The organism is Pseudoduganella sp. jia 12 (assembly GCF_055502675.1).
Genome location: NZ_JBUXKP010000008.1, coordinates 1 through 57,671, shown reverse-complemented (window position 1 = coordinate 57,671; position 57,671 = coordinate 1). Strand labels below are relative to the sequence as shown.

The following is a 57,671-nucleotide window of genomic DNA, read 5'->3' as shown; positions in this document are numbered from 1 at the left end:
CGGTGGTGATCGTGGAGAACTGCATCCGGCGGCTCGCCCATGCGCAGGCCGCCGCGGGCAGGGCGCTCACGCGGGAGGAACGCTTCGCCGAAGTAGCGGCCGCCGCCACCGAAGCGCGCCGCCCGCTGCTGTTCGGCCAGTTGATCATCATGACGGTGTACCTGCCGATCTTCGCGCTGTCCGGCATCGAGGGGCGCATGTTCCACCCGATGGCGGTGACGGTGGTGATGGCGCTGGTGGCGGCGATGGTCCTGTCCGTCACGTTCGTGCCGGCCGCCGTGGCGCTGTTCGTCACGAAACCCGTGGCGGAACGCGACAGCCGCATCATGGTCAAGGCCCGCGACTGGTATGCGCCGGTGCTCGACTGGGTGCTGCGCAACCGCCCGGTGGCATTGACGTTCGCCGTGCTGGCCGTGCTGCTGTCGGGGTTATTGGCCACGCGGCTGGGCACGGAATTCGCGCCGAACCTGGACGAAGGCGATCTCGCCGTGCTGACGATGCGCATTCCCGGCACCAGCCTGCAGCAGTCGGTGCTGATGCAGCAGCGGCTGGAAAAGGCGCTGCTGCAGCAATTCCCCGAGATCGAACGCATGTTCGCGCGCATCGGCACATCGGAAGTGGCCACCGACCCGATGCCGCCCAACGCGGCCGACAGCTACATCATGCTGCGCCCGGAAAAGGAGTGGCCGAAACCGCGCAAGTCGCATGCGGAACTGGTGGCGGCGATCACCGAGGCGGCGAATCGCATCCCCGGCAACAACTACGAGTTCTCGCAACCGATCCAGCTGCGCTTCAACGAGCTCATTTCCGGCGTGCGCAGCGACGTGGCCGTGAAGGTGTTCGGCGACGATCCCGAATCGATGCAGGCCGCCGCCCGGCAGGTGGCGCAGCGCCTGCAAAAGCTCCCTGGCGCTGCCGAGGTGAAGGTCGAGCAGACCGAAGGCCTGCCGGCGCTGACCTTGCAGGTGGACCGCATCAAGGCCGCGCGCTATGGCCTGAACGTGGCGGACGTGCAGGAAGCGTTCGGCACGCTGGTCGGCGGGCGCGACGTGGGCCTGGTGTTCGAAGGCGACCGGCGCTTCGCCATCACGGTGCGTTTGCCGGAAGGCTTGCGCAACGACGTGGACACGCTGCGCAGGTTGCCGATCGCGCTGCCGGCCGCCTCTTCCACGAACAATGGCCACTCGGCCAGCATCCCGCTGTCGGAAATCGCCACGCTGGCATTCGTGCCGGAAGCAAATCAGATCAGCCGGGAGAACGGCAAGCGGCGCGTGGTCGTCACGGCCAATGTGCGCGGGCGCGACCTCGGTTCCTTTGTCGCCGACCTGAAGGGTGAACTGAAGAGCGTGAAGCTGCCAGCCGGCACGTGGCTGACCTTGGGCGGGCAATTCGAGAACCTGGAAAAGGCGGCGCAGCGGCTGGCCATCGTGGTGCCGCTGGCGCTGGCCATCGTGTTCGCGCTGCTCTACCTGATGTTCAACAGCCTGCGCGACGGCCTGCTCGTCTTTACGGGCATCCCGTTCGCCATGACGGGCGGCGTGCTGGCGCTGTGGCTGCGCGGCATGCCGCTGTCCATCTCGGCGGCGATCGGCTTCATCGCGCTGTCGGGTGTGGCGGTGCTGAACGGCCTCGTGATGCTGTCGTTCGTGCGCACGCTGCGCGAAGGAGGGCTGTCGCGGGAAGACGCGATGCGCGAGGGCGCGCAAGGGCGGCTGCGGGCGGTGCTGATGACGGCCCTCGTCGCGTCGCTGGGCTTCCTGCCGATGGCGCTGGCCACCAGCACGGGGGCCGAGGTACAGCGGCCGCTGGCCACGGTGGTCATCGGCGGCATCCTGTCGTCCACGGCGCTGACCTTGCTGATCCTGCCGGCGCTGTACACGTGGCGCCGGCGGCCGGAAGCGATTACTCCAAAGTATTGAACTTCGCTGTCTTCGCGATCCCCCTACAATCGACCGCCACCGATATGTTTTGCTTCAGGGAGGCTTGTATGGGAAGGAAAGATGTGCCGGGGATCGGCGAATATGGCGGGCCGGCCGGCGGCTGGGGTGCACTGCAGGCGGTCGCGAAGGCGCTGCGGGGCGAGATGACCGCCCACAGCACGACGATCATGCTGCAGGTGAACCAGCCGACGGGCTTCGACTGCCCCGGCTGCGCGTGGCCCGATCCGCGCCACGGCTCGTCGTTCGAGTTCTGCGAGAACGGCGCCAAGGCCGTGTCGTGGGAAGCGACGAACAAACGCGTCACGCCCGAGTTCTTCGCGCAGCACAGCGTGAGCGAATTGTGGGAACGGGACGACTTCAACCTGGAATTCGAAGGGCGGCTGACGCACCCGATGGTGTACGACGCCGCCACCGACCATTACGTGCCGATCTTGTGGGACGACGCGTTCGCCCGCATCGGCGCAGTGCTGCGCAGCCTGCCGAGCCCGGACATGGCCGAGTTCTATGCCTCCGGCCGGGCCTCGAACGAGGCCGCGTTCCTGTACCAGCTGTTCGCGCGCGAATACGGCACCAACAACTTCCCCGACTGTTCGAACATGTGCCACGAAGCGACCAGCGTGGGACTGCCGGAATCGATCGGCGTGGGCAAGGGCACCGTGTCGCTGGAGGATTTCGACCATTGCGACGCGATCTTCTCGTTCGGCCACAACCCCGGCACGAACCACCCGCGCATGCTGGCCACACTGCGCGCCGCCGCGCTGCGGCACGCGCCCATCGTGGTGTTCAACCCGTTGAAGGAACGCAGCTTGGAGCGCTTCAAGTCGCCACAGAGCCCCGTCGAAATGACGCTGGGCAAGGCCGTGCCGATCGCCTCGCACTATTACCAGGTGCGCATCGGCGGCGACTGCGCGGTGCTGAAGGGCATGATGAAGGCGCTGCTGGCCGCGGACGCGCGGCAGGTGGCGCAAGGGGGGCCGAGCCTGCTGGACCGCGAATTCATCCGCGACCACACGAGCGGTTTCGATGCGCTGGTGGCGGACCTGGACGAGACCTCGTGGGACGAGATCGAACACGTCTCGGGCCTGCCGCGCGCGGATATCGAGACCGCGGCGGACGTGTACGCGAAGGCGAAGCGCGTCATCATCTGCTACGGCATGGGCATCACGCAGCACAGGCACGGCACGTCGAACGTGCAGCAGCTGGCGAACCTGCTGCTGGGCGGGCATATCGGCCGCGAGGGCGCCGGCATCTGCCCGCTGCGCGGCCATTCGAACGTGCAGGGCGACCGCACCGTGGGCATCACCGAAATCCCCAGCCAGGGGTTCCTCGACGCGCTGGAGCGCGTGTTCGGCATCAAGGCGCCGCGCGAGCATGGCCATGGCGCCGTGGCAGCCCTGGAAGCGATGCGCGACGGCCGCTCGCGGGCATTGATCTGCCTCGGCGGCAACCTGCCGGTGGCGATGCCCGATCCGCAGGCGTGCTTCGATGCCGTGCGCGGCCTGGACCTCACGGTGAACATCGCCACGAAGCTGAACCGCTCGCACCTGCTGGTCGGTAAAAACACGTTCATCCTGCCGTGCCTGGGCCGCACGGAACGCGATGTGCAGGCCACCGGGCCGCAGGCCGTGTCGGTGGAGGATTCGATGTCGATGGTGCACTCGTCGCACGGCTCGCTGCCGCCGGCGTCGGAACACCTGCGCTCCGAACCGGCCATCGTGGCCGGCATCGCCCGCGCCACGCTGCCGCAGTCGAAGGTGGACTGGGAATGGCTCATCGCCGACTACGGCCGCATCCGCGACAAGATCGAACAGGTGTTCCCCGACTTCGACAACTACAACGAGCGGGTGGCCCAGCCGCGCGGCTTCCGGCTCGAGAGCCCGGCCATGCGCCGCGAGTGGCACACGAAGACGGGCAAGGCCAACTTCATCGTGTTCGACAGCAAGCGCCAGCGGCCGCTGGCCCGGCCGGGTGAAGAGAACCCGCTGGTGCTGGCCACGATCCGTAGCCACGACCAGTACAACACGACGATCTATGGCAAGAACGACCGCTACCGGGGCGTGACGGGCCGGCGCGACGTCATCTTCGTGCACGAGGACGACCTGGCCGCGCGCGGCCTGGAACACGGCGACATGGTCGACATCGAAGCCGTGGCCGAATGCGACCATCCGGGCGAGCCGCGCATCCTGCGCAACCTCGTCGCCGTGGCATTCGACATCGCCCGCGACTCGGCGGCGGCCTACTACCCGGAAGCGAACGGGCTGGTGGCGCTGTCGAATTACGACGAGCGCAGCGGCACGCCGTCGTACAAGTCGATTCCGATCGTGATCCGGCGCGCCGCCTCGGGCGGGCAGGACAAGGCGGTGACCGACCGGTAGAGTCGACTCGCTAGCGGGTGGCGGCGATGTGGAAGCCGCTGCCCGTGATGTCCCCATCGTCGGCTTCGGAGCGCGTGACCCCGGTCACGCGCGCGCCGGGCGGCCCGTGCCGCGACCATGCCACCATGGCCTCCACATGCTGGCGCGGCCCCTGCAAGCAGGCTTCCACCGTGCCGTCGTGCCGGTTGCAGACCCAGCCCGTGAGCCCCAGGGCGTTTGCTTCGGCCGCCAGCGCGTAGCGAAAGCCCACGCCCTGCACGGTTCCTTCGATGATCAGTCGGGTTGCCATAGGTCGATACCCTTGGGTTGATGGCTGATATATCAGTGTAGCCTCATGCGATACCCAAATGGATATCGGCACTTAGAAAATAATCATTGGTATGCTTATATCGATCTGGGTACGATGTTTTCAACAGGCGCCGCAGCAGCGGCAGCCAACACAATAAAACATCGGAGACTTCCATGCACCGCATCCCTGCCTTCGCGCCGCCGCGCTTCGTCTCGTCGTCCTAGCTTTACCACCGCACCGTTTGAATACCGCTGCCCGATTCCGGGCACCGGATTCGCATACGCATCGCCGGCCGCTGCCGTCAGCGGCGCCGAGTGCGTTCGCACGTCCGCCGCACGGCCACCGAGGCCGCCGTGCCGCCGGACCCGATCTGCTTCACATGACCAATGACTGCAATAACAACACGGAGATGACAATGCTGAAAAAACTGGTGGCGGGTGTAATGCTGGCATGCGGTGCCGCATCGAGCGGCGCGATCGACCTGGCCGGGCTGCAGAACGCGCACGATCCGGGCACGATCACCAAGGACGGCGATACCTACTTCAACTTCACGACCGGCACCGGCATCTGGTATTCCACGTCGACCGACCTGAAGACCTGGCAGGGCGGCCCGGCGCCGGTATTCGCCACCAATCCGGCATGGGTCGAGCAGAAGATCCCCAACTTCAAGGCCACCGGTTCGTCGTACTGGGCACCGGACGTGATCCAGATGAACGGCGCGTACTACATCTATTATTCGGTGTCGCAGTGGGGCACCACGAATTCGGCGATCGGCGTGGCGCGCAGCCCGTCGCTGAAGAACCCCGTGTGGACGGACCTGGGCATCGTGGTGCAGTCGTTCAACAAGGGCAATGCCGAGATCAACGCGATCGATCCGGCCCTGTTCCGCGACCACGACGGCCGGGTGTTCATGAGCTTCGGCTCCTTCTTCGGCGGCATCGGCGTGGCCGAGATCGACCAGGCCACGGGCAAGCTGGCCAACTACGTGACGAAGATCGCCGGCGGCACCAACGCCCGCCGCGACATCGAGGCGCCATACATCACGCGCAACGGCGACTACTACTACCTGTTCACCAACCGCGGCGCCTGCTGCAAGGGCAGCGACAGCACCTACTACGTGGAGGTACAGCGCGCCACCAGCGTGGACGGCCCGTACTCCGAGCCGCGCACGATCCTGCAGAACATCGACGGCCGCCACAAGGGCCCGGGCCACGTGGGCGTGCTGAAGCAGGGCGGCTGCAACTTCGTCTCCACGCATTACTACGACACGGCCGACAACGGCTTTGCCAAGCTGCAGATCATGAAGATGGAGTACGCCACGCGCGGCACCGACATCGACTGGCCCGTTCTCACGCGCGATTTCGACAGCTTCACCGACGACTGCAACGGCGTCAGCGACGGCCGCTACGCGATCCTGAACGGCGCGAGCGGCAAGGCGCTGACGGTGGCCGACACGGCAAGGCTGCGCGCCACCCAGCCGGGCGCGATGGTGCAGCAGAAGGACTTCAGCAACCTGAAGAACCAGTACTGGTACGTGGTCGGCCACGGCAACGGCGACTTCAGCATGATCAACGAACACAGCCTGCTGGCCATGGACGACTGGGAAGTGTCGATGTCGCCGGGCGCGAAGGTGGCGCAGTGGTCGTACTGGGGCGGCGACGGCCAGAAGTGGCAGCTCGAAGGTTCCGATGCCGGCCCTGTCACGATCAAGAACAAGATCAATGGCCTGTTCGCCGAAGTGAGCGGCGGCAGCACCGCGAACAACGCGCCGGTCCTTCAGTACCCGCTGCACGGCGGCGCCAGCCAGCAATGGTCGCTGGTGCGCAAATAACCAGAAGAGGCTTTACTCCATGAATACCAGACTCGTACAACTGGCCGCCGCCGCGCTGCTGGCCGCCACCGCCACGGCCGCATCCGCCGATGTCGTCCTCGTCACCGACCGGGGCGCGTTCGATGCGCTCGGTTCGATCGCCCACAACAGCAACTTCGACGATTTCGGCGCCGGCTTCCAGGAACCGGGAACCCCGTTCACCCGCGGCGATGTCACGTATGCGTCCGACCTGAACATCACCGTGGGCGCGGCTACCGGCTATTCGATCGGCGCGCTGCGCACGGTGATCTCGAACGACTACTTCACGGGCCTGGCCGGCACCATCGCCAGCGGCTACAACCTGTTCGGCTTCGATGCGGCCGTGACCAGCGGGCCGGTCGACATCACGATCACCACCAACCAGGCGACCTACACGTTCAACGGCGTGGCGCTGGCCGATGGCGCGACCGGCCTGACATTCCAGGGCTTCCAGTCGACCGGTGCCGGCGAATACTTCACGGGCTTCCGGATCGACACGCTGGGCGATGGCTACCTGCCGGGCATGACCGATGTCGCCGTCGGTGTCAGCCCGGTGCCGGAGCCGGCGATGGGCATGCTGCTGCTGGGCGGGCTGGGCGTATTAGCACTGGCGCGGCGACGCTCGAAAAACTGCATCTGAAAAATCAGGGACGGACGCTAATGCCGTTCAGTAAGGCGACGTGACCATTTGAGTTGGCATTAGCGTGCCTGGTGGTGGAGCAGGGGTTTCAAGGAGCACCGCTCCTTGCCTGCGTAACGGAGAGGGCCTGCAGGCCCTCTCTCCTTCCGGACATTTTTTCCGGGCGCTTCATCCGGAAAATGTGTCGGACACCGGTTTGCCGCTCAGGGAATCGGCAACATTATGCGAAAACCGGTCGGTCCGCCGCAGCGGTCCGACACCAAAAAGCCGGTGTCCGGAAGGAGTGATGGCATGCATGCCATCACCGCTTCACAGGCGTGGAGCAGGCTCCACGAAACCCCTGTGAAGCCACCAGTGCGCTAGCGTCACGGACTGCATCGAATTCCGTTAACTGAACGGCATTAAGGCGGTACGGCGCTCCGGCGGACCCTGTTTTAAATACGGCGAAAAAAAGGCCGGTTGCTCGCGCAACCGGCCTATCTCATTTGAAACGAACCACTATCAGGCGTTCAGTGCTTCCAGCGCCTGGTTGAACGTGGCGCTCGGGCGCATCACGGCTTTCACCTTCGCGCTGTCCGGCTGGTAGTAGCCGCCGATGTCGGCCGGCTTGCCCTGCACTTCCAGCAGTTCGGCGACGATCTTCTGCTCGTTCTCGGCCAGCGACTTGGCCAGCGGTGCGAACTTGGCGGCCAGTTCGGCGTCTTCGGTTTGCGCAGCCAGTTCCTGGGCCCAGTACAGGGACAGGTAGAACTGCGAGCCGCGGTTGTCCAGCTCACCGGTCTTCGGCGACGGCGACTTGCGGTTGTCCAGCAGCTTGCCGGTGGCCGCGTCCAGCGTCTTGGCCAGCAGTTTCGCCTGGGCGCTGCCGGTCTTGATGCCCAGGTCTTCCAGGCTCACGGCCAGGGCCAGGAACTCGCCCAGCGAATCCCAGCGCAGGTGGTTTTCCTCGGTCAGCTGCTGCACGTGCTTCGGTGCCGAACCGCCGGCGCCCGTTTCGTACATGCCACCGCCGGCCATCAGCGGGACGATCGAGAGCATCTTCGCCGACGTGCCCAGTTCCATGATCGGGAACAGGTCGGTCAAGTAGTCGCGCAGGATGTTGCCGGTAACGGAGATCGTATCCAGGCCGCGGATCACGCGTTCCAGCGTGTAGCGCATCGCGCGCACCTGCGACATGATCTCGATGTGCAGGCCCGTGGTGTCGTGATCCTTCAGGTACGTGTTGACCTTCTTGATCAGTTCATTTTCGTGCGGACGGTACGGGTCCAGCCAGAACACGGCAGGCATGCCGGAGTTGCGCGCGCGGGTGACGGCCAGCTTGACCCAGTCGCGGATCGGCGCATCCTTCACCTGGCACATGCGCCAGATGTCGCCCTGCTCGACGTTCTGCGACAGCAGCACTTCGCCGGTGGCCAGGTCGGTGATGTTCGCCACGCCGTCTTCCGGCACTTCGAACGTCTTGTCGTGCGAGCCGTATTCCTCGGCCTGCTGTGCCATCAGGCCCACGTTGGGCACGGTGCCCATCGTGCGCGGATCGAAGGCGCCATGCCATTTGCAGAAGTTGATGATCTCCTGGTAGATGCGGGCGAAGGTGGATTCCGGGATCACGGCCTTCACTTCCTTCAGGCGGCCATCGGCGCCATACATCTTGCCGCCGGCACGGATCATTGCCGGCATCGACGCGTCGACGATCACGTCGTTCGGCGAGTGGAAGTTGGTGATGCCTTTTGCCGAGTCGACCATCGCCAGCGGCGGACGGTTTTCCTGGCAGGCGTGCAGGTCGCGCTCGACTTCTTCGCGCTGCGAGGCCGGCAGGGTGGCGATCTTGTTGTACAGGTCGGCCATGCCGTTGTTGACGTTGATGCCCAGGCTGTCGAACAGCGCGCCGTGCTTCTCGAACGCTTCCTTGTAGAACATGCGCACGCAGTGGCCGAACACGATCGGGTGCGACACCTTCATCATCGTGGCCTTCACGTGCAGCGAGAACATCACGCCCGTGTTCTTCGCGTCTTCGATCTGCGCCGCGTAGAAGTCCAGCAGTGCCTTGCGGCTCATGAACATGGAGTCGATGATCTCGCCTTCCTGCAGCGCGACCTTCGGTTTCAGCACGATGGTCTGGCCGGACTTCGTGATCAGTTCCATCTTGACTTCGCGGGCACGGTCCAGCGTCATCGACTTTTCGCCGTGGTAGAAGTCGCCGTGCGTCATGTGCGACACGTGGGTGCGCGATGCCTGCGACCATTCGGCCATCGAGTGCGGGTTCTTGCGCGCGTATTCCTTCACGGCACGCGGCGCGCGGCGGTCGGAGTTACCTTCGCGCAGCACCGGGTTCACGGCGGAGCCGATGCACTTGCCGTAGCGGGCCTTGATGGATTTTTCCTCGTCGGTCTTCGGATCGGACGGGTAGTCGGGAATGTTGTAGCCCTTGCCCTGCAGTTCCTTGATGGCGGCCTGCAGCTGCGCCACGGAGGCGCTGATGTTCGGCAGCTTGATGATGTTCGCGTCCGGCTCCAGCGTTTTCTTGCCCAGCTCGGACAGCACGTCGGGCATGCGCTGCTCCGGCGTCAGGTTTTCCGGGAAGTTCGCGAGGATACGCGCGGCGACCGAGATATCGGCCTCGTCGACGCGGATGCCTGCGGGCTTCGTGAAAGTCCTGACGACCGGCAGGAATGCGTGCGTCGCCAGCAGCGGCGCCTCGTCGGTCAACGTGTAGATAATGGTCGGATCATTGCTCATGCGCTCGTTCCTCGGAATTCGTGGGGTTCCTGATACTGAAAAATCGCCTGCCTGGTCGCGCGTCAACGCAATATCCTTCATCACCGAGACGCTCCGGCGGCGCTATGGACAGCGCCAAATCATAACCCACTCGCTCCGGGGCAGGGGTTCGGAATGATGCTGTTTCGCTATGCCAGAGGTCGGGGTCCGGTAGCCGGGCAGGCCTGCCTTGCCGATCAAGTCTTATATAAGATATAGGACACGGGCGACATTATGCACGAGCTTGGGGTGGGATGCCAGTTTTTGCCGTGGAAACCGCCCCTGGTTGTCATTCCACTTATGGAACCCGAGCAAGGTCAAACCGGCTTGGCGCCGAATGCCGATACTGGTGGGATTTCAACACCATCGGTGCGGAAATCTCACCAAATCATACCCAAAATAGGTACACTACATGAAGGCGATATTTGTCGAGCTTCCGTCATTCCAGCGCTTGCGTGACGAGTACTTCGATGACGATTCGTTCAAGGGCCTGCAGGATGCGTTGATGAGTCATCCCGAGGCTGGCGATGTCATCAAGGGCACGGGAGGCCTGAGGAAGATCCGGTATGCCGACGAGCGGCGCGGCAAAGGCAAAAGAAGTGGCCTCCGCGTGATTTATTTCTGGAAAGACGCCGCTGATCAATTCTGGCTGTTCACCGTCTACGGCAAGGATCAGGCGGACGACCTCACCCCGGACCAGTGCAAGCTGCTGAAGCAGCGTCTGGACCTGGAAATCAAGGCAAGGAGAATCTTGAAATGACCAAACGCGATATTTTTGCCGAACTTATGGAAGGTTTTGACGCGCTGGCAGACGCCCGCGAAGGCAAAACCACGCTTCGAACGAGTGAAGTGGAATACAAGCCGGCGCCGGAAATGACGCCCGAGAATGTGCGAGCCCTGCGCAAGAAACTCCATGTTTCCCAGCCCGTGTTCGCCCGAAGGCTGCGCACTGAAGTGCGCACCATCAAGAACTGGGAGCAGGGCATATCCAAACCGAATGACCAGGCCGCTATCCTGCTGAAACTGATCGACCGCGATCCGGGGATACTCGATCAGATAGCAGCGCTTTGAATATCGTAAAAGCCACTATAAAGCCCACTTCGTGGGCTTTTTTATGGTTCATGCAGCAGCTCAGCTGGCGTACTTGACGGAGCAGCCATAAGGCTGCGTGACGGGCTTGCTGACGGCCTTGCCGGCCTTGGCTTCGTCGATCGCCTGGATCACGTAGTTGGTGGAGCTGGCGATGTCGCTGGCGTTCGAGCTGGGCTTGCTGTCGATGGCGCCGGCGTAGACGATCTTGCCGGCCGGGTCGATCAGGTACATGTGCGGCGTGGTCCTGGCGCCATAGGCGCGGCCGATCTTGCCGTCGTCGAGCACCAGCGCGGTCGGGGTAGCGCTCTTTTCCTTCGTCCAGCTGTTCAGCGAGCTGGCCACCGTCGGATCCTTCGTGGCGTTGCCGCTCGTGCTGACCGACAGCCACACCACGTCCTTCGCCGCCGCGTGCTTCTGCGTGGCCGGCATATTGCCGCTGTCGTAGTGTTTTTTCACGAACGGGCAATCGGGGTTCACCCATTCCAGCACCACGTACTTGCCCTTGTAGCTGTCCAGCGAGACCTGCTTGCCGGCCGTGTCGACGGCGGTGAAGGCGGGCGCCGGCTGGCCCACGGTGGCCTGGGCCGCGGCGAAGCCGGCCGTTGCCAGGCCAATGGCCAGGATTGCTGCTGTCGTCATCTTCTTCATCGGTATTCTCCCGGTTGACTACATCGATGCAGGTCAAATCTTGCCCAGTGCCGTCCGCACCTGCTCCACGGTCAGCACTTCGGACAGCACTTGCGGCGGCTGGCTGTCGGTTGGTCCAAACAACACATACACGGGTACGCCGCTGCGGCCCAGCTGCGCCAGCTGCTCGGTGATGGCGGGGTCGCGGCGCGTCCAGTCGGCGCGCAGCAGCACCACGTTCTTCGCGCCGAAGTCCTTCAGCAACTGCGCATCGTTGAGCACGGTGCGCTTGTTGAACTGGCACGTGATGCACCACGCGGCCGTGAAGTCGATGAACACGGGCTTGCCGGCGGCACGGGCCTGGCGCACCACCTCGGCCGACCACGGCGCCCAGGTGTCGGACGACCCGGCGGACGACGACGTGGACGCCTGGGCCGGCGCGGCGCTCAGCAGCGGCCATACGAGGTTCACGGCAACGGCCAGCACCAGCGCACCGGCCGTGGCGAACATGGTGCGCGTGCGGCCCGACTTCACCGGCGTGCCGATCGTCCAGCACGCGAACGCCAGCGCGACGAGCACCCCCGTCACACCGGCCATCGCGTCGATGCTCGTCTGCTGGCCCAGCACCCACAGCAACCACACGACGGTGGCGAACATGGGGAAGGCCATCAGCACCTTGAAGCGCACCATCCACGCGCCGGGGCGCGGCAGCAGCCGGCCCAGCGCGGGCACGAGGGCTACCGCGAGATACGGCGCTGCCATGCCGAGGCCCAGCACGGCGAAGATGGCCAGTGCCCGCGGCGCCGGTTCCGTCAACGCCACGCCCAGCGCGGCGCCCATGAACGGCGCGGTGCAGGGCGAGGCGACGGCCACGGCCAGCACACCGCTGAGCGCATCGTCGACGACGGGATGTTTTGCACGATAGCCGCCCAGCGCGCCGGGCAGCACGCCGCCGAATTCAAAGACACCGGCCAGGTTCAGGCCGATCAATGTGAACAGCGCGGCCAGCCCCGTGACGAACAATGGCGACTGCAACTGGAAACCCCAGCCCAGCCCGGCCCCGCCGGCACGCAGCGCCAGCAGCAGGCCGGCCAGCGCCACGAACGACAGCACCACGCCGGCCGTGTAGGCCACGCCGCCGGCCACCGCCTTGCGGCGTTCTTCCCGGTGCTGCACGAGGCTGAAGACCTTCAGCGACAGCACGGGGAACACGCACGGCATCAGGTTCAGCAGTGCGCCGCCGAGGAAAGCGAACAGCAACGACAGCAGGAAGGAGGTACCCGCCGTGGCCGGGGCTGCGGGCAGGGAAGCCGATACGGGCGCAGACAGGGGAGCAGGAGCGGCCGCGGTGGCCGCTGCCGGAGCGGCGGTACCGAGGGCGGGCCAGGCGCCTTCGACCGGGATCGACAGCGTCCACCCGGCCGGCTGGCCCGGTACCACCAGTACGGCATTGAGCACCGCCGGGCTTTCGCTGCGCTGCGGCGACAGCGGCACACGCAGGCGCAGCGTGCCGTCCTGCCATTGCTGGCCGGTCTTCGCGGCGTAATCGATGACGCCGATGTCGGCGGCAAAGAACTGCACCTCGCCCTGCGGTGGCGCGGGCAAGCCGTGCACGTCGATGGCCAGCGCGTTGTCTTCCACTTTCGCCGTGGCGTTGGCGCCTTCCAGCGCCACCGGCGTGGCGGCCCGGGTGGCGTCGAACAGCGGGCCGTGTGCGGCGATGGCGGCATTGGCGGGAATGGTGACATCGAAATCGCCCGATTCGGGCAGGCAGATCTCCTTGCAGACCAGCCATTCGGCATGCAGGCCGACCTTCAGTTCGGTGCCGCTGAAACCGGCCGGCACCTGCACCGGCACGGGCAGCAGCACCTTGTTTTCATAACCGTAGTTGGTCAGTGGGCCGAGCGGCAATTTCTTCGGCGTGGGCCAGGCGATCTCGCCCGGCGTGAAACCGGCCGGCAGCTTCCAGGCCAGCGTGGTGGCCAGCCCGGAATCGCCGGGATTCTTCCAGTACGTGTGCCAGTGCGGCTGGTGGTCGATCGCCAGGCCCAGCCATAGCGTCTTGCCCGGCCGGATGCCATCCGGCGCATGCGCCAGCAATTCGGCGCGCACGTGGTCGGTGACCACGACGGGCCCCGCGGCGTGCGCCTGCGGCAAGCCGGCGAGCTGCAGGGAAAACAGCAGGCTGGCCGCCGCGAATTTGTACAGTGACGTCACGTCCCATCATCCTTGCTGATATCGATACAGCAATGATAAGGCTTAATGGGGCGTGGATTGTGTCGGCAATCTTAAGGAGGCTGCTCCCCCGATCGACAAACCCGTTATTGATGAGCCCGTGTCCGAAAACGGGGTTGACCCCATGGTGGACACGGACTGGGCCGTAAGCGATGCAGCTGGTGGGGTCAGTGCGACAGCGAGCGCTCCAGCTCGGCCATGCCGGCCGGCAGGTCGAGCGCGGCCCCGTGCGCCTTCATGCTCGATCCCAGGGCGTGCAAGGTGCGGAAAAGGTGGTGTTCGCGGCTTTGCTCACCCATCTGGCCAATGCGCACGATGTTCAGGCCGAATGCGCCGCTGATCTCCACGCGGTGCACGCGCGACATGTGCGCCAGCACTTCCGGGGCCGATACCTGGTCCGGCACCAGGATGCCGACGACGGAATTGAGCCGGTGCTCTTTCGCCACCAGCAGTTGCAGCCCCATGCCCTCGACACCGGCCTGCAACGCGACCGAACAGTGCAGGTGGCGCTCGAAACGCTTCGGCAGCGTTTCGCCGCAGATCAGCCGCAATGCTTCGTGCAAGGCCAGGATGCCGGATACCGGCGCGGTGTAGTGGTAGGATTTCTGGTTCCAGAACTTGTCCGCCAGGTTCGCATCCAGCACCCAGTGGAACGGCAGTTCGGTGCGCGTGGCGATCTTCTTCGCCCAGGCCCGTTCGGAAAACGCGAGCAGCGACACGCCAGGAATCGATGACAGGCCTTTCTGCCCGCCGGTGATCACCGCATCGATCTGCCAGTTGTCCATTTCCAGCGGCATCGTGCTGAGCGTGCAGACCGCGTCGACGATGACCAGCGCGCCATGTTCGCGTGCCAATTGCGCGATGCCGGCCAGGTTGCGGTTGCAGACCGTGTTCGACGTTTCGCCCTGCACCAACGTTACGGCGTCATACCGCTTGCTGCGCAATTCGCGTTCCACGGCTTCGAGGCTGGCACCTTCGTTGACGCCCGCTTCCAGGATGGTGGCTTCGCCGCGCACGCGGGCAACCATCTCGGCCATGCGGCGGCTGAAGTACCCGTTGCAGATGCACAGCACCCTGTCGCCGGGATGCACGAGGTTGGCGATCGCCATCTCCATCGCGGCGGAGCCGGGGCCGCCCACGCCGAGCACATAGCGCGAGTTGGTCTGGAACACGTAGCGGCCCATGTCCTTGACCTGGGCAATGACGCGGTTCATCGTTTCGCCCAAATGATTGATGACGATCGAGTTCGCCATTGCCACGCTTTGCGGAATGGGCACGGGGCCCGCCCCCATCATCAGCAGGGGTTCGTCGGGAAGGATCTCGTTGAGTGGAACGATATGGGGAACGCTGACGGCTTCATTCATGGCGGGCTCCGGGCAATGGGGGTCTTTCAGCATATCAGCCGCTTGCCTGCCCATCAACGCTGTATTGGTATTTACACCAGAACACCCGGCGCCTGCTCGCTTGCCTGCTCGCTTGCCTGCTCGCTTGCCTGCTCGCTTGCCTGCTCGCTTGCCTGCTCGCTTGCCTGCTCGCTTCATCGCCGGCGCGAACGCCGGCGATGCCCTCATCAGTCGAGCGAAATGCGCAGCACTTGCCCGCCATCGGGAAACGCTCCCGGGATCGGCCCCGGCACGATGCTGTTGTTCGTCACGTAGGCCGCGCCGTCCGGCCCGATGGCCAGGCCGCCCGGGTAATACAGGTTTTCGTAGAGGACGGTGCGGCTGCCGTCCGCCTCCACGCGGATCAGCCGGCCCGGCGCCAGCAGCGGCGGCCCGCCGGGGCCGGCGAAGCCATTGCCGATCTGGAGCACATGCAGGCGGCCCGCCGCATCGAACGCCACGCCGATGACGTTGGTGAAGCCGCTGGCGAACACTTCGGGCTCGCCGCCTTCCGCCGGCACGCGGTAGACGTTGGCGGCACCGGCCGGGAACGGGAAACCGGTCAGCTGGCCCACGTACAGTGCGCCGTCCGGCCCCGCGGCCACCGAGGTGGGCACGGCCTGCATGGGCATCATGGCGCCCGGTGGCAGGCCGAGGAACGGTGGCGCCGGCACGTCGCGCGAGCCGAACGTGGCGAGGGTGGAAATCTGCAGGTCGCGGCCGAGGCGCAGCAGGGAATTGCCGCCGGCATCCACGGCAAGGAAATCCTCGCCCTGTGCCAGCAGGCCGACGGGATTGCTGTCGACACCGTCGCCGGCCGGATCGTTGGCGGCGTCATAGGCGGCCAGGTCGAACAGCGCCTTCTCGTTTGCCTTGCCATCCTCGCTCGATGCAGCCGCCGCGCCGGCAGCCGGCACCGCCGCCACCGTCTTGTCCCGGCTGACGGGCACCGCCATGCCGCGCCGTGCCGGCACGGCAAGCACCCGCGCGAACAGGTAAGCATAGCGGCCCAGGCCTTCGCGGGTTTCGGGATGGGAGCCCAGGCCCATCGCCACCACGCCCTTGCCGGCGGCGTTGAACGCCACGGCTTGCGGTCCGGTCGCGCCGAATCCCCCTTCCGGCGCCAGCGACGGCAGCCGGGCCATCACGCGCGCCGGTTCCTTCCTGCCCGAGAGATCGATGCGCAGCACGGCACCGGTTTCGCCATAGCATGCCGTTTGCCCATCGCCCAGCACCGCGCAGGCACCGTTGCCGCCCTTGCCCGCTTCCGCCACGTACAGCGCGCCATCGGCCGCGAACGCGAGGCCGCGCGGATTGCTCAACCCCTTGGCGATCACGTCCACTTGCGGGGCCGCGGTCGCGGCCATCGATACCAGCAATGCAAATCCAGGCAGGCAACGCAAACCATTCATGGTGAGCTCCTTGAGGACGACACGGGGATGAACATGGCGGCGAACGCACATTCATCTCACGTTAGCACGACGGTATCCGATTGCAAGGCGCAGAAAAAAATAATCATTCACAACCAGAAGTTAGTCGCTTTATCGGTACATTTAGAAGGAAATATTTATGGATATCACGCATTAACTGTTGTTGATTACAATTGCCGCGAGCCGTCCGGCACCGGTTTTGCCGGAATGTAACTGCTTGTCGCCGGCAGCTTGCCCGGCGGGTTGGCCGCCCAGTAGTTTTCCAATTTCAGCTCCTTCAATGCCGCATTCAGGAAACTGCGGTCGATCCACGTATCGACGGGGAATTTCCTGCGGATCAGCCGGAACTCGTAGGCATGCTCGACCGCGTCCTTGTAGCGCTCGGTCAGGAACGGGTCGAAAAGAGGGCTGAGCCGGGTGCGCAGCGGCTGGCCTTCGTAGTCTTCCTTCCAGTGTTCGAGCTTGGCCGTACCGGTGCGGGCCCACATGCGGAACACTTCTTCCCGGTTCGCGTCATCGGAACTCCAGCGCGCCGCCTTGACCACGGCCTTTACGAAGCGCCGCGTCTGCTCCGGGTACTTTTGCGCGAACTCGTCGGTCACCAGCATGTGGCTCTGCCGCGTGAACACGGGCGAATCGCCCTTGCTCGTGTAGACGATGCGGGCCACGCCCTTGTCGCGCAGCTTGATCAGGTCGTAACTGCCGAACACGGCATCGATATCCTTCGTCGTCAGTGCGGCCTGCGACGTGGCGCTATCGAGGTTGACGACCTTCAGGTCCTTCTCGGTCAGGCCGTGCGCCGCCAGCAGCCGGTTGATCGGCAGTTGCGAATTCGTCCCCTTGAAGATCGCCACGCGCTTGCCGCGCAGGTCCTCCACCTTCCGGATCGTCGAACCGGCCGGCACGGCCAGGTAGAGATTCGTCCGCACGCCCGTGGCGAGGATCAGCCGCGTCTTCAGGCCGGCCGACTTGCCGATGATCGACGGCAGGTCGCCCTGGAAGGCGAAATCGAGCTGCCGGTTGCTGAGCGCTTCATTGACGGCCGGCCCGGCGCCCTTGAAGAAATACCATTCGATCCTGACATTGTCCGGCTTGAATTCCTGCTCGATCGCGCCGGTGGCATGGGCGACGGCGATCGACGAGCCCGAGATGCCCGGCGGGCTGCCATGCGCCGGCGATGCCACGCCCACGCGGATCACGGCCGGTGCCGCGGCGATCGCGTGGGCCGCGGTCACGGCCAGCGCGATGCCTGCGGCGAACTGCAACGTACTTGCGAAAAAACTGCGCCTTGCCTGTTTCATTGGATGCCCTCGCTGGTGTTGGTCATCCCTTCATTGCACGTTCCATGCCATCGCGAATACGGTGCTTTTGCGCGGTACCGGGCCCCGTGCTGCTGCGCACGCAACAGCCATCACTGCGCGCCCTGTTGGCGGGGTGATGGCTGCCAGACAGTCAGGAGCGGGTGGCCGCCTTTTTTTCGATGCTCTTTTCCACACTCGTTCCTGCCTCGGGCGCGTGCCGCACCGGCAGCCACGTGCGCGCCAGCTGCACGAAGAACAGCAGGGCCAGCACATGGAAGCCCGCCAGCATGCCGAAGTGCTGGTTGAGCACGCCGCCCAGCACGGCGCCCACCAGCGCGCCGCTGGGCCCGGCCAGCGAGAACATGCCGCCCGTGCGGCCGCGCCCCAGCTCCTGCGCGAGGCGGGCGAATTGCGCCACGCACGTCAGCTGCTGGATGCCCAGGCCGAGGCCCAGCAGCAGCGCACCGGCCCACAGCGCCCCCTGGTGCAGGGGATTGGCCAGCAGCAGTTCGGCGCACAGCAGGATCGCGAACGCCGTGCGGTAGCGCGTGCGCTCGCGCCACGCCATCACGATGGCGCCGGCCGCCAGCAGCGTCAGTACGAAGGCCGCGCCCTGCAGCGTCACCAGGCCGGCGGCCTGCTGGGTGGGCATGCCGAAGCGGCGTATCGCCACGAGGATGACGAACACGGTGAAGTACGACATGGCGACCTGCCCGACGAATTCGACGAGCATCGTGCGCCGCAGGTCGACGCGGCTGCCGATGAGGCGGAACTGGTCGAGCACGCGTCCCACCAGCGGCGTGGCGTCGGCGCCCTGGCCGGACGGGGCCGACGACAGCACGCGCTCGCCGATCAGCAGCGTGACGAACAGGCCGCCCGCCACCACGCGGAACGTTTCCGGGTAGCCGGCCAGGCCCACCAGCCAGGCGCCCAGCAGGGGCCCGAGGAAAAACATGCCGGCGCTGTGCGCCGCGCGCTGCCAGCCCGCCCTGGCGGGGCCGATGCGCGGCAGCAGGTGCAGGAATTCCGTTTGCGTGGTCACCATGCGGAACGGGTTGACGAAGCCGAACAGCACCACGCAGGCGATCAGCTGCCATGGCGTGGTGGCGAAGCTGAAGCCGGCCAGGAACAGCACGATGCCGCCGACGCAGCCGAAGCGGAACAGCGGGCGACTGCCATGGCGGTCGATCAGGGCACCGAGCGGCAGCGACAGCAGCAGCATGCCGGCGAACTGCAGGCCGCCGACCAGCCCGATCTGCCAGGGCGCGGCATGCATGGCGGCCGCATACAGAGGGAACACCACCTTGGCCACGCCGTTCGACGTGCCCGCGAGGATACCCAGCAGCATGAACCCGGTAAGAAAATGGCGTGGGGGAGCGTCTCCGGTCAATGTGGACGATGTCATCACGGCCTAGCGCAGCGGGAAGCCCAGGCCGGCCAGGGCTTCCTTGAGCCGGTGCCGTCCTTTCAGGTCTTCCGCGGTTTTCAGGCGCGCCAGCGAATGCTCGCTCCACGTGGTAACGGGCAAGCCCTGGGAAGCGTAGAACCCGCGCATCGCCTCGTCGTAGCCGCCCACTTCCTGTTCGACGGGTTGCGGCGTGTAGCGCTCGCGGTACAGCACCGAGGATTGCGGCAGGCGCGGTTTCACGGCCGCCGGCCTGGCCGGATCCGGGTGGCCGATGACGAGGCCGAACACGGGATAGACGCCGGCACCCGGTTCGATGCCCAGCTCGGCGGCCACGGCTTCGGGCTGGTTGCGCAGCGCGCCGATGTACACGGTGCCCAGGCCCAGCGATTCGGCGGCGGTGACGGCGTTCTGCGCGGCCAGTGCCGCATCGATCACGCCCATCAGGAACGTGTCCAGGTAGTCGGCGCCATCGAGCTGGCGGCCGCGTTCCCCGGCCAGCCGCTGCAGGCGCGACAGGTCGACGAGCCAGGCCAGGAACAGCGGCGCATCGCGCACGTGCTGCTGGTTGCCCACCAGGCGCGCCACGCGGTCGCGCCGCGCCGCATCCTCCACGGCGATGGCGCTCCATACCTGCAGGTTCGACGAGCTGGGCGCCGATTGCGCGGCCGCCACCAGCAGGTCGAGCGTGTTGGCAGGCAGCGGATCGGGCCGGAACGCGCGCACCGAGCGGTGCGAGAACAGCGTTTCCAGCACGGGATTCAGCGTATCGACGGCCGGCGCCTGCTGGCCGTTGCCGTAACGGGCTTTCAACAATTCAAAGGGATCGGACATGGATTTCTTTCTTGGGTGGTTACCAGGAGAACTGCCATTCGGCGACGGATTCGCGCTCGGGTACCGCCAGCAGCTCCTGCCGCGGCTTGTCGGAGAACTCGGCCAGCACGTCGTCCTTGATCGCGGCGAACGCATAGCTGCCGCGATCGCGCGGGCGGGGCAGCGGCACGTCGACGATGCGCTTGATGCGGCCCGGGCGCGGTTCCATCACCACGATGCGGTCGCCCAGGTACACGGCTTCGTCGACATCGTGCGTGACGAGGATGGCGGTGATGCCTTCCGCTTCCCAGATGCGCTGCAGTTCCTGCTGCAGGTGGGCGCGCGTGAGCGCATCGAGGGCGCCGAACGGCTCGTCGAGCAGCAGCACCTCGGGGCGGTTGACGAGCGCCCGGGCGATCGCCACCCGCTGCGACATGCCGCCGGAAAGCTGGTACGGATGCGCCGTCTCGAAGCCTTTCAGGCCCACCAGTTCGATGTGCTCCTGCACGGAACGGCGCTTTTCCGCCTCGGGCAGGTCGGCGTTCAGCAGGCCCAGGGCCACGTTCTGTTCCACCGTCAGCCACGGGAACAGCCGGTGTTCCTGGAACACGATGCCCCGTTCCAGGCTGGTGCCGACGACGCGCTTGCCGTCCAGGACGATCTCGCCCTGGTAATCGTTCTCCAGGCCGATCACGAGCCGCAGCAGCGTGGACTTGCCGCAGCCGCTGGAGCCGACGATGCTGATGAATTCGCCGGGGCGGATCGACAGCGAGATGTTGTCGAGGACCGGGAGGCTTTGCCCCTTGACCTGGTATTGCTTGCTCAGATTGCTGATTTCCAGCGTGCCTGCGTGTGCCATGTTTTCTCCTGTTTTTTCCTGATGTTCAGTACTGTCCGGTCGACGTGCCGCGCCAGCGCAGCAGCCGCCCTTCGATCTGGTTGGCGATGAAATTGAGTACGAAACCGACGGCGCCGACGAGGACGATGCCGAGCAGCACCTGGTCCATCCACAGGTGCTCGCGGCCATCGGTGAGCAGGTTGCCGATGCCGATGCCCGACGTGAGCAGGTACTCGGCGCCCAGCGTGGCCAGCCATGCGTAGATCAGCGCCAGGTGCACGCCGTTGAAGATCGACGGCAGCGCGGATGGCAGCACCACGCGGCGCAGCATTTGCGCCGGCGAGAGCGCGAACACGCGGCCCACCTCGATCAGCTCGCGCGGCACGCTGCGGATGCCTTCGAACGTGTTCAGCACCACGGGGAAGAACGCGGCCAGCGACAGGAACACCACCTTGGCCGTGTCGCCCAGGCCGAACCACACGGAGATCAGGGGGATCCAGGCGAACAGCGAGATCTGCTTGATCGTGTGCAGCGTGGGGCCGACCAGGTTTTCCAGCAGGCGTGACAGGCCCAGCGCGATGCCGACGGCGAAGCCGACCGTGCTGCCCAGCGTAAAGCCGGCCAGGTCGCGCGCCAGCGAGGCCCCCAGCGAAGTCCAGAGATAGCCGTTGCCGGACAGCCGCACGGCCGTCTCCCATACTTTTTCGATGGGCACGAACATCACGGTATCGGTCCAGCCGAAGCGGAACACGGCCCACCAGATGGCGAACAGCAGGGCCGGGAGTGCGGCGCCGCGCAGCACGCGGCGCAGGTCGGTGGTGTTGGTCAAGGTCGTCATGGCGTTTTCCGTTCAGAAGCCGTCGCGCCGCCAGCGCAGCAGGCGTTGTTCGATCAATGCCAGGATCTTGTCGAGCGCGAAACCGATCGCGCCGACCACGACCACGGCGGCCAGCACCACGTCGAGCTGGTACAGCTGGCGGCCATACACGATCATGAAACCCAGCCCCTCGGACGATGCCAGCAGCTCCACGGCCACCAGCGCCAGCCACGCATGCGTGAGGCCATAGCGGATGCCGTTCCAGATCTGCGGCAGCGCCGCCGGGAACACCACCTTGGTGAGCAGCTGCCAGCGCGTGAAGCGGTACACGCGGGCCACTTCGATGAAGCGGTTCGATACCCCTTGCAGGCCCTTGCAGGTATTGAGCGTGATGGGCACGAAGGCGGCCTTCGAGATCAGGATGATCTTCAATGCCTCGCCGATCCCCACCAGCATCATCAGCAGGGGCAGCCAGCCGAGCGACGGCACCTGCGCGATCAGGCGGAAGGTGGGGTACAGGTAATCGCGCGCCGTCGGCGACAGGCCCATGGCGATGCCGAGCGCGATCCCGCCCAGGCCGCCGGCCAGGAAACCGCCCAGCACCCGCCACAGGCTGATCAGCAGGTTGTCCGGCAGCTCGCCGGCGCGCACCAGGTCGACGAAGGTGGCGGCCACCATGCCGGGCGGCGGCAGGATCTGCGGCGGCAGCCATTCGAATTCGGCGGCCAGGTACCACAGCAGCAGCACCGCAAGGGGGAAAGGCCAGGACAATGCGAAGCGCGTCAGGCTGTCGTTCCAGCGAAGCAGCCGGCCTGGCTGCTTCGGCGCTGCGACAGGCAGGGCAAGGGTGAGTGTCGACATGAAGGTTCCGCGAAGGGTTAGTGGACCGGGCCGCGCCAGTGCAGCACGCGCGATTCGACGAGCGTGGCCAGGCGGTTCAGCACCATGCCGACTAGGCCGATCAGCAGCATGCCGACGATGATCAGTTCGACGTGGAACGTCGCCTTGCCGCGGATGACCACGCTGCCGATGCCCTGCGCGGAAGAACCCAGCAGATATTCGGCGCCGATCGTGGCCAGCCATGCGTACAGCAGCGCCAGGTGCAGGCCAGTGGCGATCTGCGGTGCGGCGGCCGGCAGGATCAGGCGCCACGCCAGTTGCCGGCGGTCGAAGCCCAGCACGCGCGCCACTTCGACCTGCGCCCGCGTCACGCTGCGCACGCCTTCGAACGTGCCGAGCGCCACCGGATAAAAGGCGGACAGCGCGATGAACAGGATCTTCGCGGCCTCGCCGGTACCCAGCCACGTGGACAGCAGCGGCAACCACGCGAACAGCGAGATCTGCTTCAACGTATGGAAGGTGGGGCCGACGAGGCGCTCGGCCCAGCGCGACACGCCCAGCAAGAGGCCGAACAGGATGCCGGCCGTGCTGCCGGCGGCGAAGCCGGCGATGTCGCGTGCCAGGCTCGCTTGCAGGCCGGCGAGCAACTGCCCGCTGGTGATCACCTGCCAGGCGCTGTCGACGACGGCGCCGGGCGGCACGATCAGCTTTGTATTCACCAGCTGCATGGCCGTCACCACATACCACAGCAGCAGGAAGGCCAGCGGCAGCACGAAGCCGCGCAGGTCCATATCACGCAATGTTTTCATCAGGGTTCCTCAGTAAGCGCGGCGTTGCCAGCCTTGCAGCCGCGCCTCGCCCCAGGCCAGCAGGCGATCGAGCACGATGCCCACGGCGCCGATGACGATCATGCCGACCACCACGATATCGAGCTGCAGCAGCTGGCGGCCCCACACCATCAGGTAGCCGATGCCTTCGCTCGACGCCAGCAGCTCCACGAACACGAGCGACAGCCACGCCTGCATGACGCCCTGGCGCAGGCCGTTGAAGATGCCGCCGGCCGCCGCCGGCAGCACCAGGCGCCGCACCTTCTGCCAGAAGGTGAACTTGTAGACGGCCGCCACTTCCAGCAAGGCACGCGGGATGTTGCGGATGCCCTTGAACGTGTTGACGGCCACCGGCACCACGACGGCGATCGAGATCGCGGCGATCTTCAGCGCCTCGCCGATGCCGGCGAAGATGATCAAAAGGGGCACCCAGCCGATCACGGGGAATTGCGACACGAGTTGGAAGCCCGGATACACATAGGCTTTTATCGTGGGCGAGATGCCCATCGCGATGCCGAGCAGGAAGCCGGCGCCGCCGCCGATGGCGAGGCTCCAGCCCAGCCGCGACAGGCTGATGGCAAGGTTCGCCGTGAGGTCGCCGTTGTCCCACAGCTCGACCAGCGATTGCCAGACCAGCGCGGGCGCCGGCAGGATCTGTTCGGCCAGCCAGTGCTGGTCGACGGCGTATTGCCACAGGCCGAGCAGCAGCAGCGGCAGGATCAGGCCCGCGGCGATGTCGAAGGCGCGCGTGCCGAGCTGCGTGGCCAGGGCCTGCCAGCGCAGGGGAGCGTTCGGTGCTGCGTCGGATGCCGTGTGCGGTGCCGTGCTTGCCGTGGTGCGGGGAACCACGTGCGCCAATGGGGCAGCAGTAGAGGGAACGGTGTTCATCGCGGTTTTATCGTGGTTTTCATCGATCAGGCAGTGAAGGGCGGGTTCAGTTCTGCGCCACCTGCGTGGTCTTCGGCTTGCCGGCGGCGTTGAACTCCGGCCAGTAGCCTTCCAGCTTCAGCTCCTTCAGCGCCGTGTTCAGGTACTTCGGCGCCAGCCAACCATCCAGGCTCACGTCGCGGCGAATCAGGCGGAATTCCTTTGCCTGCACGATCGACTTCTTCAGGTTCTCGGTGAAGTACTCGTCCAGCAGCGGCGACAGGCGCCACTTCAGCGGCACGTCGGCAAAGGTCTTCTGGTATTCGTGGTAGCTGGTGCCGGAGTTCGACCACAGCTTGTACTGCGCTTCGCGGTTCTTCTCTTCCGAGCTCCAGGCCGTGACCTTGACGAGCGCCGTCACCACGCGCTGCACGATGTCCGGGTATTTCTTCTCGAAGTCCTCGGACACCCAGAACACGCCCTGCGACGTCAGTTCCGGATCGGGGCCCGTCGAATAGATCACCTTGCCCACGCCGCGCGCCTCCAGGTCGAACGGGGCGATGAAGCCGCCGTCGACATCCTTGGTGGCGATCGCCGCGCGCAGCGTGTCGCCATCCATGCTGACCGTCTTGAAGTCACGCTCGGTCAGGCCATGCTTTTTCAAAATGCGGCCCAGCGCCAGCTGGCTGGCCGTGCCCTTGAACACGGCCAGGCGCTTGCCCTTCAGGTCTTCCAGCGATTTCGCTGGCGAGTCGATAGGGCCGGTGATGTACGACGGGCCGAAACGCGTGTACGACAGCAGGATCTTCGTCTTCAGGCCCGTGGAGCGGCCGATGATGATCGGCAGGTCGCCATGGTGCGCAAAATCGGCCAGGCCGTTGGCCAGCTGCTCGTTGGTGGCAGGACCGGCGCCGGGGTTGAAGGTCCACTGGATCTTGATGCCATCTTTGGCAAATTCCTTTTCCAGCACGCCCTGCTGGTGCGCGGTGGCGATCGACGTGCCGCCGGTGAGGGGGCGCCCGCCGGTGCCGGAACTCGAATACGAGATGCGGATGACCTTTGGCTTGTCCTGCGCGAAGGCGACCGGCGCGGCGAGGGAGAGCGTGCCGGCGGCGACGGCAGCCAGCAGGGCGGTGATGGTGTGGCGACGTAACGATTTCATGGCGATATCCTGTGATGGTCAGAAGCCGAACTGGAACTGGGCCAGCAACTCGTTCGAGCTGCGTTGCGCCGGGTTCTGGTAGTCGTAGTGGTTCAGGTTGAGCTGGAACTTCGTGGTCTCGGCGAAGAACAGGTTGAAGCCGAGGATGGCGGCCTTGGTCCTGTCGTTGACGAGCGCCGTGTTCGGATCGAACGTGTCGTAGCGCGCGAACAGCTGGTAGGACTTCGGCCAGAAATCGTCGTACTTCGCCTGGGCACGCGAGCTGGCGATCCACTGCTCGCCCCACGTGTAGAAGGCGGTCAGGTACTGGCCGCGCGACTTGATGTCGGGTGCATTGCTGGCGGCGGCGTCGCGGCCTTCCACGTACTCGTAGGTGATGCCGAACGGCGCGTGGTTGTAGTAGATGTCGAAGCCGTAGCGGTCGCGCTTGCCCTGGCCGACGACAGTCGCGCTTGTCCCTGTGCCGGCGGTCAGGTTCTTCTTGCCCTTGTAGGCCGAGGCACCGAACTTCAGCTCACGGAATACGCTGTAGTAATCGACCGGCAGCGTGAACGCGACGCGGGCCATGTAGTCCTTGTGGTTGTTGTCGTCCGACTTGTTCGGGCCGCTGCCGTTGACGACGCCGAACGCATACTCGAGCAGCGGTGCGCGGTAGTTGAAGCCATAGTCGACATACGGGTCGTAGTCGCCCCGCACGATCAGGCCGATCTGGCGGGTACCGACGCCAAGGCCGCCGAGGAATTGCGCGTTGTTGATCACCGGGCGCAGTTCCTCGCCGATCTGCGCTTCCAGGCCGAACGGGATCTGCTGCTGGCCCAGCGTGATGGTCAGGCGCGGGTCTTCCAGGCCGGTCAGCGTGGGCAGGGGGCTGTAGCGGATGTAGGCGTCGGTGGCATTGAGCTGGCTGCCGTCGGTGCCCGGGCTGTTCTTCGCATAGGCGAACGCCAGGCGGTAATCGAGGTTGCGCCCTTCCGAGTAATCGCGGTACAGGCTGCCCGCGAAATTGAGCGTGGCCTGGGGGATGTCGAAGCTCGACGAGCGGTCCGTTGCCGTGGCCGTACTGCCGGTGCGCACCGCCGGATCCTGCGACGTGTAGCGGGCCTGCACGCTGCCGCCGATGGTGGTGCCGCGCGTGGTGAGCGCCGTCTTCGTTTCGCGGTTGCGCTTCTGCTCGTACTTGTAGTTTTCCAGGTCGGTGCGCAGGCCGTCGATATCGGCCTTGGTAGCGACCTGCGGGGCGTCCGGGCCCTGCGTGTCCGTGCCGGTATTCGCGGCGATGTCGACGCCTGGCGCACCGGGATCGGCCTTGTCGGCGATCGCCGGGCCGATGGTGGTTTTCTCAGCGGTGGCGCCGGCCTTGGCTGCCGTTTCCGACGTGGCCGAGGAGGTTACCGACGAGGTGGATAGTGACGTGCGCGCGGCCGGTGCCGACTGGGCCTGGACCTGCTGCTGCAAGGTCTTGACGACGGCCTTCAGTTCCTCGATCTGGCGCTGCAGGTCCTCGTTGCTTTGCCCTGCTGCCTGGGCCGCGCCGGCGATCGTCAAGAGGCCGGCGACGCTGCAGATTCTTCGATGTAGGTACTTCAAACAATGCTCCTGATGGGTTGACGGTTCACTGCTGTTTGCCTTTACTACGCAGGTTCCGTGCCAACCTTTTCGGGGCGTTTTCGCGGGATTTTCGGCGGGTTTTATGGTGTTGCCTGTCGATTCGCCAGCACATCGCCAGCAACCGGCGGCGGTGCTGTTGCGAAGCCAACAGCTCATTGACCATGAGCCTGGCTTCGCGGTGTGGAAACGATCAGGCGGCCTTGGCGGCCTTGATGGCGAAGCGGTTCTGTGGCTTGTCCAGCCCCAGGTTTTCACGCAGCGTGGTGCCTTCGTACTCGGTGCGGAACAGGCCGCGCTGCTGCAGCTCCGGAATCACCAGGTCGACGAATTCCTCCAGCGATTGCGGCAGCACCGGCGGCATCACATTGAAGCCGTCGGCCGCGCCGTTCTCGAACCATTTCTGCATCTCGTCCGCGATCTTTTGCGGCGTGCCCACCACCACCCAGTGGCCGCGTGCGCCGGCCAGGTATTCGTACAGCTGGCGCACGGTGAACCGTTCGCGGCGGGCCAGTTCGATCACCACGTGGTGGCGGCTGTTCTTGCCGGCCGGCGGCGTGGGGTAGTAGGGCGGCGGGGCATCGAGATCCCACTTCGTCAGATCCTCGCCGGGCCAGAAGCGCGCGATCGTGTCGAGGCCCACGGAAGGGTGGATGAGCTTTTGCAGCTCGGCCCATTTCGCCTCCGCCTCTTCCTGCGTGCGGCCGATGACGGGCGAGATGCCGGGCAGGATCAGCAGCTGGTCAGGGCGGCGGCCATATTTTGCCAGGCGGCCCTTCACGTCGCTGTAGAACGCCTGCGCTTCTTCGAGGCTGGTCCACGCGGTGAAGATCGCCTCGGCCGTGGCGGCGGCCAGCTCGCGGCCCGGTTCCGACGAACCCGCCTGCACGATCACCGGCTGCCCCTGCGGCGAACGCTCCAGGTTGAGCGGGCCGGCCACCTTCAGGTACTTGCCGTGGTGGTTCAGCGCGTGCAGCTTGTCCGGATCGAAGTACACGCCGCTTTCCGGGTCGCGCGAGAACGCGTCGTCCTCGTAGCTGTCCCACAGGCCCTTCACCACGTCGAGGAACTCGTGGGCTTTCTCGTAGCGGATTTCCGGATCCGGGTGTGCCTCCAGGCCGAAGTTGCCGTACACGGAGTCGGCACCGGTGGTGACGACGTTCCACGCCGCGCGGCCCTTGCTGATGTGATCGAGCGAGGCGAACTTGCGGGCCAGCAGGAACGGATCTTCATACGTGGTCGATGCCGTGGCAACGAAGCCGATGTGCTTCGTGACCACCGACAGCGCCGACCACAGCGTGACCGGCTCGAAGTACGACACGCGGCCCTGCCGGCTGAACGCCTCGTTATCCTGGCCGCGGTAGGCCACGCCCGGACTGTCGGCCACGAACACCTGGTCGAACTTGCCGCGCTCGGCGGTCTGCGCGACCTTGATGTAATGGTCGATGTTGACGCCCGAATCCGGTTGCGAACCGGGATGACGCCAGGCGGCGATGTGGTGGCCGGTGGCCATGATGAACGCGCCGAGACGCATCTTGCGCTGAGACATGAATTTTCTCCGAAATGAGGTAATGGAATTGCTGTTCAGCCCGTGTTGCCGGACCATGGTCCGGCTGCCAGGCAGCCGGGCTATAGGCCGGCAACACGGGCTCGGCCGTGGTCAACGTTGACTTTTCGCCTTCGATTTCACTCTGCTGCGATGCTGTTGAGCCCGTGTTGCCAGACCATGGTCCGGCTGCCAGGCAGCCGGGCTATAGGCCGGCAACACGGGCTCGGCTTTGGTTAATGTGGTCAGCGGGAGGTGCTGGCTTTCAGTTTGGCTTCCACCGCGGTGCCCTTGAAGAAGTCGGGATTGGCTTCGGTGTACAGCTTGTAGGGGTTGGTGAACACGTAGGCCTTGAAGTCCGCTTCGCTGATGACGCCCTGCTCGACGAGGCCATAGGCTTCGGCCAGCGCGTCGGTGAGGTCGGGCACGTCCCAGTGGCCCACGTCGGACGAGTAGATCGCGTTGATCTTCGTGCCGAGTGGGTTGGACTTGTCGTTGAACGCGGTGGCGATCGTGCGGTCGTCGGATTCGGAGCCGAAGAAGAAGTTGTCGACCCACTGTGCCTTGATGTCTTCCACCTTCTCGATGCCGGCCTTGGCGAAGTCTTCCAGTTCCAGGCCCTGCGGCTGGCGCGAGCCGTGCGTGTAGTGGGCGCCGAGCGTATCGCGGATCAGGTCTTCGCCGTCGATCGAGCGGCCCTTCGTCAGGTCGGCGCCGTAGCGGGCGAACAGGTCGGTCAGCAGCGCACGGTCGGTGGCGGCCGGGTCGTAGTTCTTGAGGCCTTCCAGGCTGCGCTTTTCCCAGCGGTCGACGAGGTGCGTGAACACGCGCGCCCCCCAGTCCGCGCCGCCTTCGAGCAGGCCCACGCGCAGCTGCGGGAAGCGCTTCGTGACGCCGCCGAAGAACAGCGCCTTGGCGAACGCTTCGGAGCCGTCGGCGAAGTGGCCGATGTGGTTGTTCATGTAGTTGCTGATCGAGCTGCGGCCCGTCCAGCCCTGGCTGCCGTAGTGGGTGAGGATCGGCACGCCCAGCTCGATGGCCTTGGCCCAGAACGGGTCGTAGTCGTATTCGCTGTCGATGCCGTAGAAGTCCTGGTACGAGATGTACTTCTGCAGTTCCGGATGGTCGGCGGCCGGGTACCTGTCGGCCAGCGCGCGGATCGGACGGCGCACGCTGCCGGCGATGTTGACGGCTTTCAGGCCCAGCGTCTTCACCGCGAATTCCAGCTCGGCGATGCCTTCTTCCGGCGTGTGCAGGCCGATGCCGGCCACCGGTGTGAGGCGATCGCTGTACTTGCGATACAGGTCGGCGTGGTAGTGGTTGATGGCGCGCTGCAGCGCGATGCGGTCGTCCCTGTCGCGCACGCCCAGCGGTGCCAGCACGTTGTTCGGGAACAGGATCGAATAGTCCGACCCTTGCTCTTCCTGGCGCTCGTACAGCAGTTCCGGCAGGTGGTACGTGGCCACGTCCAGCGTGTTCTTCGTCACGCGTGCCCACCACGGCGCGCGGATGGTGCGGTAGTACTGGCGTTCCTCCGGCGTCTGCTCGTACCAGTTCTTGCCGTTGCCGATAAAGCCGCGGCCGATGCGCGAAGCCGATGCGTTGCGCAGCGCGTCGACCAGTTTCACGCCGCCATAGTTGGCCACGTAATCCTCGAGGTCGGGCGTGTAGTCGTTGGTGTGGACATCGGTATCGATGACGGGGAAATCGAGCTTCTGCTTGACGGCGACGGAGGGGGAAGCTTTGATGCGGTCGAGGCGGTCGTTCACGGTGTTCTCCAATGGATGTTGAGGTCGGGGCGGCGCTACCGTGTCCATTGCAGCATTCGTGCCATGCAAAAAAGCGGGTAAAACGGTCTGTGGAGCGGCCGGGCTGCTGCTTGCCGCACAGTGCGTGCTGGCTGGCGCACAGGGGCGCAACAGCGGGAAGAAAGAAAGGGAAGAAAAGATTCCGGCGCGGCTGCGCCGGAAGATCACAGGGTAGCGGACATGCGGTGGAAAGGCCGGGTATCGGGCAGCGTGCCGCCAGGCTCGTTGCCGATCAGGCCAAAGCGCTTCAGGTGCGTGCGCAGCACGTTGCGGCTGATGCCCAGCGCCTTCGCGGTCTGCACCTGGTTCTGTTCGCAGGCGGAAAACGCGGCGCGGATCAGGCGCTCTTCGACGGTATCGAACAGCGCGGGCTCGCCCGCTTCGACCAGGTCGTTCAACAGTTCGTCGAGCCGGTCGAGGCTTGATTCCGGTGCGGCGGTGCTGGCGTGATGGACCGGCGCCGGTTGCAGGGTGGGGGCGATGGGTGCTGCCGAGCGGCTGCCGGGCAGGCGCGCGCCGATGCGCAGGTCGTCGGCGCGGATGCGGCCCTGGCGGCACACGATCAGCGCATAGTGGACGACGTTTTCCAGCTCGCGGATGTTGCCGGGCCAGTCGTAGGCCAGCAGGGCGCTCGCCGCGTCGTCGCCCAGTTCGACATCGTCCAGCTTCATCTTCTCGCCATACAGGCCGATGAAGTGGCGCGCCAGCGGCAGGATATCGCCGGGCCGCTCGTACAGGGGCGGCAGGTTCACCGTGGCCACGCTGAGCCGGTAATACAGGTCGGAGCGGAACCGCTCGGCGGCGATCGCCTTGTGCAGGTCGACGTTGGTGGCGGCAACGAGCCGCACGTCCAGCGGGATCGGCCGGCGTGAGCCGAGGCGCACCACCTGCCGCTCCTGCAGCACGCGCAGCAGCTTGACCTGCAGGGCCATCGACAGGTCGCCGATCTCGTCGAGGAACAGCGTGCCGCCATTGGCGGCCTCGAACCAGCCGGCGCGGGCCTGCGTGGCGCCGGTGAAGGCGCCCGTTTCGTGGCCGAACAATTCCGCATCGATCAGCGATTCGCTGAAGGCGCCGCAATTGACGGCGATGAAGGGGCCGCTCCGTTCGCTCTGCGCATGGATATGGCGGGCGACGAGTTCCTTGCCGGTGCCCGTCTCGCCGATGACGAGCACGGTGGCATCGCTGCGCGCCACCCGCTCCACCTGCTCGAGCAATGCAAGGGAACGGGGGTCGTGGAATAACAGTGCCTTGGCGCGGATCGACAGCGCCATCCCGAACGAATCGGGAAAAGTCAGTACCTTGTTCACAGTGCCTCGCAATGAAGGGGATAAATGCGGGTACAAATGCGGTGCGGGCGCGCGTGTCACCGCGCGGCCCCGGGGAGCTACAGCTTGGCGATCGACACTTCGGTAGCCTTCACCAGCGCCACCACTTCCACGCCGGGCGCCAGGCCGAGGTCGCGCACGGAACGGGTGGTGATGACCGACGTGACGATGCCGGCCGGTGTTTCGATATCGACTTCCGAAACGACCGGACCGTCGATGATTTCCTTGACCTTGCCGCGGAACTGGTTACGGACGTTGATTGCCTTGATGCTCATGGATTCTCCTTGTGGTGAGCTGTAAAAAAAATGCGGATAGGGATGCTGGCGAATACCGGCGGGGCGTGCCTGGCGACCCGGTGCCCTGGTGCGGGCATGAGCCGTCGTGGCCATCGGGTGGATGGCGTTTGTTCGCCACAGGATGGCGAGGCACGGTCAAGGTGAAAGAAAGGCGTCAGGCCCGGGTGCTACAGCGCGCCCGCATCCTGCATGCGCGAATCGCCCGGTGGCCCGGCTTTGGCATGGAATGGACGGCTATCGTTTGCATTGGTCCTGGTCCCCGGCGATTTCAGTAGAGCTTCAGGTTAAAGAAATGCCTGAAAAATAAGAACTAATCGTTTTGCCGATGTTTATACGCGCAGCGAATAAAGAAGCGGAACGAGGCGCCAGGGCGCTAGCATGAAAACCGCATATGCATGGAAGCGGCGCCGGAATTTGCATATTGGGACAATATCGTTGGAGCCCGCAGTGCGCCTTCGTATGATGCGTGCGCCCGGCCCGCGAGCCCTTTTTGCATTCATTTCGCATCCACAGAAACGGATTCCATGAACCAGACATTCCAGCGCAATGCCGCCCTGCTGGCGACCTCATTCGTGCTTGCCGTTCCGGCGGGTGCGGCTGGTGTGGCGGGTATGGCCATCCCCCAGCCGGCCACCGAGTCCACGGCCAGGCTGCATGCTGCCGTGGGCGCGCACCTGCCGCTGGCGGACAAACAGGCATTCGACGATGCCCGGCGTGGCTTCATCGGCACCACCGATGCGCCGGCGATCAAGGACGCCAACGGCCGCGTGGTCTGGAGCTTTGCACAATTCGCCTTTCTCCAGCAGGAAGAGGCGCCGGACAGCGTGCATCCCGTACTGTGGCGCCACGCGCGCCTCAATACCATCCACGGGCTGTTCAAGGTCACGGACCGCGTGTTCCAGGTGCGCGGCTTCGATCTTTCGAACGTCACCATCGTCGAGGGGGACAATGGCCTGATCGTGATCGACCCGCTGACCACCACGGAAACGGCCAGGGCCGCCCTGGACCTGTATTACCGGCACCGGCCGCGCAAGCCCGTGATCGCCGTGGTCTATACGCACAGCCATGCCGATCATTTCGGCGGCGTGCGCGCCGTCATCGATGAAGCGGACGTCAAGGCCGGCAAGGTGGCGGTCATCGCCCCCGCCGGCTTCCTCGCGGAAGCGGTCAGTGAAAACATCCTGGCCGGGAATGCGATGTACCGGCGCTCCCAGTACCAGTTCGGCAGCAACCTGCCGCGCAATGCGCGAGGCTTCGTCGACGCGGGCCTCGGCAAGGGGCTGACGGGGGGCTCGATCACGCTCATCGGCCCGACGGATACCGTCTCGCAGCCGCTGGAGACACGCCGCATCGACGGCATCGATATCGTGTTCCAGAATACGCCGGGTACCGAGGCGCCCGCCGAGATGAATCTTTACTTCCCGCAGTTCCGGGTATTCAACGTGGCCGAGAATGCGACGCATACGTTGCACAACCTGCTGCCGCTGCGCGGCGCGCAGGTGCGTGACGCGAACGGCTGGGCGAAATACCTGAACGAAGCGCTGGACCGGTTCGGCAAGCGCAGCGATGTACTGATCAGCCAGCACATGTGGCCGGTATGGGGCAGCGAGCGGCTTGCCGGGTTCCTGGCGCGGCAGCGCGACACCTACAAATTCCTCCACGACCAGACCCTGCGCCTGACCAACAAGGGATATACCCCTGACGAAATCGCCGAGCAGGTACGCATGCCCGCCAGCCTGGAACAGGATTTGTCCACGCACGGGGTGTATGGCGCGGTGCGGCACAACGTCAAGGCCGTGTACCAGCGCTACCTGGGCTGGTACGACGCCAACCCGGCCAACCTCGATCCATTGCCGAAAGCCGACGCGGCTGCGCGCACGGTGGCCTACATGGGGGGTGCCGAGGCGGTACTGAAACGGGCACAGGCCGACTTCGACAGAGGGGATTACCGCTGGGTGGCCCAGGTCACGAATCTGGTGGTGCAGTCCGATCCTGAGAACCGTGCCGCGCGCGAACTGGCGGCACGCGCCTTCGAGCAACTCGGTTACCAGGCCGAGGCCTCGACCTGGCGCAACGCCTACCTGTCGGGCGCGCAGGAGCTGCGTGACGGTCCCCCCGCAGGCCGCGTCTTCAGCCAGAACGCCGAGCTCCTGAAGGCGCTGAGCGTGGAAAACATCTTCGACTATCTTGGCGTGCGGATCGATCCGAAACTGGCCGAAGGAAAGCACATCCGTATCAACTGGGCATTCACGGACAGCGACGAGCGCTACATCCTCAATCTGGAAAACGCGGCGCTCACCTATGTGAAAGGCAGGCAGGACCCGGGCGCCGGCGCCACGCTGACCCTGTCGAAGGACGCGCTGGCCGGCATCCTCACGCAGGCCGGCGGTGTTCGCGATGCCATTGCCGGCGGCACCGTCTGGCTGGAAGGAGACCGAGCCCAGCTGCAAGAATTGCTGGGCGTGATCGAAACGGCCCCGGCAACGTTTCCCCTCGTGCTGCCGCGTACCGTCAAGTAACGCAGCGCAAGGAGGAGTAATTGATGGCGCACGGTGCAGTAGCGTACCGACGGCGTCGCCATCGCCCGGCATGATGGAGCCATATCGATACCTCATCTGAAAGGAGAATCATCATGGGTAAATATCTGCTCGCCTGGCTGCTCGGTGTTCCGGCGGTTGTCCTGGTCCTGATCTACCTGATCTTCTGATGCGGCGCCTGCGCCCCTCATGAAAAACGCCACTTGCCGTGGCGTTTTTTGTTTTTACGGTGTTTTCAGGGCTGCAAATTGGTCAGGCCACGTCTTGTTCGGCTAAGCTGGTGGCTGGACCAACTTCGTGACCGCCAGCCATGCCCGAACTGAAGCGACGCGCCTTCCTGCAGCAATCCCTCCTGGCCGCCAGTGGCGCGCTGGGCCTGGAAACCCTTGCCCACGCCGCCGGTGCGTCGCCGGTCGCCACCACCCGCCATGGCCAGGTGCGCGGTTATCGCGACAACGGCATCAATGTGTTCAAGGGTATCCGGTATGGCGCGGACACGGCGCCACGGCGGTTCATGGCGCCGCTGCCGCCCGAGCGCTGGAGCGGCGTGCGCGACGCGCTCGAGCATGGCGCGGCGTCGCCGCAGTCCAGCCGGGAGGATGCGACAAGCGAGGATTGCCTGTTCCTCAACGTATCGACTCCAGGCCTGCGCGACGGGGCGAAGCGCCCGGTCATGTTCTATATCCACGGCGGCGCCTACAACAACGGATCCGGTTCCAGCCCCCTGTACGACGGCGTGCGGCTGTGCCGCCGCGGCGACGTGGTGGTGGTGACCGTGAACCATCGCCTCAACGCGTTCGGCTACCTGTACCTGGCACGCCATGGCGGCGATCACTTTGCCGATTCCGGCAATGCGGGGCAGCTCGACCTGGTGCTGGCGTTGCAATGGGTGCGCGACAATATCGGTGAATTCGGCGGCGATCCGGGCAACGTGACCGTGTTCGGCCAGTCGGGCGGCGGTGCCAAGATCGCCACGCTGATGGCGATGCCCGCAGCGGCCGGCCTGTTCCACCGCGCGGCCACGATGAGCGGCCAGCAGGTGACGGCCAGCGGCCCGCTCAACGCCACGCTGCGCGCCCAGGCGGTGCTCGATGCATTGAAGGTGCCGGCGGGCCGCGTCGACGACATCCGCACGATGCCGTATCAACGCATTGTCGCCGTGCTGGGCACGCGCGACCCGGTGCTGCCTTACAGCGGTGTATCGTTCGCGCCGGTGCTGGACGAACGCAACCTGCTGCGCCACCCTTTCTATCCGGACGCGCCGGCGCAATCGGCCCATATCCCGATGATGATCGGGAACACGCACGACGAAACGCGCGCCTTCCTGGGCGGCGACCCGGCCAATTTCAACCTGGCGTGGGACCAGCTGCCCGCGAAGCTCGTGCCGAACATGCGCGTCGATATCCAGCCCGAAGCGGTGATCGCCGCCTACCGCAGGCTGTACCCGAAGCTGTCCGCCAGCGACCTGCTGTTCAAGATCACCACCGCCTCGCGTTCCTGGCGCGGCGCGATCATCGAGGCGGAAGAACGGGCGAAGTCCGGCAGCCCCGCCTTCGTCTACCAGCTCGACTGGGCGACGCCGAAGGACGGCGGCAAGTTCGGCGCGCCGCATGCTTCCGATATCCAGCTCGTGTTCGACAATATCGGCAAGCCGGGCGCCACGGCCATCGGCCCGCAGGCGCAGGCGATGGCGGACATGATGAGCGAGGCGCTCATCGCGTTCGCGCGCAGCGGTGATCCAAATCATCCGCTCATGCCGCGTTGGGAACCTTATGGCATGGAACGCCGTCAGACCATGATCTTCGATGTGCCGCCGCGATTGGAGGACGATCCGCGCGGTGCCGAGCGGCGGATCTTTGCCAAGGTGCCTTACGTGCAGCCGGGAAGTTAAAGAAAATACTGCACGAAATTACTGAGCGGCGGTACTGAGCGGAGGTGCCGGCCGGGGCTTGCCACCAGTCGGGGATAATGACGCACTCCCTTGCGCACTTCCTTACGCTGCCATCTCCCATGCATTTTTCCATCGACGACATCCGGCACCAGTTCGATTCCGGCACCTTTGCACGCGGCGAGGATTACGCGCGCCGGCGCAGGGTCGCCAGCGTGCTGTGGGACGACGACGTTCTCCTTGGCGAAGTCGAGGGTAGCGGGCACCAGGTCTATGAGCAAACCATCTACCTGAAGCCGGGCCGGCGTGGCGTGCACGTGGACGGCGACTGCACGTGCCCCATGGACCACAACTGCAAGCACGTGGTGGCGGTACTGCTGGCCAGCATGGAAGACAGCAAGCCGATCCCCGAAGTATCGCCCTCGGCCCTGCCGCCCAGGGCCGAGCTGTGGCTGGGCCGCGTTGCGCAAACCCTTGCGCAAACCCTCGCGCAGCGCGGTTCCGCTGCCGGACCGGCGCGCGGCCCGGAATACAGGCTCATCTACGTGCTGATGCCGGACGGCGATGATGGCCTGCTGCGCCTGAACCTGTGCAAGGCCCGCCTGCGCAAGAACGGCAGCATCGTCGCCGCCACCCTGCACAATGATTTGTACAGTCTGCTTTCCATGCGGCCGAACTACCTGCGGCGGGAGGACGAAGAGCCGGTGCGCCTGCTGTCCGCGCTGCGCACCGGCAGCATGTATGCCGGCGATATCCGGCCCGCCGGCACGATCGGCGCCCGCCTGCTGGTCCAGTTGTGCGCGCAGGACCGCCTGCTGTTCGCCCGCTCGGCTGCCGAACTGAAGAACGGTAACGTGGTACCTGTTCGCCCGGGGCCGCCAAGGCGCGCCGCGCTCGGCTGGCATGGCGACGGAACGGGCAGCGAGCAGGTGCGGCTGGGCTGGCGCTTCGACGACGGCATGCCGGCCGGCCATGTCCTGGCCACCGAGCCGGCGCACTACCTGGAGGGCGACATGCTGGGCGAACTGGCACTGCCGCAGGAACTGGCCGCGGTGCCGCTCGACGCGTTGCTGGGCCTGGTCGCGGCGGCCCCGCCATTGGCGCCGCAGCAGCGTGCCGGCATGGCGGAGCGCCTGGCCGGGCAAGGCCTGGACCGGCTGTTGCCCATGCCGGTGGAATTGGAAAGCCGTCTGCGCCGCGATATCGTGCCGGTAGCGCGCCTGGTGCTCGACAGCCTGCCTGCCGACTTCCGTGGCGAGACATGGTGGGACGATCAGGCCGTGCTGTCCTTCGATTACGACGGCATGCCGGTCACCGGCGCGGCCCCCGCGGTCTTGCGCCGGATGACGGGCGATGCGATCGAACTGGTCGAACGCGACGCGGATGCCGAACGTTCGGCATGCGCCATGCTCGCCAGCCTTGGATTCCTCGGCGAAGCGGACGAATCGCCATCGCACGGTTTGCCTGGCGCCTTGCGCCTGTCCGATCCGGCCAACTGGTTCGACTTCGTGCGCCATGGCGTGCCGCGCCTGCGCGCCGCCGGCTGGCAGGTCGAGATGGAAAGCGGTTTCCGCTATGACTTCCAGGAGCCGCAGGAGTGGTATGCCGAACTGGACGAGGAAGGCGAAGGATTCAACGCCTGGTTCGCCCTCGAACTCGGGTTCTTCATCGACGGCAAGCGCCACGCGCTGCTGCCGCTGCTGCTGCAGTTGATCCGCAGGGCCCCCTACGACTTCGATGCCGCGGCGCTGGCCGCAAGGGCAGACGACAGCGAGATCCTCATGGACTTGCCCGAGGGCGGGCGCGTCGCCCTGCCGTGGAACCGCATCAAGCCGATCCTGACTACGCTGGGCGAGCTGTATTTTACCGAGCGTCTGGGCAGCAGGCTGCGCCTGCCCGTGATGGATGCGGCCCGGTTGGCGGAGCTGGAACGGGCCGCGCAGCTGCGCTGGGTCGGCGGCGAACGCCTGCGCGAACTGGCCAGAAAGCTCGACGGCTTTGCCGGCCTCGTGCCCGCTGCCGCACCGGCCGGCCTGCGGGCCACGCTGCGCCCTTACCAGCGGGAGGGCCAGGCCTGGATGCAGTTCCTGCGCGAACATGATTTCGCCGGCATCCTGGCCGACGACATGGGGCTCGGCAAGACGATCCAGGCGCTGGCCCATATCCTGGCCGAAAAGGAAGCGGGCCGGCTCGATGCGCCGGCGCTGGTGGTGGCGCCGACGAGCCTGATGGACAACTGGCAGGCCGAGGCCGCGCGCTTCGCCCCCGGCCTGCGCGTGCTGCTCCTGCATGGCAAGGACCGGGCGGCGCTGTTCGACGCCATCGGCCAGGCCGACCTGGTGCTGACGACGTATCCGCTGCTGTCCCGCGACGAAGCCGCATTGCGCCAGCAGCGCTACCACCTGCTGATCCTGGACGAAGCGCAATACATCAAGAACAGCCGTTCCCGCGCGGCGCAGACGGCCCGCCTGCTCGACGCGCGGCATCGCCTGTGCCTGACCGGTACGCCGGTGCAGAACCACCTGGGCGAACTGTGGTCGCAATTCCATTTCCTGATGCCGGGGTTGCTGGGCGACGAACGGGGCTTCAATGCCGTGTTCCGCAAGCCGATCGAGCACGGCGGGGACACCTTGCGCAAGGATCTGCTGGCGCGGCGCATCAAGCCGTTCATGCTGCGGCGAACGAAGGACAAGGTGGCGACCGAACTGCCGCCCAAGACGGAGATCGTGCTGCCCGTCGACCTGGGCGGCGCCCAGCGTGACCTGTACGAAACGGTGCGCGTGGCCATGGACCGCAAGGTGCGCGACGAGATCGACCGCAAGGGCCTGGCGCGCAGCCAGATCGTGATCCTCGATGCGCTGCTCAAGCTGCGCCAGGTGTGCTGCGACCCGCGCCTGCTCAAGAACCATGAAGCCGCTGCCGCCGCCACCGGTTCGGCCAAGCTCGACACGCTGATGGAACTGCTCGATACGCTGCTGAGCGAGGGCCGCAAGGTACTGGTGTTCTCGCAGTTCACCAGCATGCTGGCGCTGATCGCGGAGGTGCTGCGGGCTCGTGCTGTCGAGTTCGTCACACTGACGGGCGACACCGACGACCGTGCCGCCCCGATCGCTGCCTTCCAGCAGGGCAGCGCCGCGGTGTTCCTGATCAGCCTGAAAGCGGGTGGCGTGGGACTGAACCTCACCGCGGCCGACACGGTCATTCACTACGATCCCTGGTGGAACCCCGCCAGCGAAAACCAGGCCACCGACCGCGCGTGGCGCATCGGCCAGGAACAGCCGGTGTTCGTCTACAAACTCATCGCGCGCGGCACGCTGGAAGAAAAGATCCAGGAGATGCAGCGCCGCAAGGGCGAGCTGGCGCATGCCGTGATCGATGCCGAAGGCGGCCTGGGGCCGGGGTTCGGCGCAGAGGAGCTGCGGGCGATTCTTGGATAATCGCCGGGCTGTCGTGGCGCCGGGTCAGAGCCTGGCGATCTGCCGGTCGATCGCCTTCAGCGCCCGTTCGCTGCGCTCGCTGTACCGGTCCGTCAGGTAATCGGTCCGCCCGCGCATCAGCAGCGTGATCTTGTAAAGTTCCTCCATTACGTCGACGACGCGGTCGTAGTAGGCCGAAGGGCGCATGCGGCCCGCGTCGTCGAATTCCTTGTATGCCATCGGCACAGACGACTGGTTCGGGATCGTGAACATGCGCATCCAGCGGCCCAGCAGGCGCAGCGTGTTGACGACGTTGAACGATTGCGAGCCGCCGCACACCTGCATGACGGCGAGCGTGCGGCCCTGGCTCGGCCGCAGCGCGCCCTGTTCCAGCGGGATCCAGTCGATCTGGTTCTTCATCACGGCCGTGACGGCGCCGTGCCGCTCCGGGCTGCACCACACGTGCCCTTCGGACCACAGGCACAGCTCGCGCAGTTCCACCACCTTCGGGTGGTCGTCGGGCACGCTGCCCGCCATCGGCAGTTCGGTGGGATCGAAGATTTTGACTTCGCCGCCGAAGTGCTCCAGGATGCGGGCCGCCTCTTCGGTGAGGAAGCGGCTGAACGAGCGCTCGCGCAGGGAACCATACAGCAGCAGGAAGCGGGGCGGGTGGTCGAGGGTGCCGGCCGGTTCGAGTTTCTGCACGGTCGGCATGTCCAGCTGATCGGGCTGGATATTGGGCAGGTTCGCAATCTTATCCATGGTGGATGCGCTGCCCCTGTGCGTCGATGACCGCTTCGCCATCTTCTTTCGTGAACGCGCCGCGTTGCGGCACGGGGAGGATGTCGAGCACCAGTTCCGATGGGCGGCACAGCCGCACGCCGATGGGTGTGACGACGAACGGCCGGTTGATCAGGATGGGATGGGCCAGCATGGCATCGAGCAGCCGGTCGTCCGTGACGGCCGGGTCGTCCAGGCCGAGTTCCGCGTACGGCGTGCCTTTCTGGCGGATCGCCTCGCGCACGGTGAGACCGGCGCTGGCGATCAGGGCGGCCAGCGTGGCGCGGTCCGGTGGCGTGGCCAGGTAGTCGATGACGGCCGGCTCGATGTCGGCGTTACGGATCAGGCCCAGCGTGTTGCGCGACGTGCCGCAGGCGGGGTTGTGGTAGATGGTGACGCTCATGATGTCTCCTCGGCGAATCTTCAGGTCAAGCGGATGGCCAGTGCGGCCAGGGTCAGCAGCAGCACGGGCAAGGTGAGCACGATGCCGGTGCGGAAGTAGTAGCCCCATGCGATGTGGATGCCTTTGCTGTCCAGCACGTGCAGCCACAGCAGGGTGGCCAGGCTGCCGATCGGCGTGATCTTCGGCCCCAGGTCGCTGCCGATCACGTTCGCGTAGATCATCGCTTCGCGCACGACACCTTGCGTGCTGGTCGCGTCGATCGACAGCGCGCCGACCAGCACGGTGGGCATGTTGTTCATCACGGACGACAGGAGGGCGGTGATGAAACCGGTGCCCAGGGCGGCACCCCACACGCCGTAATCCGCGCAGCGTTCCAGCAGCGCGCTCAGGTAATCGGTAAGGCCGGCATTGCGCAGGCCATACACGACAAGGTACATGCCGAGCGAGAAAACGACGACCTGCCACGGCGCGCCGCGCAGCACCTCGCGCGTGGCAATGCGATGCCCGCGCGCCGCCACGGCCAGCAGCAGCACGGCGCCCGCCGCCGCGACGGCGCTGATCGGCACGCCCAGCGAATCGAGCCAGAAGAAGCCGGCCAGCAGCAGCGCGAGTACCCACCAGCCGGTGACGAACGTGGCCCGGTCGTGGATGGCGTCTTCCGGCCGCTTCAGCTGTGCCATGTCGTAATTGGCCGGGATGTCCTTGCGGAAGTAGAGCAGCAGGCCGCCCAGCGTGGCCACGACCGATACCACATTCACGGGCACCATGACGGCCGCGTAGCGCGCGAAGCCGATATCGAAATAATCGGCCGACACGATGTTCACCAGGTTCGAGACGACGAGGGGCAGGCTGGCCGTATCGGCGATGAAGCCGGCGGCCATCACGAACGCCAGCGTCGCGCGGGCATTGAAGCGCAGTGCGCGCAGTATGGCGATCACGATCGGCGTAAGGATCAACGCCGCGCCATCGTTGGCGAATACGGCGGCCACGGCCGCGCCAAGCAGCACGAGCAGTGCGAACAGGCGCCGGCCGTTCCCTTTGCCCCAGCGCGCCACGTGCAGCGCCGCCCATTCGAAGAAGCCGGCCTTGTCCAGCAGCAGGCTGATGATGATGACGGCAACGAAGGCACCGGTGGCATTCCACACGATGTGCCAGACAACGGGAATGTCGCCCACGTGGATCACGCCGGCCAGCAGCGCGACCAGTGCGCCGATCGCGGCGCTCCAGCCGATGCCCAGGCCACGCGGTTGCCAGATGACGAAGACCAGGGTGGCAACGAAGATGAGGAACGCCGTCAGCACGTTTTACCGCCCACGCCGCAGGGAACGCCGCCACAGCAGTTCTCGGTCAGGAAACCGATGAGGGCATTCATCGCACCGATATCGGCGGCGTAGATGACAAAGCGGCCGTCCTGCCGCGATGCCAGCAACCTGGCGTGCGTGAGTTCCTTCAGGTGGAACGACAGCGACGACGGGGCGATCCCGAGTTCCTCGGCGATCCTGCTGGCCGCCAGGCCACCCGGCCCCGCCTGCACGAGAAGCCGGAAGATCGCGAGGCGGCTTTCCTGGGCCAGGGCAGCAAGGGCGGTCAAGACGTCATCGGTCTGCATCATGGTTTCACTTCGACATTTCAACGATTATCGAAGTATCGTACGGGATGTCGACGGCCATGGCAACGAAAACAGCACCACCATCTCGCGCGATTGCTCGCTGGCAAAACTGGGGACGTACCCCTGTTTAAAGGAAAGTTTCATCAAAACTGGGACGTACTGGATCGCCCTGTTTAGAGAAAAGTTTCATGGCGATTACGTTTGCCAAGCCGTCACGCATTGAATACCCCAGCAATATTTCCTGGAAACAGGGGTCCGTCCCCAGTTTTGCCTGGAAACAGGGGTCCGTCCCCAGTTTTGCTCGCATGTGTCGGCATGGGCTGGTTCGTTGGTGACTATCAAAAGGTAATAAATGCAGCGTCACGTCATCAACATGTCATTTAACGCAACTAAGATCTTGTCGTTTTGCAACCCACCAGGCATAGGACCCAACAATGAACAAGCCGAACGACTTGAAGCTGATGCCCACCGAGGCGGACGCCATCGACACCAGCGATTCGAATCATTTCAACGCCGTGCTTTCCGCACGCCTGAGCCGCCGCAACATGCTGCGCGGCGGGTTTGCAACGGCGGCAACGGCGATGCTGGGCGGCCTGGGCCTGGCCGGTTGCGGTGGTTCGGACGACGATCCCGTCACGACCGTGCCACCCGCCACCACCAACCCCACCCCGCCCGCGCAGGCGGAAAAGCTGCTGGCCTTCACGGCCGTGCCGAAGAGCCTGGCGGACTCCGTGCTCGTGCCGGCCGGCTATACCGCGACCGTGCTGTATGCGCTGGGCGACCCGCTGCGCGCGGGTACGGCCGCCTACAAGAACGACGGCACCGACACCGATTTCGAGAACCGCGCCGGCGACCACCACGACGGCATGGAATTCTTCGCACTGTCCGCCACCGGCACGCCATCGACCACCGCGTCGGACCGTGGCGTGCTCGCCATGAACCATGAGGCGACCACCGATGAAAAGCTGTCGTCGCACTTCCTGCACGCCAACGGCGGCACCACCAGCCTGCCGCGCCCGTCCGTCGAAGTGGACAAGGAAGTCGCCGTCCATGGCATCAGCGTGGTCGAAGTGAAGAAGACCGGCACCACGTGGGCCACGGTCAACGATTCCACGTTCAACTACCGCATCACGCCGCTGACCGACGTGGAAATCGGCGGCCCGGCACGCGGCAACTCGCTGCTGTTCACCAAGCATTCGCCGAACGGTACCCGCACGCGCGGCACCCTGAACAACTGCGGCAATGGCCGTACGCCGTGGGGCACCTACCTGTCGGGCGAAGAAAACTGGTCCGGCTACTTCGCGCGCTCGGCCACCGACGATGCCGCACGCGGCAACGACAAGAGCGTGACGTCGCTGCGCCGCTATGGCCGCAACCAGGGCGCCACGTCGCGCCACGGCTGGGAAACGGGCGGCGCGGACGACAAGTACCAGCGCTGGGACATCAGCAAGAAGGGCGCCTCGGCGGACGGCACCGACGACTACCGCAACGAGATGAACGGCCAGGGCTACATCATCGAAGTCGATGCCTACGACAAGACAAAGCTGGCCAAGAAGCGCAGCGCCCTGGGCCGCTTCGCCCATGAGAGCGCCGCATTCGGCATCGCCACCGCGGGCCAGCCGCTGGCCGTGTACATGGGCGACGATTCGCGCAACGAATACATCTACAAGTTCGTGTCCGCCGCCGCCTGGAATGCCGCCGACGCCACCCCGGCCGACCGCATGGCCACCGGCGACAAGTACCTCGATTCGGGCAAGCTGTATGTCGCCAAGCTGGCTTCGGACGGCACCGGCCAGTGGATCGAACTGTCGATGAGCAATCCGCAGATTGCCGCCTTCGCCGCCTACAAGTTCGCCGACCTGGCGGACGTGGTGGTCAATGCGCGCCTGGCCGCCGATGCCGTGGGCGCGACGAAGATGGACCGCCCGGAATGGTGCTCGGTGAACCCGGCCAACGGCGAGATCTACTACACGCTGACGAACAATTCCAACCGCAACGTCAACGCCACCGGCTCGTCGCAGCTGGCGCCGGATGCGGCCAACCCGCGCGCCTACACCGACATGAAGGGCACGAGCGCGCAGAACGGCAACCCGAACGGCCACATCATCCGCTTCAAGGAAGGCAGCGGCGCAGGTGCCGCCACGACCTTCACGTGGGACGTGTACCTGTTCGGCGCCGAGAGCGGCGCGGACGCCACGAAGATCAACCTGTCCGCGCTGACCGCCGACCAGGACTTTTCCAGCCCGGACGGCCTGGCATTCCTGAAGAGCACCGGCATCTGCTGGATCCAGACCGATGACGGTGCCTACACCGACGTGACGAACTGCATGATGCTGGCCGCCCTGCCGGGCCAGGTGGGCGACGGCGCGAAGACCACGCTCACGTACGACAAGGCCGACGGCAGCAAGCTTGCCGTGGACACCTTCGTGGGCAAGAAGGCCAGCGCCGATACGCTGAAGCGCTTCCTCGTCGGCCCCGTGGGCTCGGAAATCACCGGCATCACGGAAACCCCGGACGGCAAGGCGCTGTTCGTCAACATCCAGCACCCGGGCGAGAGCACGTCGCTGGCCAATATCGCCGACCCGACGAAGTACACGAGCCAGTGGCCAAGCAACGCCGGCTACGGCACGGGCAAGCGCCCGCGTTCGGCAACGATCGTCATCACGAAGAACGACGGCGGCCGCATCGGTACCTGATCGCCTTCGGGCGTAGTTCGTTGAAAGCCGGCGCACGCCGGCTTTTTTCATGGCGCCTGCTTAACCGAGGCGAAAACGGCGGTGGGCCGGGACGACGCGGTCCCGGCCTCTTGCGCTCAACTGTCGTTGGTCCGGAAGAGGGCGGAGATGCCGCGCCAGACCGAACCCAGTGCCTGGCCACGCGGCGCGGCCGGATGCAGCTGCGCCAGCGCCGCCTGCAGCGCGCGGTCGCCGGCCGAGCCGAATACCTTGCTGTCTTCGGCGACGGGGCGCTCGGATGCCCTGGTCTCCGCGTCCGGCGAGACCGAGCTGGCGGGCAGGTGGTTCGCCATGTCGGCTTCGCGGAACAGCAGGTTGTCGTCGCCGTCCTTGTGCGCCGCCTGGGCGACTTCCACGTCCGGTTCGATGCCTTGCGCCTGCACCTCGCGCCCGTTCGGCGTGAAATAGCGCGCGATGGTCAGCTTGATGGCCGATTCGCCGGACAACGGGAACACGGCCTGAATGGAGCCCTTGCCATAGGTGCGCGCGCCAACGATCTTGCCGCGGCCATGGTCCTGGATGGCCCCGGCCAGCAACTCCGCCGCCGATGCCGACGAGCCGTTGACCAGCACGGCCAGCGGCACTGTCCGGGCAAACGCCGGCAGCTGGTCATACGCCACCCTGGTATCCGGCGTGCCGAAGAACCGGGGAGAGACGGTGACCTTGCTGTTGCTCGCCGGCAGACGGCCGGTGGACGAAAAGACAACGGCGCCTTGCGGCAGGAAGGCACCGGCCACCGCGACCGCCGCCGGCAGCAGGCCGCCCGGGTTGTTGCGCAGGTCCAGCACGATGCCATCGACGCGGCGCGGACCGTCCAGCTGCCGCAATGCCGCGACCAGTTCGGCCGCCGTGCCGCCACCGAACTCGCTGATGCGGATGCGCGCGATATGGCCTTCCAGGCGCTGCACGGTGACGGTGTTGTCATGCATCGTGGTGCGGGCGATGCTGAGGGTCCTCAGTGGCGTGTTGCCGCGCTTTGCCAGCGTGACCTCCACGTTCGTTCCCGGTTCCCCATGCATGCGCCGGGCGATCTGGTTGTCGCGCAGCCCGAACAGCGGCGCGCCATCGATCGCCACGATCGAGTCGCCGGCCCGGATGCCCGCCTTGTCCGCCGGACCATTTTCGGCCACGTCGCGGACCAGGACCTGGCCGCTCAGTATTTCCACCCCGATGCCGATGCCCACATACGCACCCGAATGGATGCGCTCCAGGTCCTCCAGGTCGTCCTTGTCGAGGTAACGCGAATGCGGGTCCAGCGACGACAGCATGCCGCGGATCGCTTCGGTCAGCAGTTTCTTGCTGTCGGCCGTGCCGACGTAATCCTTCAGCACGAGCTGGTAGCTGCCCAGCATCTGCTCGAATTCCTCCTTGGGCAGTGTCAGCGATTCTTCCGCGTGGCATGGCAGGGTTGCCACGCACATGCTCAGTACTGCACTCGATATCCAGCGCTTCATGGTTTGCTCCTTCTTGATGCACCGATTCTGCGGCGGGGGCGTGGCAAGTGCCGTCAAGGGAAGTAAGTTGGCGTAAAGGAGTGGTACGGGGTGTTACGCGCACGAACGGGATCGAAAGCCAGGGGCTGGATTTGGGAGTGCGCCGGCCATGACTGTTCACGCGGACGGGGGAGCTGCGCGCGCGCCGTGACAAGCGATAATGGCGTGTCTTGTCTCAAGAACTGAAAGGATCCCATGCCCCACATCTCCGGTATCGACCATGTGCAGGTCGCCATCCCGCCCGGCGCGGACGACGCGGCACGCGCCTTCTATGGCGGTGTACTGGGCCTGATGGAGACGCCCAAGCCGGCGCCGCTCAACGCTTCCGGCGGCATGTGGTTCGTGGCCGGCGCCAGCCAGTTGCACATCGGGTCGCAGGTGGATTTCGTGGCGGCGAAGAAGGCGCATCCAGCCTTCATCGTCGAGGACTTCGAAGCCTATTGCACGCTGCTGCAGGAACGCGGCGTGGACGTGCGGCCGGAAGAAGGCGCCTATGGCCGGCGCCGCGCGGGCATCGAGGACCCGTTCGGCAACCGTGTTGAATTGATCGAGGCGGTGCGCGGCTGAGCAGGCGCGAAATTCATCCTCTGGCTTGCTGTCTAAGCTAACTGTTCAGTTTCGTGCGATCATGTTCCTCGTCGCAGCATGGGCTTGTTCCACGCCAAAGCAGTGCTTGACGAACTAATCACTGGCTTCCCTCCGCGCTCTTCGACCCATCGCCGCACGCCACCAAATCAAGCATGAGTTCACGCATTCACCCGCAAGCCCGCACCACGCCAAAAATCCGCCAGGAGATCAAGGATTCCGGCTTGTCCGATCGCCAAGCTGTCAAGGTGTTTAATGTCACCCGGGCCACCGCTGCCAAATGGCTCAAGCGGGACGATGTGCAAGATCGTTCGCATCGTGCTCACACGCTGCACACGACGTTGAGCGCGGCCCAAGAATTTGTCGTGCTCTCACTTCGGCAGACGCTCTACTTGCCGCTCGACGACTTGCTTTACATCGCCCGGCAATACATCAATCCGGAAGTCTCCCGTTCGGGCATTGCACGGCTACTCAAACTCGAAGGCATGGCAAAATTGGAGGACGTGATCCCCAAAGAAGAAGGGGAAACGATCATGGCCAAGAAGACTTTCAAAGACTACGAGCCAGGCTTCCTTCACGTCGATATCAAGTACCTGCCGCAGATGCCTGACGAGACCTCGCGCCGCTATTTGTTCGTCGCCATCGACCGCGCTACACGCTGGGTATACCTGCATATCTACGGCGATATGACCGAGCGTAGTAGCGTTGGTTTCCTGCGCCGTTTGAAGCTCGCGTCACCTATCAAGATCACCAAAATTTTGACCGAGAACGGTTCGCAATTACGGACCGTTTTACCACCAAAGACAAGGCGTCCAGCGGCAACCATGCGTTCGACAAAGCCTGTACCGGCATGGAGATCGAGCACCGCCTGGCGACGCCTTGCCATCCACAAACCAACGGTATCGTCGAACGATTCAATGGCCGAATGAGCGAACTAATCGCGCAATGCTTCGGGCGACGCGTGCAGTGTGACTTTGTCTATTGAAATGCTCTCTTCTCCGGGCTGATGTGCTCTGAGATCATCAACCTGGCGTATGAATCATGGAGAAGCAATGGCAACACGCATCGAATGTTTCACGTCGCAGCAATTGGAAGCTGCCTGTCGAGTGCTGGGCGATACCGAGCGTGGCCTAAACGGGTCACAGATTGAACGCTTACTGCAAGACATCGGCGTGCCTGATGTATCGCCTGGCATTACGAAGTGGCAGCGGCTGTTTAACGCTTTTGCCATCGCGCAAAACAAGCATCAAGTCGGTAATCATTTGGTTATGTTTATCAATCGGGCCATGAACCCGGTAAGTTACGCCCGTGATCGGGGATCGTTCATCTGGAGACGCGACGAGCTCAACGTAGTCCTTGCGTTCTCGGGCTTTTATGTTCGTGACGACGGCCAGGTAGGATATGCGGACAAGGCGACTACCTTGGATGCGGCCCGGGCACGTGTCGGTCGGCTCAAGGCAGCGTTAGAGAGCCGCGCCGTGCATGCCGAAGTCTTGAACTACTGTCGTATTGAATTGATGGATGAGAATTATTTTCATGCAGTATTCGAGGCAACGAAAGGTGTTGCAGAGCGGATTCGTACGATGTCGGGGCTCAGCGGTGACGGTGCAGACCTTGTAAGTAAAGCGTTTGCTGGTCAGCAGCCTGTCTTGGTACTGAGCCCGCTGACCAGCGAATCCGAAAAGAGCGAGCAACGGGGTTTCGCTAATCTACTGATCGGCTTGTTTGGCGCTGTTCGTAATCCACTGGCACACGCACCCAAAACTAACTGGCCCATGTCCGAGCAAGATGCACTCGATATCTTAACGTTGGTATCGCTAATCCAACGTAAGCTGGATCGCGTGCAGAAAGCAAACGCAGCGTGCCACTAACGGATTGGTCACTCAGCAACGTCCCATTAGCAGGAGCCGTTGTTCGCAACCGCGACAGCATGCCCGTACTGCCGCTTGCGAAAGCCAAATAAGAAACGTATGACATTCGACTATCTAGCAGAATTCCCTATCCCAGCTGACGACATGCCGCCAAGGCTGCGTAACTTGCTTGAGCCGATTGGCTTGTCGCCGCGCCAATTCGTCGAGGTTGCCACCATGCAGGAATCAGAGCCTCATGGAGGGCAAGCTGAGCACCTCCATTTGCTGATGGCTGTGGTCCCAGGGATAGATGATGGCCCGATCGAGGTTCTGTCCGAGGCCGGCAACGGAGTAGTTGAGTACTCGGTTCCGTTCGGCGACGCACTAGGGTGCTCAGTTGATTTTCGTCCCTCGATCTCTGGCTACGACTACATCGTCGCGGCATGGGGTGATGGCTCGTTCTACACTTTTAATTTGGCCGAGAAGGTCTGGATGACTCTCGGACTGACTCCCCGCTGTGTCGGGAACGATCAACAACGTCTAGTCTACGATGACTTGAGCCTCCCAGAGTTCGGTGTTGCAGAGGGCGAGGTTTCGAGCAACTACCATTGGAATTTGAAGAGATCCGTCAGTTGGCGCATGTCGAATGAATATCTCCGACGCTACCTTTGGCTCCGCGGCGCCCGCGGTGTACAAATCATCTACTACTCAGCCCAGCTACCGGATGTTCCGGGAATCCGTGCGATCATGGGAGGAGAATCTCATGTGGTCCGTAAGCCTACTGAGGGCGTTGCTTGGTATGAACTGGACATTCGAGAACACAGGGGTGGGCTGCTGCTCCAGCTCTGGGCTTCGGTTGAGGCGGTTATGCCGGAACTCTGCCCAGAGCAGACTGCTGAGGGCATCCTGTGGCCCGGCGACGCTCGCCCCATGACTCACACACGTGCAAATGCCATCATCGAAAATAATCCTGTTTATCTAGACGATCGGTTTCTTCAGAAGTACGAGCAAAGCACTTTCTACGATTCGACACCGGCCCATGTCTGGGGACAGTGGTACTGCAATCCGTCATATGGGGGGCAGTGGAGCTTTACTGAATGTCGGCGTGTCGGAAGAAATTTAATACAGGTGCCGATGCGTGAGCTGTACAAGCCGAAGCCAGATCGTGAAATCGTGCATGCTCGATCATTCGCGCTCGAGCTAGCCGATCTGGCCCATCTAGATGTGCATGAAGAGCATGTGGTAGCCAAGGTGCAGCGGTTGCTCGATGTTCTTCTACGGTTGGGTAACGGTCTCTCAACACTTGGCGCAACCGTGGGACTAAATAAGTCAGCAGCAGAGTTAAGCGGATTTGATGGCGTTGAGATAGGGGCCAATGGTTGGTCGGCATATCCAGCGCTCGGTCGGTTGGCTCAGGTCGCACCACTGCACATGACACAACAGATGTTTTTGGCGCGTTGCAAGAGCTTACACGAGGTATGGCAACGTATTCCAGACGGCTACTTGAAATCACTGTTGGAGCAAGCCGGGTGTCCAAGAAAGGCTGTTAAGGAATTCGGAAGCCTCAAACTATTGCAAGCACTTTTGAACATTACCGAGAGACTGAATGCCCAAGAGGAATTGCCTGATGCTTTTGCTTCTGGTATAGAGCCGGAGAGATGGAACGATCGAAACGCAGCATTGGCGGCCTTATTCTTAAACAACGATCTCAGAATCGCCGATGCGCATGAGACCGTGGAAAAATGCCTTGCGACTCTACAACAGCTTGGGTTTGACACGGCCAACGTCAACACAGGGTATGGACGGGCACTTGATTTCGTCATGGACGGTGTCATCGATTCGTTAGGCACAGTGACAACCGCCATCGAAAGTCTTTTAAACCGCGGTTAAAGATAGCGGAACTGAACAGGCAGGAGCTGCGCTAATGATCAGCTTTCTGCCTGCTTGTCCTTCACTAGGTGTGTCGCGCTAGGACAATGAATCAAATTGACAAACATGAATCGCGTTTGACAAACTTAATCCGCACTTGACGCACTTAATTCACTCTATTCAGGCCGCTGGGATGACTAGAGCAAATAAAGTTGGTCGGAACCAGTCGCTATAGGTCATTGATTCTGAACGATCTCACGACGGTCCGAAAGTTGGTCGGAGGGTGCCCGATCCGGCAGGCGACCAGTGGCTTCAACGATGAAGTTGGTCGGGCCAACGGCCGCTACCGCCCCATTGCAGACGTCCAAGGGCGGCCAGATTTGCCCGATCATTGGAACTTTTCGATTCCTTCTAGAACCGCTTCTCCTGGCTTGCTGTTGAGCAGGTTTTTTAGGTCGAGAACAAATCGGTCAATAGCATTTGGCTCAACACCCATGTCTATCTGGACTCGGTTCCTGCTTTCATGGCCATAGGTCCGAGAGGTAGTTCGACTCCAATTGCACTCGACAGGCGCAGCGCCCTGTTGCATCAAGGACCGAGAACGCGAGGCTAAGGTATCCGTAGCTATCGGGCATCCCAAATTCGAACTCTGTAGTGGTCAAGTAATTTCGGACACATCGATAGGTACTTTTGCCAGTTTCCGCTCATAGGCGGCGGGCGGCAATTTGCCCAGTACTGAATTCAAACGCTTGCAGTTGTAGAAGCCGACGATATAGTCCGTTATGTCGGCCTTGGCCTCCAATTGGTTGGCGTACTGTCGCTGCCAAACACGCTCCATTTTGAGGTTCAGGAAGAAGCGCTCAGCGACGGCGTTGTCCCAGCAATTGCCTTTCCTGCTCATGCTGCAAACGAAGCCGTGCTCATCGAGCAGGTCTTGGTACAGCTTGCTGGCGTACTGGCTGCCACGGTCAGAATGGACGACCAAGCCTGGTGCCGGCCGCCGGTGCTGGATGGCCATGGTCAAGGCCTTGCAGACCAGCTCTGCAGGCATGCTCGGGGCCATAGACCAGCCCACCACCTTACGAGCGAACAGGTCAAGCACGATGGCCAGATACAGCCAGCTGGCACCGGTACGGATGTAAGTGATGTCAGTCACGTAGGCCATGTCCGGCGCAGGCGGATTGAACTGCCGATTGAGCACGTTAGCCGCCACCGGCAGATTGTGTTTGCTGTCAGTGGTGTGGACGACCTTGCGCTTCCAGACGGGCTTGAGGGCCGCTTTACGCATCAAACTTCGTACCTTGTAGCGCCCGATTACGATGCCTTGGTTCGCCATTGCTGTGACCATGCGGCGGCTTCCATAGCTTTGATGGCTGGCCACAAATGCGGCCTTCAGGTGGACGCTTGTTTTGCACAAAATCGGTTTAGCAGAACGACGCCGCGCCTCGTAGTATGCGGAACGGCTGACGGACAGAACACGGCAACTCTGCTGGACCGGGATGGCCTCCTGTTGCAGCTGATGAATGAGTTCAAAGCTCATTTCATTTCGCGGGCAAAGAAGGCCGAGGCCTTTTTTAAGATGTCAACGTCCTGGCGAAGTTGGCGGTTTTCGAGCTCCAGCTGGCGTATGCGCTGCTGCTCCGTGGTGAGGGGCTTGCCTATCCCTGGCTGGCCGTTCTATTCGTTACCGTACTGCGTCAGCCAACGCCGGATCGCAGTTGAACCGATGCTCATGCTCTCGCTGACGTTCTGGACGCTCAGGCCTTGTTCTTTGATCATAAGAACGACTTCCAGCTTCAGGCTGGCATCGAATGTCTTGCGTTGTCTTGGCATGTAATGCCCCTCACGTGGTGGATTTTCCACCTATTGAAGTGCCCGGACAAATTAGACCACAGCAGCGCCGTGCAGCAAGGAGAAATTGGACAGGCAGAACAGCTCGGCATAATCGGGCAAGCTCTGCGCCATGGATGCGGATGACATTTGGAAAGCTCAAAGTGGGAGTGAAAAACTACTGTATAAAAACACAGTATATACCATCCTCTGACGGCCATCGGGCAGCCTGTCGTGCAGTAAAGCTTATGGCTTTTCACCTTTGATATCTTCGATGCTTTGACAAATATCATGAGCATTGAACAAAAAATGCAGTAGCCTTGAGTTGAGCGTATGTACATAAACCGAGATCAACCCCAAACACATCCGCCTCAACCGGGGAGCAAGATGAAGAATGCAAGCTTTGACGAGGTTTCATCTGTTCAACGCCGGACTGCGCTGAAAGCCGCACTGCTCTGGGGAACAGGGGGTCTGGGGCTGTGGCACAGTGGCGCCGGCGCGGCCGAGGACGATTTCACATCCTTGCTCACTGCGCTGCAGACCAATCCCGAACTCGCCGCGCAGATCCGAAGCGGCGCCGAGCGCGAGTACGGCGTACGGGCCGGCCTGGAACGCGCCCCGATCAAGGCATCGAAATCGCTCACGCCAATCTCAAAGCGAGCAAGCGATCTGATCATTGCGTGCGAGGTCACCAGCGAGACGGTGTACAACGAGCGCTACCAATGGCCCACCTGGCCTAAAGGTGAATCAGGCGTAACCATCGGCATCGGCTATGACATTGGCTACGTTTCCCCGTTGCGCCTCAAATCCGACTGGATGCCCTACATCGGTGCCGACCACATCGCCACCCTCACTCCGGCGTGCGGCCACAAGGGAACGGCAGCAGCAACGTTCATCAAGGACATGCGCGTCGTCAAGATTGGCTGGGACGACGCCCGCCGGCAGTTTTTTGAGCAAGTGTCCCCTCGTTATGTCGGCGAGACTGAGGCTGCCCTGCCCAACACGGCCAAGTTGAATGACGATATGCTCGGGGCGCTGGTATCGCTGACCTACAACCGGGGCGCGTCGTATGGCTTGAAAAAGCGGCGCTATGCTCAGATGCGCGCCATCAAATCGCATATGCAATCGGGGCAGTTTGAAAAAATCCCAGACGAGATCCGGGCCATGAAATGGATCTGGAAAAGCAATCCGGATTTGCGCGGCTTGCTGCTCAGGCGCGATGCCGAAGCGGCACTGTTCGAGCTGGGTCTCCGATCAAGGTAGGCAGACGATGCGACAGCATGTAAAGCATGCCTTGGCTTGGGTGCTGATGGCGCCACTTGCAGCCGGCTTGGCGGCCCCGCCCGCGCCGGAGTCGGCTGGCCCCCGCCCGCTTGATGATTACGAGGCCATCGCCGGCATGGCGCACGCGTCCGAGTTTCGCCATGCCTCCACGGCTGTCGCCTACCTGGTCATGGTCGATGCCAATGGTATGGAAGACTCCATCTGCAGCGGCGTTCTGATCAGCTCCGAACTAGTCCTGACAGCCCGGCACTGCCTGGAAGTACGGGACAAATTGACCAACACAGTTGAAAAACTCCACCCGAGCAAGCTATTTATTCTGCTGGACCGGTTCTCGACGAATGAAGGCACGCGGGTCGACCTTGAAGTCAAGCCGGTAGCCGTCGGCAAGGCAAAAGAGGCGGACTTCATGGTACTCAAGACGAAGCAGCCCGTGCCCATCAAAGAGCGCAGGATCCCCAAACCAGGCACCGACCCCACCCCCCTCGAAGATTTATACATTATTCACTTTCCCTTCGGCCGTCCGCTCATCATCACCCGAAAGGACTGCCGTGCAACCGCTGAGCCGCTGTTGGACCTGCGCTTCAAGCACCGCTGCTCGACACAGATTAACAGTTCCGGAGCGCCGGTCCTGAATGCCCGATTAGAGCTCATTGGCATCCACACAACCAGCGGCAAGGACGAAAACGCGGAGACCTTCAACCAGGGCCTGCTGTTGTCGAAAATTATGGCCGAAAGTGCTTTGGTGAGAAAAGCCCTGGCCGCGGCTAACGCGACTGCCAGCGGCGGCGGCGGCGCGGGCGGTGGCGTCACTACGCACCCTGCCGAGGGTGCAAGGTCATATCAGCTAACCGACGGACGAAAATTGACGGAGCTGGAAGGAATCTGGACATTGCGGGATGATCCGGCGCGCCCGGGCATGACAATCAAGCTGAAGGAGCAACTTAGCGGCGCGGCCGATCTCGTCCTGTGGGATGCCAAAGACGACTGGATTTACCTGATTCCCAAACAAGGCGGCCTCGTCAAGCGCAAGTTAAGTAGCGACCAGCAATGGAGCGAACTGGGCACGGCAACATTGATTAGCAATTGAATTATTCCCTGAAAAAACGAGACACCTTATGCGCTTCGCACACATTACAACGGCCCTGTTCGCCATCATCCTCCCTTTGCCGGTCCTCGGGCAACAGGCCATCTCGGCACCGATCATGGTGAGCGCCGATACTGCGGTGACGAAACTGCCATCGGCCGTACGCAAGCGTATCGCGATCGGCGCCGCCCCATCCGAGGTGCTGGCACTCTTGAAGGCCCAGCCTTCGCTGATCCTCGATGGCGCCACATTGTTGGTCGATGCCCCTCCCATAGGATCCAGCCAGACCCTGTCGCTCAATCGCCTCGAATTGCGCAACGGTGCGCGCATTGTCACGAACGGCATCAACCTGGAAATCAACGCGCTGCAGATCGTCCCAGGATCTGGCCAGATCGTTTCTTTCGACAGTGCGGCGGGAAAGCTCCCGCCAACGGCCGCCGACCAGAGCAACGGCGCATCGGGCTCAAGCGCCGGTACACTCGTACTCAACGCCGCACTCGACCGAACTGATGTGCTCAATGTGTCCTTGCATGGCCAAGATGGCCAGTCAGGCGGAAAAGGCGCACCCGGCCCGATGGGCGCACCTGGCACGCGTGGTGACAACGGCGCAGATCATCTGTTCGATTGCGCCCGCGGCGGTGGCAACGGTGGTGCGGGATCCCAGGGAGGGCCCGGCGGCAAGGGCGGCAGCGGCGGCAATGGTGGTGACGGCGGACGGCTGATTTTGCGAAACGGGATTGCCACCCAGCGGATGCAGGTTAATTTTGTCGCTCCCGGCGGGAAGGAAGGCGACGGGGGCCAGGCCGGCGCCGGGGGGCCAGGCGGACTCGGCGGACCCGGTGGCAGCGGCACATTCTACTGCAGGGGTGGCTCGGCAGGGAGCAACGGGGCACAGGGGCTGCTTGGCGCCCCAGGAGAAAAGGGAAAGCCTGGAGCGACAGGAACCGTCACTGTCGATTGACAGCCGTGGTAAGGGAAACAAGGAAAGCGCTACAATACAAATCCTTTCCCTCCTCTTGCCGCGTTGATGTATCTTCACGCTCTATGTTGTTTCGGAACGTCTCCTCAACAAGGCAACCGCACGCTGGTGGTCGAAGATGGACCTGCCGGGATTGTAGTGGTCAAGTAATTTCGGACACATCGATAGGTACTTTTGCCAGTTTCCGCTCGTAGGCGGCGGGCGGCAATTGCCCAGTACTGAATTCAAACGCTTGCAGTTGTAGAAGCCGACGATATAGTCCGTTATGTCGGCCTTGGCCTCCGATTGGTTGGCGTACTGTCGCTGCCAAACACGCTCCGTTTTGAGGTTCAGGAAGAAGCGCTCAGCGACGGCGTTGTCCCAGCAATTGCCTTTCCTGCTCATGCTGCAAACGAAGCCGTGCTCATCGAGCAGGTCTTGGTACAGCTTGCTGGCGTACTGGCTGCCACGGTCAGAATGGACGACCAAGCCTGGTGCCGGCCGCCGGTGCTGGATGGCCATGGTCAAGGCCTTGCAGACCAGCTCTGCAGGCATGCTCGGGGCCATAGACCAGCCCACCACCTTACGAGCGAACAGGTCAAGCACGATGGCCAGATACAGCCAGCTGGCACCGGTACGGATGTAAGTGATGTCAGTCACGTAGGCCATGTCCGGCGCAGGCGGATTGAACTGCCGATTGAGCACGTTAGCCGCCACCGGCAGATTGTGTTTGCTGTCAGTGGTGTGGACGACCTTGCGCTTCCAGACGGGCTTGAGGGCCGCTTTACGCATCAAACTTCGTACCTTGTAGCGCCCGATTACGATGCCTTGGTTCGCCATTGCTGTGACCATGCGGCGGCTTCCATAGCTTTGATGGCTGGCCACAAATGCGGCCTTCAGGTGGACGCTTGTTTTGCACAAAATCGGTTTAGCAGAACGACGCCGCGCCTCGTAGTATGCGGAACGGCTGACGGACAGAACACGGCAACTCTGCTGGACCGGGATGGCCTCCTGTTGCAGCTGATGAATGAGTTCAAAGCTCATTTCATTTCGCGGGCAAAGAAGGCCGAGGCCTTTTTTAAGATGTCAACGTCCTGGCGAAGTTGGCGGTTTTCGAGCTCCAGCTGGCGTATGCGCTGCTGCTCCGTGGTGAGGGGCTTGCCTATCCCTGGCTGGCCGTTCTATTCGTTACCGTACTGCGTCAGCCAACGCCGGATCGCAGTTGAACCGATGCTCATGCTCTCGCTGACGTTCTGGACGCTCAGGCCTTGTTCTTTGATCATA

General features: G+C 64.0%; 42 protein-coding genes and 2 pseudogenes (1 of these 44 running past the window's edge). 17 read left to right on the top strand and 27 right to left on the bottom strand.

Translation table 11 applies throughout. The features are described 5' to 3' along the window. Together ACY65G_RS18445 and ACY65G_RS18440 are read left to right on the top strand one after the other, a co-directional pair. Nucleotides 1–1,919 carry the 3' portion of an efflux RND transporter permease subunit gene (locus ACY65G_RS18445; RefSeq protein ID WP_464998757.1) on the top strand. 1,228 nt of this gene lie to the left of the window's left edge, so 1,919 of the gene's 3,147 nt are visible here — the last part of the coding sequence; the start codon falls outside the window, past its left edge; the stop codon is at nt 1,917–1,919. 68 nt (nt 1,920–1,987) lie between these two features. Continuing rightward, nucleotides 1,988–4,315: an FdhF/YdeP family oxidoreductase gene (locus tag ACY65G_RS18440; RefSeq protein WP_464998756.1), complete on the top strand. Its 2,328-nt coding sequence runs from the start codon at nt 1,988–1,990 to the stop codon at nt 4,313–4,315. Between the two features lie 10 nt (nt 4,316–4,325). Here ACY65G_RS18440 and ACY65G_RS18435 read toward each other — a convergent pair whose 3' ends face one another. Further along, nucleotides 4,326–4,604, bottom strand: coding sequence for an acylphosphatase (locus tag ACY65G_RS18435; protein WP_464998755.1), 279 nt, complete (start codon nt 4,602–4,604; stop codon nt 4,326–4,328). Between the two features lie 415 nt (nt 4,605–5,019). On the opposite strand from ACY65G_RS18435, the gene ACY65G_RS18430 reads away from it, so the two are divergent. Beyond that, a complete protein-coding gene (locus tag ACY65G_RS18430) occupies nt 5,020–6,435 on the top strand; it encodes a family 43 glycosylhydrolase (RefSeq protein ID WP_464998754.1) in 1,416 nt (471 codons plus the stop codon). A gap of 19 nt (nt 6,436–6,454) precedes the next feature. Then, entirely contained in the window at nt 6,455–7,093 is a 639-nt protein-coding gene (locus tag ACY65G_RS18425) for a PEP-CTERM sorting domain-containing protein (protein ID WP_464998753.1), read from the top strand. A 501-nt stretch (nt 7,094–7,594) separates the two neighbouring features. Here ACY65G_RS18425 and ACY65G_RS18420 read toward each other — a convergent pair. Next, nucleotides 7,595–9,829, bottom strand: a complete 2,235-nt coding sequence (locus ACY65G_RS18420; protein ID WP_464998752.1) for an NADP-dependent isocitrate dehydrogenase — start codon at nt 9,827–9,829, stop codon at nt 7,595–7,597. 430 nt (nt 9,830–10,259) lie between these two features. Here ACY65G_RS18420 and ACY65G_RS18415 point away from each other — a divergent pair, with 430 nt between their 5' ends. Together ACY65G_RS18415 and ACY65G_RS18410 are read left to right on the top strand one after the other, a co-directional pair. Then, entirely contained in the window at nt 10,260–10,607 is a 348-nt protein-coding gene (locus tag ACY65G_RS18415) for a toxin (RefSeq protein WP_464998751.1), read from the top strand. Then, a complete protein-coding gene (locus ACY65G_RS18410; protein WP_464998750.1) occupies nt 10,604–10,918 on the top strand; it encodes a helix-turn-helix domain-containing protein in 315 nt (104 codons plus the stop codon). Before ACY65G_RS18415 ends, ACY65G_RS18410 begins: the two co-directional genes overlap by 4 nt. A 60-nt stretch (nt 10,919–10,978) precedes the next feature. Here ACY65G_RS18410 and ACY65G_RS18405 read toward each other — a convergent pair whose 3' ends face one another. From ACY65G_RS18405 to ACY65G_RS18320, 18 genes are all read right to left on the bottom strand, one after another. Then, entirely contained in the window at nt 10,979–11,587 is a 609-nt protein-coding gene (locus ACY65G_RS18405) for a redoxin domain-containing protein (protein WP_464998749.1), read from the bottom strand. A 33-nt stretch (nt 11,588–11,620) separates the two neighbouring features. After that, nucleotides 11,621–13,783, bottom strand: a complete 2,163-nt coding sequence (locus ACY65G_RS18400) for a protein-disulfide reductase DsbD family protein (protein WP_464998748.1) — start codon at nt 13,781–13,783, stop codon at nt 11,621–11,623. Nucleotides 13,784–13,968: 185 nt separating this feature from the next. After that, the gene (locus tag ACY65G_RS18395) at nt 13,969–15,165 is read right to left on the bottom strand and encodes a pyridoxal-phosphate-dependent aminotransferase family protein (RefSeq protein ID WP_464998747.1); all 1,197 of its coding nucleotides are present in this window, start codon (nt 15,163–15,165) and stop codon (nt 13,969–13,971) included. A gap of 206 nt (nt 15,166–15,371) precedes the next feature. Further along, on the bottom strand, nt 15,372–16,595 hold the full coding sequence (locus tag ACY65G_RS18390; RefSeq protein ID WP_464998746.1) for a ScyD/ScyE family protein: 1,224 nt from the start codon (nt 16,593–16,595) through the stop codon (nt 15,372–15,374). 185 nt (nt 16,596–16,780) lie between these two features. Next, complete coding sequence (locus ACY65G_RS18385; protein WP_464998745.1) at nt 16,781–17,914, bottom strand: ABC transporter substrate-binding protein; 1,134 nt, start codon at nt 17,912–17,914, stop codon at nt 16,781–16,783. A 151-nt stretch (nt 17,915–18,065) separates the two neighbouring features. Further along, nucleotides 18,066–19,262, bottom strand: coding sequence for an MFS transporter (locus ACY65G_RS18380; RefSeq protein WP_464998744.1), 1,197 nt, complete (start codon nt 19,260–19,262; stop codon nt 18,066–18,068). A gap of 63 nt (nt 19,263–19,325) precedes the next feature. After that, complete coding sequence (locus tag ACY65G_RS18375; protein WP_464998743.1) at nt 19,326–20,153, bottom strand: NADPH-dependent oxidoreductase; 828 nt, start codon at nt 20,151–20,153, stop codon at nt 19,326–19,328. Nucleotides 20,154–20,172: 19 nt separating this feature from the next. Next, nucleotides 20,173–20,991: an ABC transporter ATP-binding protein gene (locus tag ACY65G_RS18370; protein WP_464998742.1), complete on the bottom strand. Its 819-nt coding sequence runs from the start codon at nt 20,989–20,991 to the stop codon at nt 20,173–20,175. Nucleotides 20,992–21,016: 25 nt separating this feature from the next. After that, nucleotides 21,017–21,808, bottom strand: coding sequence for an ABC transporter permease (locus ACY65G_RS18365; RefSeq protein ID WP_464998741.1), 792 nt, complete (start codon nt 21,806–21,808; stop codon nt 21,017–21,019). A 12-nt stretch (nt 21,809–21,820) separates the two neighbouring features. Continuing rightward, entirely contained in the window at nt 21,821–22,648 is an 828-nt protein-coding gene (locus ACY65G_RS18360; protein ID WP_464998740.1) for an ABC transporter permease, read from the bottom strand. 17 nt (nt 22,649–22,665) lie between these two features. Further along, entirely contained in the window at nt 22,666–23,436 is a 771-nt protein-coding gene (locus ACY65G_RS18355) for an ABC transporter permease (protein ID WP_464998739.1), read from the bottom strand. A gap of 9 nt (nt 23,437–23,445) precedes the next feature. Next, entirely contained in the window at nt 23,446–24,342 is an 897-nt protein-coding gene (locus tag ACY65G_RS18350; RefSeq protein WP_464998738.1) for an ABC transporter permease, read from the bottom strand. A gap of 46 nt (nt 24,343–24,388) precedes the next feature. Continuing rightward, nucleotides 24,389–25,483, bottom strand: coding sequence for an ABC transporter substrate-binding protein (locus ACY65G_RS18345; protein ID WP_464998737.1), 1,095 nt, complete (start codon nt 25,481–25,483; stop codon nt 24,389–24,391). Between the two features lie 18 nt (nt 25,484–25,501). Further along, on the bottom strand, nt 25,502–27,070 hold the full coding sequence (locus tag ACY65G_RS18340) for a porin (RefSeq protein WP_464998736.1): 1,569 nt from the start codon (nt 27,068–27,070) through the stop codon (nt 25,502–25,504). 211 nt (nt 27,071–27,281) lie between these two features. Continuing rightward, nucleotides 27,282–28,637: an LLM class flavin-dependent oxidoreductase gene (locus ACY65G_RS18335; RefSeq protein WP_464998735.1), complete on the bottom strand. Its 1,356-nt coding sequence runs from the start codon at nt 28,635–28,637 to the stop codon at nt 27,282–27,284. Nucleotides 28,638–28,879: 242 nt separating this feature from the next. Continuing rightward, entirely contained in the window at nt 28,880–30,403 is a 1,524-nt protein-coding gene (locus ACY65G_RS18330; RefSeq protein WP_464998734.1) for an amidohydrolase family protein, read from the bottom strand. A gap of 203 nt (nt 30,404–30,606) precedes the next feature. After that, a complete protein-coding gene (locus ACY65G_RS18325) occupies nt 30,607–31,752 on the bottom strand; it encodes a sigma-54 interaction domain-containing protein (RefSeq protein WP_464998733.1) in 1,146 nt (381 codons plus the stop codon). Nucleotides 31,753–31,829: 77 nt separating this feature from the next. Next, nucleotides 31,830–32,045, bottom strand: a complete 216-nt coding sequence (locus ACY65G_RS18320) for a TOBE domain-containing protein (RefSeq protein WP_130186902.1) — start codon at nt 32,043–32,045, stop codon at nt 31,830–31,832. Nucleotides 32,046–32,590: 545 nt separating this feature from the next. Here ACY65G_RS18320 and ACY65G_RS18315 point away from each other — a divergent pair. The 3 genes from ACY65G_RS18315 to ACY65G_RS18305 all read left to right on the top strand — a co-directional run bounded on the left by ACY65G_RS18315 (nt 32,591) and on the right by ACY65G_RS18305 (nt 39,928). Then, complete coding sequence (locus ACY65G_RS18315; RefSeq protein ID WP_464998732.1) at nt 32,591–34,585, top strand: alkyl/aryl-sulfatase; 1,995 nt, start codon at nt 32,591–32,593, stop codon at nt 34,583–34,585. A gap of 328 nt (nt 34,586–34,913) precedes the next feature. After that, a complete protein-coding gene (locus ACY65G_RS18310) occupies nt 34,914–36,494 on the top strand; it encodes a carboxylesterase/lipase family protein (RefSeq protein ID WP_464998731.1) in 1,581 nt (526 codons plus the stop codon). Between the two features lie 119 nt (nt 36,495–36,613). After that, nucleotides 36,614–39,928 carry a DEAD/DEAH box helicase gene (locus tag ACY65G_RS18305; protein WP_464998730.1) on the top strand — a complete coding sequence of 1,105 codons (3,315 nt, stop codon included), beginning with the start codon at nt 36,614–36,616 and terminating at the stop codon, nt 39,926–39,928. A 24-nt stretch (nt 39,929–39,952) separates the two neighbouring features. Here the strand turns inward: ACY65G_RS18305 and arsH are convergent, their stop codons facing one another. From arsH to ACY65G_RS18285, 4 genes are read right to left on the bottom strand one after another with little or no spacing between them, the layout of a single operon-like run. Then, entirely contained in the window at nt 39,953–40,669 is a 717-nt protein-coding gene (gene arsH, locus ACY65G_RS18300) for an arsenical resistance protein ArsH (RefSeq protein ID WP_464998729.1), read from the bottom strand. Further along, the gene (arsC, locus tag ACY65G_RS18295; protein ID WP_464998728.1) at nt 40,662–41,090 is read right to left on the bottom strand and encodes an arsenate reductase (glutaredoxin); all 429 of its coding nucleotides are present in this window, start codon (nt 41,088–41,090) and stop codon (nt 40,662–40,664) included. The genes arsH and arsC overlap by 8 nt, the downstream gene beginning before the upstream one ends. Nucleotides 41,091–41,110: 20 nt before the next feature. Beyond that, nucleotides 41,111–42,391, bottom strand: coding sequence for an arsenic transporter (locus ACY65G_RS18290; RefSeq protein ID WP_464998727.1), 1,281 nt, complete (start codon nt 42,389–42,391; stop codon nt 41,111–41,113). Next, on the bottom strand, nt 42,385–42,699 hold the full coding sequence (locus ACY65G_RS18285; protein ID WP_464998993.1) for an ArsR/SmtB family transcription factor: 315 nt from the start codon (nt 42,697–42,699) through the stop codon (nt 42,385–42,387). Before ACY65G_RS18285 ends, ACY65G_RS18290 begins: the two co-directional genes overlap by 7 nt. A 434-nt stretch (nt 42,700–43,133) precedes the next feature. Between ACY65G_RS18285 and ACY65G_RS18280 the strand changes: the two genes are divergently transcribed. Further along, on the top strand, nt 43,134–45,395 hold the full coding sequence (locus tag ACY65G_RS18280) for a PhoX family protein (protein WP_464998726.1): 2,262 nt from the start codon (nt 43,134–43,136) through the stop codon (nt 45,393–45,395). 116 nt (nt 45,396–45,511) lie between these two features. Here ACY65G_RS18280 and ACY65G_RS18275 read toward each other — a convergent pair whose 3' ends face one another. Then, complete coding sequence (locus tag ACY65G_RS18275) at nt 45,512–46,888, bottom strand: S41 family peptidase (protein WP_464998725.1); 1,377 nt, start codon at nt 46,886–46,888, stop codon at nt 45,512–45,514. 234 nt (nt 46,889–47,122) lie between these two features. On the opposite strand from ACY65G_RS18275, the gene ACY65G_RS18270 reads away from it, so the two are divergent. The 4 genes and pseudogenes from ACY65G_RS18270 (at nt 47,123) to ACY65G_RS18255 (ending at nt 51,252) form a co-directional block, all read left to right on the top strand. Further along, nucleotides 47,123–47,494 (top strand): VOC family protein, encoded by a 372-nt coding sequence (locus tag ACY65G_RS18270; protein ID WP_464998724.1) that lies wholly within the window; start codon nt 47,123–47,125, stop codon nt 47,492–47,494. 173 nt (nt 47,495–47,667) lie between these two features. Then, nucleotides 47,668–48,458, top strand: a pseudogene (locus tag ACY65G_RS18265) (transposase family protein); the annotation flags it as partial. A gap of 106 nt (nt 48,459–48,564) precedes the next feature. Next, entirely contained in the window at nt 48,565–49,383 is an 819-nt protein-coding gene (locus ACY65G_RS18260) for a TIGR02391 family protein (protein WP_464998723.1), read from the top strand. 99 nt (nt 49,384–49,482) lie between these two features. After that, nucleotides 49,483–51,252, top strand: coding sequence for a hypothetical protein (locus ACY65G_RS18255; RefSeq protein ID WP_464998722.1), 1,770 nt, complete (start codon nt 49,483–49,485; stop codon nt 51,250–51,252). Nucleotides 51,253–51,889: 637 nt separating this feature from the next. Here the strand turns inward: ACY65G_RS18255 and ACY65G_RS18250 are convergent. After that, a pseudogene (locus ACY65G_RS18250) lies at nt 51,890–53,064 on the bottom strand (IS3 family transposase). A gap of 384 nt (nt 53,065–53,448) precedes the next feature. On the opposite strand from ACY65G_RS18250, the gene ACY65G_RS18245 reads away from it, so the two are divergent. Genes ACY65G_RS18245 through ACY65G_RS18235 form a run of 3 tightly spaced genes read left to right on the top strand, consistent with a single transcriptional unit; the run spans nt 53,449 to nt 56,390 of the window. Then, nucleotides 53,449–54,324: a glycoside hydrolase family protein gene (locus tag ACY65G_RS18245; protein WP_464998721.1), complete on the top strand. Its 876-nt coding sequence runs from the start codon at nt 53,449–53,451 to the stop codon at nt 54,322–54,324. Nucleotides 54,325–54,331: 7 nt separating this feature from the next. Further along, nucleotides 54,332–55,432 carry a trypsin-like serine peptidase gene (locus ACY65G_RS18240; RefSeq protein WP_464998720.1) on the top strand — a complete coding sequence of 367 codons (1,101 nt, stop codon included), beginning with the start codon at nt 54,332–54,334 and terminating at the stop codon, nt 55,430–55,432. 28 nt (nt 55,433–55,460) lie between these two features. Next, on the top strand, nt 55,461–56,390 hold the full coding sequence (locus ACY65G_RS18235) for a hypothetical protein (RefSeq protein ID WP_464998719.1): 930 nt from the start codon (nt 55,461–55,463) through the stop codon (nt 56,388–56,390). 81 nt (nt 56,391–56,471) lie between these two features. Here ACY65G_RS18235 and ACY65G_RS18230 read toward each other — a convergent pair whose 3' ends face one another. Then, a complete protein-coding gene (locus ACY65G_RS18230) occupies nt 56,472–57,431 on the bottom strand; it encodes an IS3 family transposase (RefSeq protein WP_464998718.1) in 960 nt (319 codons plus the stop codon). Nucleotides 57,432–57,671: the final 240 nt, after the last annotated feature.

What these genes read in the sequence shown, in the direction of transcription:
- ACY65G_RS18415 (WP_464998751.1), top strand. Translation starts at nt 10,260, where the DNA reads ATGAAGGCGATATTTGTCGAGCTTCCGTCATTCCAGCGCTTGCGTGAC.
- ACY65G_RS18240 (WP_464998720.1), top strand. Translation starts at nt 54,332, where the DNA reads ATGCGACAGCATGTAAAGCATGCCTTGGCTTGGGTGCTGATGGCGCCA.
- arsH (WP_464998729.1), bottom strand. Translation starts at nt 40,669, where the DNA reads ATGGATAAGATTGCGAACCTGCCCAATATCCAGCCCGATCAGCTGGAC.
- ACY65G_RS18350 (WP_464998738.1), bottom strand. Translation starts at nt 24,342, where the DNA reads ATGAACACCGTTCCCTCTACTGCTGCCCCATTGGCGCACGTGGTTCCC.
- ACY65G_RS18260 (WP_464998723.1), top strand. Translation starts at nt 48,565, where the DNA reads ATGGCAACACGCATCGAATGTTTCACGTCGCAGCAATTGGAAGCTGCC.
- ACY65G_RS18370 (WP_464998742.1), bottom strand. Translation starts at nt 20,991, where the DNA reads ATGGCACACGCAGGCACGCTGGAAATCAGCAATCTGAGCAAGCAATAC.
- ACY65G_RS18285 (WP_464998993.1), bottom strand. Translation starts at nt 42,699, where the DNA reads ATGCAGACCGATGACGTCTTGACCGCCCTTGCTGCCCTGGCCCAGGAA.
- ACY65G_RS18375 (WP_464998743.1), bottom strand. Translation starts at nt 20,153, where the DNA reads ATGTCCGATCCCTTTGAATTGTTGAAAGCCCGTTACGGCAACGGCCAG.
- ACY65G_RS18235 (WP_464998719.1), top strand. Translation starts at nt 55,461, where the DNA reads ATGCGCTTCGCACACATTACAACGGCCCTGTTCGCCATCATCCTCCCT.
- ACY65G_RS18320 (WP_130186902.1), bottom strand. Translation starts at nt 32,045, where the DNA reads ATGAGCATCAAGGCAATCAACGTCCGTAACCAGTTCCGCGGCAAGGTC.
- ACY65G_RS18255 (WP_464998722.1), top strand. Translation starts at nt 49,483, where the DNA reads ATGACATTCGACTATCTAGCAGAATTCCCTATCCCAGCTGACGACATG.
- ACY65G_RS18380 (WP_464998744.1), bottom strand. Translation starts at nt 19,262, where the DNA reads ATGCTGCTGGGTATCCTCGCGGGCACGTCGAACGGCGTGGCCAAGGTG.
- ACY65G_RS18315 (WP_464998732.1), top strand. Translation starts at nt 32,591, where the DNA reads ATGAACCAGACATTCCAGCGCAATGCCGCCCTGCTGGCGACCTCATTC.
- ACY65G_RS18435 (WP_464998755.1), bottom strand. Translation starts at nt 4,604, where the DNA reads ATGGCAACCCGACTGATCATCGAAGGAACCGTGCAGGGCGTGGGCTTT.
- ACY65G_RS18345 (WP_464998737.1), bottom strand. Translation starts at nt 25,483, where the DNA reads ATGAAATCGTTACGTCGCCACACCATCACCGCCCTGCTGGCTGCCGTC.
- ACY65G_RS18420 (WP_464998752.1), bottom strand. Translation starts at nt 9,829, where the DNA reads ATGAGCAATGATCCGACCATTATCTACACGTTGACCGACGAGGCGCCG.
- ACY65G_RS18365 (WP_464998741.1), bottom strand. Translation starts at nt 21,808, where the DNA reads ATGACGACCTTGACCAACACCACCGACCTGCGCCGCGTGCTGCGCGGC.
- ACY65G_RS18430 (WP_464998754.1), top strand. Translation starts at nt 5,020, where the DNA reads ATGCTGAAAAAACTGGTGGCGGGTGTAATGCTGGCATGCGGTGCCGCA.
- ACY65G_RS18395 (WP_464998747.1), bottom strand. Translation starts at nt 15,165, where the DNA reads ATGAATGAAGCCGTCAGCGTTCCCCATATCGTTCCACTCAACGAGATC.
- ACY65G_RS18275 (WP_464998725.1), bottom strand. Translation starts at nt 46,888, where the DNA reads ATGAAGCGCTGGATATCGAGTGCAGTACTGAGCATGTGCGTGGCAACC.
- ACY65G_RS18335 (WP_464998735.1), bottom strand. Translation starts at nt 28,637, where the DNA reads ATGTCTCAGCGCAAGATGCGTCTCGGCGCGTTCATCATGGCCACCGGC.
- ACY65G_RS18360 (WP_464998740.1), bottom strand. Translation starts at nt 22,648, where the DNA reads ATGTCGACACTCACCCTTGCCCTGCCTGTCGCAGCGCCGAAGCAGCCA.
- ACY65G_RS18440 (WP_464998756.1), top strand. Translation starts at nt 1,988, where the DNA reads ATGGGAAGGAAAGATGTGCCGGGGATCGGCGAATATGGCGGGCCGGCC.
- ACY65G_RS18425 (WP_464998753.1), top strand. Translation starts at nt 6,455, where the DNA reads ATGAATACCAGACTCGTACAACTGGCCGCCGCCGCGCTGCTGGCCGCC.
- ACY65G_RS18270 (WP_464998724.1), top strand. Translation starts at nt 47,123, where the DNA reads ATGCCCCACATCTCCGGTATCGACCATGTGCAGGTCGCCATCCCGCCC.
- ACY65G_RS18310 (WP_464998731.1), top strand. Translation starts at nt 34,914, where the DNA reads ATGCCCGAACTGAAGCGACGCGCCTTCCTGCAGCAATCCCTCCTGGCC.
- ACY65G_RS18385 (WP_464998745.1), bottom strand. Translation starts at nt 17,914, where the DNA reads ATGAAACAGGCAAGGCGCAGTTTTTTCGCAAGTACGTTGCAGTTCGCC.
- ACY65G_RS18245 (WP_464998721.1), top strand. Translation starts at nt 53,449, where the DNA reads ATGAAGAATGCAAGCTTTGACGAGGTTTCATCTGTTCAACGCCGGACT.
- ACY65G_RS18410 (WP_464998750.1), top strand. Translation starts at nt 10,604, where the DNA reads ATGACCAAACGCGATATTTTTGCCGAACTTATGGAAGGTTTTGACGCG.
- arsC (WP_464998728.1), bottom strand. Translation starts at nt 41,090, where the DNA reads ATGAGCGTCACCATCTACCACAACCCCGCCTGCGGCACGTCGCGCAAC.
- ACY65G_RS18230 (WP_464998718.1), bottom strand. Translation starts at nt 57,431, where the DNA reads ATGAGCTTTGAACTCATTCATCAGCTGCAACAGGAGGCCATCCCGGTC.
- ACY65G_RS18280 (WP_464998726.1), top strand. Translation starts at nt 43,134, where the DNA reads ATGAACAAGCCGAACGACTTGAAGCTGATGCCCACCGAGGCGGACGCC.
- ACY65G_RS18355 (WP_464998739.1), bottom strand. Translation starts at nt 23,436, where the DNA reads ATGAAAACATTGCGTGATATGGACCTGCGCGGCTTCGTGCTGCCGCTG.
- ACY65G_RS18405 (WP_464998749.1), bottom strand. Translation starts at nt 11,587, where the DNA reads ATGAAGAAGATGACGACAGCAGCAATCCTGGCCATTGGCCTGGCAACG.
- ACY65G_RS18305 (WP_464998730.1), top strand. Translation starts at nt 36,614, where the DNA reads ATGCATTTTTCCATCGACGACATCCGGCACCAGTTCGATTCCGGCACC.
- ACY65G_RS18390 (WP_464998746.1), bottom strand. Translation starts at nt 16,595, where the DNA reads ATGAATGGTTTGCGTTGCCTGCCTGGATTTGCATTGCTGGTATCGATG.